We start from the raw sequence: 53,924 nt of genomic DNA, 5'->3' as shown, positions 1-53,924 counted from the left end.
GACTACCGGTTCATGTGGGAAAACACCCAGCATTTCATGTCGATGTGGCGTGCGGTGAAGCCTGTGGTCTGCAAGGTGCACGGTTTTGCCGTGGCGGGCGGATCGGATATCGCGCTGTGCGCGGATATGACGATCATGGCCGAGGATGCGCAGATCGGATACATGCCCGCCCGCGTCTGGGGCTGCCCGACCACGGCAATGTGGGTCTATCGCCTTGGCGCTGAGCGAGCCAAGCGGATGCTGTTCACCGGTGACAAGATTTCGGGGCGCGAGGCAGCCGATATGGGGCTGGTGCTGAAGGCGGTGCCTGCAGAGCAGCTGGACGATGCGGTAGAGGAGATGGCGGCCCGCATGGCCACGGTTCCGATCAACCAACTGGCTATGCAGAAAATGGTGATCAACCAGGCGATCGAGCAGACCGGTTTGATGCAGACCCAACGGCTGGCGACGGTATTCGATGGCATCACCCGCCATTCGCCGGAAGGCATCGCCTTCAAGGAACGTTCTGAGGAAAAGGGTTGGAAGCAGGCGGTCCGGGAACGCGACGAAGGCACATACGACTGGACCCGGCAGGAGGAAATTCCGAAGGGCAACCGGTAACGGCCGGGCGCCATGCCCTAGGCGGGCACGGCGTGGCTGCGCAAGAGAGTGCGGTTCGGCGTCAGCCGGGCTGCATGGCTGGTGCGGGAGCCGTCCAGGCCGCGGTCAGTCGGCGGCGAGCGACCTGAGGCGCTTCGGCCAGATCCAACATCGCCACCGCGAAATCCGCATAGGTGATCTGCGACTGGCCCTCTGCGTCGGTGACCAGCGTATCGGTACCAAATTCATAGTGACCAGTCCGCGGTCCGGGCAACAGCATCGCGGGCGGGCGCAGGCAGGTCCAGGTGGCAGAGGTTTCCTGTTCCAGAAGGGCATCCTGATCGGCGCAGGCCTGCGCGATGGGGCGCACCGCGTCCGGCAGGAAACCGGGGGCGCTCAGAACCGTGTGGCCGCTGTCATCTGCCAGTTTCAGCAGCGCCGCGCCGCCAGTGATCAGCGCGGGGATCCCCGCTGATGTAGCGGCGTTCAGCGCGGCGCGGGTGAGGGGAACCAGGTCACCCTCGTGCCCTGCAGCGGGGCGCAGGGCGCTGATTACCAGATCATGTCCGGCTGCGGCATCCGCTGCCGCGTCGGGCTTGCCGAGAAGGTCGAGCGACAGGGCGTCTACGCCGGAGGGTAGGGTGCCGAGCCGACTGGTATCCCGGGCCACGGCCGTAACGCGGTGGCCGCGGCTCACGGCTTCTCGCAGGGTGGCGCTTCCGACATCGCCGGTGGCGCCGAAAAGAATGATTTTCATAAGTGAACTCCTTTTGTCTCGCCGTCGAGATACTTTGTAGGAATCTCGACGTCAAGATAAGTGTCGTCCAAAGCTGTCCGCTCTTTTTGCACAGGTGCTGTTCAGAGTATCAGTCGCTGGGCTTGGCCGGGTCTCGGTAGCGCATCAGAACCGTCCGGTGGTTCAACTCCTGTCCGGTGTGTCGGTCGGTCACCACCGGGTCGATCTCCTCGCCGCCGTCCCGCAGGATAAAGGAGAGGGGAGAGGGGGCCTCGCTGGGAAGATTGCTGCGCGCCCAGTCCTGCAAGGCGAGCATCACCGGGGCAAAGGCCTTGCCCGATTCGGTTAGTCGGTATTCGTGACGCAGGGGGCGTTCCTGATAGGGGCGGCGCTCCAGCAGGCCCATCGCCTCAAGCCGTTTCAGCCGTTCGGCGAGCAGATGCCGAGTGATCCCGAGGCTTTTCTGGAAGTCATCGAACCGGCGCACACCCAGGAAACATTCCCGCAAAATCAAAAGGGTCCAGCGGTCACCCACCACCCCCATCGCCCGTGCCACCGGGCAGGCGGCCTCTTTCATGTCATGCCATTTCATGAGGCAATTCTAGCATGGATTGACAAGGTTCTCAAATGGAACTGATAATGAGTTCCAAATAAGAACTAACTATTGCGGCAGCCACGCAGGCCTCGCGAAATCCCGGGCTGCAGCCGCCGCGCGCCGACATCAGGAGGACCAGCCATGGTCAGTGTCACATCGAATGCAACGCCCAAACGCCGCCCGCCGCCCGCCCTGGCGATGCTCCAGCGGGCATCGGGCATGTTGGAGGCTATTTCTCCGGCAGCAGCTTCTTTGCTGCTGGCGACGCTGTTTACCCGGCCAAGACCGCAAAAGTTGCCGAAACGGGAACGGGACTGGCTGCTGGCAGCGGCTGCGCGGCCCCTGAGGCTGCAATCGGGTGTCGAGATTCCACTTTATGAATGGCGCGCGACGCCGCGTGGCCATGGTGTCCTGGATGAGGCGCCTCTGCCGACCATCCTGTTGGTACATGGCATGTCGGGCCGGGCCGGGCAGCTCGGCGGGTTCGCGGCGCCACTGGTCAAGGCCGGGTTCCGGGTCGTGGCCTTTGACGCGCCGGGCCACGGGGCAGCTCCGGGGCGTCGCAGTTCGTTGCCGGAAATGCTGTGGGTGACAGAAGAGGTCGCGGCGCATCTGGGGCCGTTGACCGGGATTATCGCCCACTCCAATGGCGCGGCAGCCACGGTGGCTGCACTGTCGCGGGGACTCCGGGTGCGACGGGTTGCGCTATTGGCGCCGCCGACGGATCTGGCGGCCTATCTGGGTAAGGTCGCTCGGCTTTTGGGCTTTGGGCCGAAGGTGGCAAAAGGCGCGCAGACCCTGCTGGAAAAACGCTATGGTCTTCCATTCGATGCGCTGCGCGGCACCGATCTTGCCCGCGGATTGGCGCAACCGTCCCTGATCGTGCATGACAATGCGGACCGTGTGGTGCCGACCTCGGAAGGGCGTGCCTTGGCGGACAGCTGGCCGGGGGCGCGGTTGCATGTGACCGCGGGGTTGGGACACGGCAAGATCCTGCGGGATGACAGTGTGATCGCCCGGGTTGTCGAACATCTGACACCTGAGGTCGCGTCGGTCGAAGAGGAGTGATCAGGGGGTGCCCTTTGCACCCGCGTGACGCTTCCGTCTTGGCAGACGGCAGGGTGGCGGCTAGGTCTGTAAGGGATAAGAGACTGCCGACACCCGGCCATAACGGAGGACCCGCCATGCAGATGAGTGATCAGAAGGAAATTGCCGCCCCGCCGACCGAGGTCTACGCCGCGCTGCTGAACCCAGAGGTGCTGAAAGCCTGCGTGCCTGGCGCCACCGAGGTAACCGGCTCCCCGGAGGAAGGCTTCGAGGCTTCGGTTACCCAGAAGGTCGGCCCGGTCAAGGCGACCTTTAAGGGGCAGGTGACCCTGTCGGATCTGGTTCCAGGCGAAAAGCTGACCATCGCCGGTGAAGGCAAGGGCGGCGCGGCCGGATTTGCCAAGGGCGGCGCAAAGGTGAGCCTGGAACCCTCTGATGGCGGCACCATGCTGAGCTATGAGGTCGAGGCCAAGGTCGGCGGCAAGCTGGCGCAGCTGGGCAGCCGGATCATCGACGGCTTTGCCAAGAAGATGGCCGATCAGTTCTTCGTCAACCTGCAGACCCATCTGGCGCCCGAAGCGGAAAACGCTGGGGAAGACGGCGCCGAGGATGGCGGCGAAGAGGGTGAAGGCAAAAAAGGCTGGTTCAAGAAAATGACGGGTGGCTAAGGGGCGGCTGATCGGCGCCCGACCGTAGCAGCCGTAGCCTTTCTCTCTGCGCTGGCGCACATGCAACTGCGCGCCTGACCACTGGTGGCTGGATCAGTGGCTGGATAGCCTGCGCTCAACGAAAATATGGGGAGAGGCCATGTCAGCGATCCTGTCTATACGCGATCTGCGCAAGACCTACGAAGGTGGGTTCGAGGCGCTGAAAGGGGCCTCTCTGGAGATTGAAGAGGGCGAAATCCTTGCCTTGCTCGGGCCGAATGGCGCGGGCAAGACAACCTTGATTTCAACCGTCTGCGGTATCACCACGCCCACATCAGGCAGCGTCACCGTCGCCGGGCATGATATCCTGCAGGAATTCCGCGCGGCGCGGCGGTTGATCGGGCTGGTGCCGCAGGAAATCAATCTGGAACCGTTTGAAACGGTCTGGAACGCGGTGCGGTTTTCACGCGGCCTGTTCGGCAAGCCCAAGAAAGACGCGCTGCTGGAGGAGATCCTGAAGAAACTGTCCCTCTGGGACAAGCGCAAGAGCCAGATCAAGGAACTGTCCGGCGGCATGAAACGCCGGGTGCTGATCGCCAAGGCGCTAAGCCACGAGCCGCGCGTGCTGTTCCTGGATGAGCCCACCGCCGGTGTCGATGTGGAACTGCGCAAGGACATGTGGGAGGTGGTGCGCGAGCTGAAGGCCGATGGCGTCACCATTATCCTGACCACCCATTACATCGAAGAGGCCGAAGCCATTGCCGACCGGATCGGGGTGATCACCAAGGGGCAGATCCTGCTGGTGCAGGAGAAGGCTGATCTGATGGCGCAGATGGGCCGCAAGCAGCTGGAAGTGCAGCTGACATCGCCGATCACCGAAGTGCCCGAGGCGTTGGCAGCACATGGGCTGGAACTGGGCGCGGACGGGCGGTCACTCATCTACAGCTACGACACAAGGGGTGAGCGGACCGGCATCACCGCGCTGCTCAACGATGTGGCTGCGGCCGGGCTGGTGCTGTCAGATGTGGTGACACGCCAATCCAGCCTTGAAGATATCTTTGTCGGTCTTGTCGCGGGAGAAGAGTCATGAACTGGACGGCGGTTGCATCAATATATCGCTTTGAAATGGCGCGTTTCTTTCGCACGCTGATGCAAAGCTTCCTGTCGCCGGTCCTGTCGACCTCGCTTTATTTCGTGGTCTTTGGCGCCGCCATTGGTAGCCGCATCGACGAGGTCGAGGGCATCGCCTATGGCGCCTTCATCGTGCCGGGGCTGATCATGCTGAGCGTGATCACGCAGAGCATTTCGAATGCCTCCTTTGGGATCTATTTCCCCAAATTCATCGGCACGGTTTACGAGCTGTTGTCGGCGCCGATCAATTTTCTTGAGATTGTCCTCGGCTATGTCGGGGCGGCCGCGACCAAGGCGCTGTTCATTGGGGTGGTGATCCTGTGCACGGCCTCGCTGTTCGTAGATCTGTCCATCGCGCACCCTTTTGCCATGGTGCTGTTCCTGCTGCTGACGTGCCTCAGCTTTGCGCTGTTGGGCTTCATCATCGGGATCTGGGCGAAAAACTTTGAACAGCTGCAACTTGTGCCGTTGCTGATCGTGACTCCGCTGGTGTTTCTTGGCGGATCTTTCTACTCGATCTCGATGTTGCCGCCGATCTGGCAAAAGATCACCATGTTCAATCCGGTGGTCTATCTGATCTCGGGCTTCCGCTGGTCCTTCTTTGGCACCGCAGATGTCCCGGTCGGGACCAGCCTCTTGGCCATCGGTGGTTTTACCTGCCTGTGCCTTGCGGTGATCTGGTGGATTTTCAAAACCGGCTGGCGCATCCGGTCCTGATCGCTAGGCGATACAGCGCAGGCAGGCGGGCCGCAACATTCGGACGTTTGCCCGGGGTGGTGCGTTGCAAAATTGCCTGCGCGCAGGTGCTTTTTCCCTTTGCGGTCGTTTCCCTGCCCTGGGGACCTTGTTTCGGGGCGGGGGGCATTCTACATCGGCGCCATGATCCTGCGCATACCCTTTGTCAAAAAGCCGCCTCTTGTCTCTGTGGTCCGCCTATCCGGCGCGATTGGAATGCCGGGACGCGGCAGTCTGAGCGATGCGGCGTTGGCCCCTGTGCTGGAGCGCGCCTTTAGCAAGGGCAAGCCCGCCGCCGTGGCGCTGGAGATCAATTCCCCCGGCGGCTCACCGGTGCAAAGTTCGCTGATCGGCGCGCGCATCCGGCGCCTGGCCGAGGAAAAAGAGATCCCCGTTATTGCCTTTGTCGAGGATGTGGCGGCCTCGGGCGGCTATTGGCTGGCGGCCGCGGCGGATGAAATCTGGGCAGATGACAGTTCCGTCGTCGGTTCGATCGGCGTGATTTCCGCGGGCTTTGGTGCCCATGTACTGCTGGCCCGTCAGGGGGTGGAGCGCCGGGTCTACACGGCAGGCGAAAGCAAATCGATGCTGGATCCGTTCCGTCCTGAAAACCCCGAAGACGTGGCGCGCCTGAAAAGACTGCTGAACGATATTCACACCAATTTCATCCATCACGTGACCAGCCGTCGCGGCGATGCGCTGAGCAAGGACGAGCCGCTGTTTACTGGCGAGGTCTGGCTGGCCCGGCGGGCAACCGAACTGGGCCTGATTGACGGGATCGCGCATCTGCTGCCGAAACTGAAGCAGCGCTACGGCGACAAGGTGCGGATCCGCCGTTATGGCATGAAGCGCCCGTTCCTGAGCCGGTTCGGCATGCAGATGGCACAGGATGCCCTGGGTGGCCTTGAGGAACGTGCGGAATTCGCGCGGTTTGGCCTCTGACGTGCTGCTCAAAATCGTTTCCATTTTCCTGGTTGTTATGGCGGTTATGGCCATGTTCGGAAAGCTCCGGCTGCCCGGGCACAAGCAGCTGAAATCTGCGCGTTGCCCGTCCTGCGGACGCTTTAGGATTGGCAAAGGGCCCTGCGCCTGCGGAAAAGGAGGACCACGGCGATGATGCCTTGGTTGTATTGTGGACTGGGCCTGGTGATCCTGCTGCTGGCCGGGGACGCATTGGTGCGCGGGGCGGTGAACCTGTCGCTGCGCCTTGGCGTTCCGGCCCTGATCGTCAGTCTGACCATCGTGGCCTTTGGTACCTCGGCGCCGGAACTTCTGATCGCCATCAGCGCGGTTATGGAAGGTGCCGACGGCATTGCGATGGGCAACGTCGTAGGATCCAATACAGCCAATATCCTTCTGGTTCTTGGCGTGCCTGCGATCCTGATGCGGCTGGATACCAGCAAATGTGCGACGCAGAAGAACTATGTTTACATGCTCATCGCATCGGTGCTGTTCATCGCGTTGGCTTTTGTCGGGGTGTTCACCCTGTGGTCGGGGCTGATCCTGCTGGCGGCGCTGGCGATTGTACTGGGCGGTGCATTCCGCGAGGCACGGGCACACCGGCGTAACCGGAATGGGAACGCGGAGGCAGCGGATGATCTGGAAGAGATCGAGGAAGCCGACCCCGACATGCCGTTCTGGCGCATCGGCGTTTATCTTGTTCTGGGGCTGGTTGGCCTGCCACTAGGCGCGGATTTGCTGGTAGACAATGCCACGATCATCGCGCGGATGTATGGCATCAGCGAAACCGTCATTGGTCTGACGTTGGTGGCGATCGGAACCTCCCTGCCGGAACTGGCCACCACGGTCATGGCGGCGTTGCGGCGGCAGGCGGATGTCGCGCTGGGCAATGTCATCGGCTCCAACATGTTCAACCTGCTGGCCATCATCGGTGTTGCGACCTTTGTCGGGCCGATCTCGGTCGATCCCGAATTCCTGCGCTTTGACCTTTGGGTGATGCTGGCGGCCTCGCTGCTTATCTTTCCTTTTGTCTTTTTCAAGATGGACATCACGCGCCGGTGGGGTGGTCTCTTGACCGGGCTTTATGTGCTCTATCTGTGGGTCCTGCTCTGACCACAGAAGCAGGCAGGCAATCAGGGAGGCATCCATGCGGGCTTTGGTGACAGGAGCGGGCAAACGTCTGGGGCAGGCGATGGCCCTGAAACTGGCCCGGCAGGGGTTCGACGTTGCCGTCCATTACGCGACCTCTGAGGCTGAGGCAAAAGCCACTGCCGATGCGATACGGGGCTTGGGGCGGCGCGCTGAACTGGTGCAGGCGGATCTTCTGTGTGAGGCTGAAGCCGTAGAACTACTGCCTGCGGCTGCCAAGGCATTGGGCGGTCCGATCACCTGCCTTGTGAACAACGCCTCTATCTTCGAGCACGACAGTTTTGAAACCGCGACGCGGGAAAGCTGGGACCGGCATTTCGGCAGCAACCTGCGTGCTCCCTTCGTGCTAATGCAAGCGATGGCCGCACAAGAGGTCGAGCAGCCGTTTGATGAGAGCAATGAACCGCAGGCCTGGGGGCTGGTGGTCAACATGATCGATCAGCGGGTACGGCGGCTGACGCCTGAGTTCAGCAGCTACACGCTGGCAAAATCCGCCCTCTGGACGCTGACACAGACGGCTGCACAGGGGCTGGCACCCCGGATCCGGGTCAACGCCATCGGGCCGGGGCCAACCCTACAGGGATCGCGCCAGAGCCCGCAGCAGTTCAACGATCAGCGGGCCAGAACCGTGCTGCAGCGGGGCGCCAATCTGGGCGATATCACGGCCGCACTAGGCTACCTTCTGGAGGCGCCCGCGGTTACCGGACAGCTGATATGTGTCGATGGCGGGCAGCATCTGGCCTGGGAAACGCCGGACGTTGTCGGGCTTGAATAACCCTGCCGGACCGGTCTTTGCGAAAAGTTTTGCACCACCAGCGCGATGATCACAAACCCGTTACAAAAGTGTCTTTGTTTTCAAAACCTTGTCAGGCGTCGGAAAATTTTGAAAACAAAATCAATATCTTATATATCCGCCTAAATTTTAGGCATTTATCCAAAACCGGTCGAAAACAAGGGAAATCGCTGGATAGCCCGAAGATATCTTCACACTTATCCACAGGAGTGGTGGATTTGTCCGCTCTTGAAACAGGCTGGGAAACATTGCAGCGACATGCGTAGAATCATATGTGTCAGGACATGATTGATCAGACATCAGATGCATCGCCCGCGGAACCGCCGCGCAGCGGTTATGCCGTCATTCAGGACTATGTGAAAACGCTGGATTCCTCGCCCGGCGTTTATCGCATGCTCGATGCCGACAGCCGGGTTCTTTATGTGGGCAAGGCGCGCAATCTGAAGGCGCGGGTGTCGAATTACACCCGGCCGGGCAATAGTCCGCGGATCGAACGGATGATCGCGCTTACCACCTCGATGATGTTCCTGACCACGCGGACGGAAACCGAGGCGCTGCTGCTGGAGCAGAATCTGATCAAGCAGCTGAAGCCGAAGTACAACGTGCTGCTGCGCGATGACAAAAGCTTTCCCAATATCCTGGTGTCCAAGGATCACGCCTATCCGCAGATCAAGAAGCATCGGGGCGCCCGTAAGGAAAAGGGGAGCTATTTCGGACCCTTTGCCAGCGCAGGTGCGGTGAACCGAACGCTGAACCAGCTGCAAAAGGCGTTCCTGCTGCGCAACTGCTCGGACGCAATGTTCGAGAGCCGCACGCGCCCCTGTCTGCAATATCAGATCAAGCGCTGCTCGGCCCCCTGTACCGGGGAAATCAGCGCCGAAGAGTACGCCGCCAGCGTCCGTGATGCCGAGCGGTTCCTGTCCGGGCGCTCCACCAAGATCCAGGAGGAACTGGCGGAACAGATGATGGCGGCCTCCGAAGCGATGGAGTTCGAGCGCGCGGCCGCCCTGCGCGACCGGATCAAGGCGCTGACACAGGTGCAAACGGCGCAAGGCATCAATCCGCGCGGTGTCGCCGAGGCGGATGTCATCGGTCTGCACATGGAGGGGGGGCAGGCCTGCGTTCAGGTCTTCTTCATCCGGGCGAACCAGAACTGGGGCAATCAGGATTTCTATCCCCGCGTCGATGCCGACAACAGCCCCGCCGAGGTGATGGAGGCCTTCCTTGGCCAGTTCTACAGCAACAAGGAGCCGCCGCGGCAGTTGATCCTGTCTGATGATATCGAGAATGGCGATCTGATGGAACAGGCGCTGAGCGAGAAGGCTGGGCGCCGGGTCGAGGTGATGGTCCCGCAACGCGGTGAAAAGACTGAACTGGTCGCTGGTGCCGTGCGCAATGCCCGCGAAAGCCTGGCCCGCCGCATGGCTGAAAGCGCGACGCAGGCCAAGCTGCTGAAGGGGCTGGCGGAGGCCTTCGGCCTAGACGGTCCGCCAAATCGGATAGAGGTCTACGACAACTCGCATATCCAAGGCTCCCATGCGGTCGGTGGCATGATCGTCGCGGGCCCCGAGGGGCTGATGAAGAATGCCTATCGCAAGTTCAACATCAAGGGCGACGACCTGGTGCCGGGTGATGACTTTGGCATGATGAAAGAAGTGCTGAACCGCCGGTTCTCCCGCTTGCTTAAAGAGGATCCCGACCGGGAAAAGGGGCTGTGGCCGGATCTTCTGCTGATCGACGGCGGCGCCGGGCAGGTGTCGGCGGTGGCGGAGATCATGGCAGAACACGGCGTGCAGGATATTCCCATGGTCGGCGTCGCCAAGGGGGTGGATCGCGACCACGGCAAGGAAGAGTTCCACCGGCTGGGCGAGAATGCCTTTGCCCTGCAGCGCAACGATCCGGTGCTTTATTTCATCCAGCGTCTACGGGACGAGGCGCACAGATTTGCCATCGGCACCCATCGGGCCAAACGGGCCAAGGCGATGGGGGCGACACCGCTGGATGAAGTGGCTGGTGTCGGCGCCAGCCGGAAACGTGCACTGCTGGCCCACTTCGGCAGCGCCAAGGCGGTGAGCCGCGCCAATCTCGCTGACCTCAAGGCGGTGGACGGCATTTCCGAGGCGCTGGCAGAACGGATCTACGACCACTTCCACGCGCAAGGCTAGGCGTCTGATTTTGGGGTAGGGGGGAAACATGCTATTCTGGGCGCGCGTCCCTAGCCGCCCGGAGGAGCCATGGCTGTTTCCCTGACCGTAAAGCCCGTCGCCTACGACACTTATTCTGTGTCCGGAAAGACGCTGCCGGACATTGCTAAAAGCATCAAGAGCAAGGGGCCCAAGGACCCGAACGACAACAAGAAGGTTACCTTTCTGACCTCCACGGAGCTGGAGTGCCTGACCGCCAAGGGCAAATACGTGGCGGATGGCAAGGCAAAGATCGACAAGAAGACCGGCTGGTTCGAGGTCACCACCAAGGTTTCTACGCTGAAGCTGATCTTGCACACCACGGTGCGATGTCCGAAACGCTCGGTCAGCGGCCTGTCACCGCGGGCACTGATCGAATGGTACCGTTTTTATGCCTGTTGCCTCGCCCATGAGGGGGAACATCTGATCAAGGCCAAGAAGGAATGCGAGAAAATCGCAAAGGAGCTGGACAAGCTCAAAGGCACCGGGCTGGCCGAAACCGAGGCGGAAGCCCTCAAGCTTGCTCAGGAAGACCTGATACGGGTCATCAATATCCACATCTTTGACGACCGAAATCGCCTGAACGAGGTGCACCGGAAGTTCGATCATTCTAGTCACCACGGTGAAAAGAAGGGCGCACTTTTGGATACTTCGGTTGGGTGATCGGAGCACATTCCCGGCGCAGCGGATCTGCAGCGACACAATTGGTCGCGGCCGGTCTTTGCCGGACCACGTCAAAATTTGATTAAGCCTGCTTTCCACTTGTGAAACAGCCGGATAATGTGCGTCCATGACGTGGACCTTGCCCAATATCCTGACCATCGTGCGGCTGCTGGCTGCACCCGGTCTTGCCATCATGTTTCTCTACTTCAGCCGTCCGCTGGCGGATTGGTTTGCGCTGTTGCTGTTTGTCGGCGCAGCGGTGACCGATTGGTTCGACGGCTATCTGGCTCGTGCCTGGAAGCAGGAGACCAAGATCGGCGCGATGCTGGATCCGATTGCGGACAAGGCGATGGTGGTGATCGCGCTGATGATCCTTGTCGGCTATGCAGCCGAGCATTGGGCTCCCTGGCTGGTGCTGCCCGCGACGGTCATCCTGTTTCGTGAGGTTTTCGTCTCTGGCCTGCGGGAATACCTGGGGGATACGGCTGGCACGCTGAAGGTCACCAAACTGGCCAAGTGGAAGACGACGGCCCAGATGACGGCCATCGCCACCCTGTTTTGCCAAGGGGTGTTCGAGCACTATCTGGTGATGTCCTCCTTCGGGATGGATGATGAGCTTCTGGGGCAGATCCTTGCAGGAGAGGTCGAAGATGTAACCGGCCTCAGATGGAAATTCGAAGGCATGGTCTGGACCGGCCGCATCGGGCTGTGGCTACTGTGGATTGCAGCGGCGCTGACCCTGATCACCGGGGCCGACTATCTGAAAAAGGCCCTGCCATTTCTGAAGGAGACGCGCTGATGGATATCTTGTATTTTGCCTGGGTGCGCGAACGGATCGGCCTGCCGCGCGAGCGCGTTGAAACCACGGCGGCAACCGTGTCGGATCTGGTCGAGGAATTGCGCGCACGGGAGCCGCGCTATGCGGCGGCCTTTGCCGATATCTCGGCCCTGCGGGTGGCGCTGGATCAGGAGCTTTCCGATTTTGATGCCCCGCTTGAGGGTGTTCGGGAAGTGGCCTTTTTCCCGCCGATGACGGGGGGCTAAGCGATGCGCGTTCTGGTGCAGGAAGCGTCTTTTGATCTTGGGTCGGTCACCGAAGCTTTTGCCGATGCAGTGGCCGGGGCCGGGGCTGTGGTGACATTCACTGGCGTCGTGCGCGATGCAGACACCGGCGACATGGCCGCGATGGAGATTGAGCATTATCCCGGCATGACGCAGAAGGCGCTGGAAAAAATCGCCTCCGAGGCGATGACGCGCTGGGATCTAGCGGATGCGTTGGTGATCCACCGCTACGGGCGGCTGGAACCCGGAGAGCGTATCATGATGGTCGCAACCGCCGCTCGCCACCGCAAGGACGCCTTTGAGGCGGCCGAGTTCCTGATGGATTACCTGAAGTCCCGCGCCCCATTCTGGAAAAAAGAGGTCCTGCGCGATGGCGAGGCCGAATGGGTCGCCGCCAAGGACGCCGATGAAGACGCGCTGAAGCGCTGGTAATCCGTCACTTCAAGGACAATTAGAGCCTGCATCCGGCCCGCTGGGGACCCCGGCGGGGCGCTTTCTGCTGTGTACACTTGGGATTTCGGCACGTTGCTCGGCATAAAGTAAGTACACATATAATAATTGACAGGTAGCGCCTTCAAAATGTAAGTAGACTTATCAAGTGCCGAGATCGTGGAGGAAAGCGCATGCAATATCACCTGAACGGATTTCGCCCGGGCGATCCCGCGGTGCACACGGACCTTACCCAAAACGGGGGGGATACGGCGCCGCTGCCCGACACGCTGGACGTTCTGATTGTCGGTACCGGCCCCACGGGGCTGGTGCTTGCCAGCCAGCTGGCTGCGTTTTCGGACATCCGCACCGGGATCGTCGAACAACGCGCCGGCCCCATTCAGGTGGGGCAGGCGGATGGTATTGCCTGTCGCTCGATGGAGATGTTCGAGGCGTTTGGCTTCAGCGAGAAGGTTCTGAAGGAAGCCTACTGGGTCAATGAAACCTCGTTCTGGCGCCCGGATGCGGAAAATCCTGGCTGCATCACCCGCAGTGGCCGCATTCAGGATACCGAGGATGGCTTGTCGGAATTCCCCCATGTGATCCTCAATCAGGCGCGGGTGCATGATTTCTTTCTGGAGACCATGGCCAATGCGCCCACGGCGATGGCGCCCTGGTACAACCAGCGCATCAAGGATCTGACGGTGACCGGGGACGGGGAGTATCCGGTGACAGTGACATTGGAAAACACGGCGCCCGGCCATGAGGGCGAAACCCATGAGCTGCGTGCAAAATACGTGGTGGGCTGTGATGGTGCCCGCAGCCGCGTGCGCGAGGCGATCGGGCGCAAGCTGACTGGCGATTCTGCCAATCAGGCCTGGGGTGTGATGGATGTTCTTGCCGTCACCGACTTTCCCGATATCCGCATGAAGGCCACCGTGCATTCGGCGGAAGAGGGCAACCTTCTGGTGATCCCGCGCGAGGGCGGCTACATGGTTCGGCTTTATATCGAACTGGACAAGCTGAAAGAGGATGAGCGGGTCGCCAGCCGCAATATCACTCTGGACAAACTGGTCGCGGCGGCGCAGCGGATCCTGCATCCCTATACGCTAGAGGTGAAGGAAACCGCATGGTGGTCGGTCTATGAGATCGGTCAGCGGCTGTGCGACAAGTTCGACGACGTTCCGGCCGAAAACATCGACAGTCAGCTGCCGCGAGTCTTCATCGCCGGGGATGCCTGTCACACGCACAGTCCCAAGGCGGGCCAGGGCATGAACGTCTCCATGCGCGACGGGTTCAACCTGGGTTGGAAGCTGGCCGCTGTCCTGCGCAAGCAGGCGGTGCCCGAAATCCTGCACAGCTACTCTGCCGAACGGCAGGGGGTAGCAAAGATGCTGATTGACTTCGACCGCGAATTCGCCCGCATGTTCAGCGCCAAGCCCAAGACCGGCGATGCTGAGGGCGGCGTCGATCCCGAGGAGTTCCAGAAATATTTCGTGCAGCATGGGCGGTTCACTGCCGGCACGGCCATCCAATACGCGCCCTCAGTTCTAACCGGAGCGGACACCCATCAGGCACTGGCCAGCGGTTTTCCTCTGGGCATGCGGTTCCATTCGGCGCCGGTGATCCGGCTGGCGGATGCGCGTCCCCTGCAGCTGGGCCATGTGGTGCGGGCCGATGGGCGCTGGCGCCTCTTCGCCTTTGCCGCGGCCGATGATCGGGGACAGGAAGGCGGCGCTTTGCATGCGCTATGTCAGTATTTGGAAAGCGACGCTGCCTCACCCTTACGACGCTACACGGCAGAGGGGGCAGATATCGATTCCGTTCTGGATGTGCGCGCGGTGCTGCAGCAGGAGCACCGCAGCCTGACGCCGGGGGACATGCCCTCACTCCTCCGGCCTTTGAAGGGACGCTACGGGCTGCGCGATTACGAGAAGGTCTTCTGCCCGGATCTGAAATCGGGGCAGGATATCTTTGACATGCGCGGTATTGATCGGAGCCAGGGCTGCATGGTGCTGGTGCGTCCGGATCAGCACGTGGCCCAGGTTCTGCCACTGGACGCCCATGAGGCGCTCAGCCAGTTCTTTGACGGCTTTATGATCCCGGCTGCGGGATAGGAAAGAACATTCCGCAGCCCCGTCAGAGGGCTGCGGGCCTTATGCGGATGCGAAATGGCATGCGACCTGGCTGGCCCCATTGGGTTTCAGGACAGGTTGCTCCTGTCGGCACAGATCCTGCGCCAGCGGGCAGCGGTCCACAAAGGCGCAGCCTTTTGGCGGATTGATCGGGCTGGGCGGATCGCCGGAGAGTTTCAGCGGTCGCACATAGCCTTTGGACTTGCGCCGCGCCAGAGAGGGCGCCGCCGCCAGCAGGGCCTGCGTGTAGGGATGTTTCGGACTGTCGAAGAGCTCTTCACGGCTGGCCTGTTCGACGATCTGGCCCAGATACATCACTGCCACATCATCGCAGAGGTGCCGAACCACGCCCAGATCGTGGCTGATGAACAGGTAGGACAGACCAAGTTCCCGTTTCAGCCGCGCCAGCAGGTTCAGGATTTGCGCTTGAATGGCCACGTCGAGGGCGCTGACAGGTTCGTCACAGACCAGCAGCCGGGGATTGGTGGTCAGTGCGCGCGCGATGGAAATCCGCTGCCGCTGCCCGCCCGAGAACTGGTGCGGGAAGAGGTTCAACTGGTCGGGACGCAGGCCCACCAGTTCGAACAACTCCTTGACCCGGGCCAGACGGCTGTCGGCATCGCCGATATTCATCAGGTCCATTGGCTCGCGCACGATATCCACTACACGTGCCCGCGGGTTGAGCGAGGAATAGGGGTCCTGAAAGATCAGCTGAATATCACGCCTACGGGCGCGCATCGCCTCGTCATCCAGTTGCAGCAGGTCTTCACCGTCGAACAGGATCTCGCCCCCAGCCGCAGGTACCAGCCGGATTGTCGACATGGCCGCGGTGGTCTTGCCCGACCCGCTTTCGCCGACAATGCCAAGGGCACGGCCCCGCTCCAGCGTGAAGGACACGCCCCGCACCGCCTCCAGAAAGGGTTGCGGTGCAAAGAGCGAAGGTTTCGGCAGGGCAAAGCGGACCTTCAGATCCCGTACATCCAGAAGCGTTGTCATATCCGGTTCTCCTCGACCGCGTGGCAGGCCGCGGGATGGTGGCCGTGGGTGGCCAGAAGCGGTTTTTCACGGGTGCAGCGATCGGTGCGATGGGCGCAGCGATCAGCAAAAGCGCAGCCCGCCCCCAGCAAATGCAGCGGCGGCACCACGCCGGGGATTTCTGCCAAGGTCTCCGGCATATCGCCTTTGCCGAGGGCCGGGATGCAGGAGATCAGCCCGCGCGCATAGGGGTGCTGCGGATAGTCCAGCACATCGTCGGCGCTGGCTTCCTCGATGACCCGCCCGGCGTACATGACCGCCACCCGGTCCGCCATTTCACTGATTGCGCCCATGTCGTGGGTGATCAGGATGATGGCCGAGCCGAAATCGCGCTGGATTTCGTTCAGCAGGTCAAAGATCTGCGCCTGCACCGTCACATCCAGCGCGGTTGTCGGCTCATCCGCAATCAGCACCTTTGGGCGGCAGCTTACGGCCATGGCGATCATCACCCGCTGGCGCATGCCGCCAGACAGCTGGTGCGGATAATCCCGCGCCCGTGCGTCGGGCGACGGGATACCGACCCGGTCCAGCAACGCCACCGCATCCCGCAGGGCCTGATCGCGGCTGACGTTCTGGTGCAGCATAATGGCCTCGGCAATCTGATCCCCGACAGTGAACACCGGGTTGAGCGAGGTCATCGGCTCCTGAAAGATCATCGCCATTTCCGAGCCGCGCAGGGCACGCATCCGGGATTCAGAGGCACGGGTCAGATCCTCGCCATTGAGGCGGATCGCGCCACCGGAGATGCGGCCGGGCGGGGTTGGGATCAGCCCCATGACCGACAGGGCGGTGATGGATTTGCCGCAGCCGCTTTCGCCCACCACGCCCAGGGTTTCACCGGCGCTGACATGCATCGAAATGCTGTCCAGCGCGGTGACTTCGCCATAGCGGGTGTTGAAGGTGACGCGCAGGTCTTCGATTTCGAGAAGGTGGTTCATCGTTCCCTCAGCTTTGGATTGAAGGCATCGTTGAGCCCGTCTCCGATCAGGCTGACGGCAAAGACGGTAAAGAAGATCGCAAGCCCCGGGAAAGTGACCGGCCACCAGGCGTCCAGAATGTATTCGCGGTTGGCGCCGATCATCAGGCCCCAGCTCATGACATTTGGATCGCCAAGTCCAAGGAAGCTCAGCCCTGCTTCGAACAGGATCGCGACCCCCACAGTCAGCGTGGCTGAGACGATCAGCGGCGGCAGGGCATTGGGCAGGATCACGGTCCAGATGATGCGTTTGTCCCGGGCGCCAATCGCACGGGCGGCGGTGACGTACTCAAGGTTCTTGATCTTCAGGAACTCGGCCCGTGTCAGGCGCGCGGTCTGCGGCCAGCTAACCACCCCAATGGCAAAGGCGATGGTGAACAGGGTTGGCGACAGCAGCGTCACCAGCACCATTGCAAACAAAAGGGCAGGCAGCACTTGAAAGAACTCGGTGACGCGCATCAAGAGGTTGTCGACCCAGCCACCATAGTACCCGGCCAAGGCGCCCATCGCGATGCCGATCAACATGGTGATCGCAGCCGCAACCGCCCCGACCGCCAGGGTCGGCCCGCCCCCGGTCAGCATGCCCGCAATGATGTCCCGGCCCAGATAGTCGGTGCCAAGGGGAAACTCTGGCGTCACCCCGGGCGGTTCATGCGGAGCCCAGACGATGTCGAAGGGATCGCCGCTGTAAAAGAAGGTGCCGTATAGCGTCGCGCCGATGATTAGGGTCAGCAGCACCACCCCGAACAAGGCCGGAATGTTGCGGCGGAACATCCGCCAGGCTTCCAGTGCCGGGCTTTGGGCCTGATGCTCGGCCGCAGACGTGTCGGTTGCGGTGTTGTCGGACATCAGCTTTTCCCCCTCAGTCGCGGATCGGCCAGCCGGTAGCTCATGTCCGTCAGGATATTGGCGATCACCACCATGGCGCTAGCAAAGAACAGGACTCCCATGATGGTTGGGTAATCGCGGCGCAGGATGGAATCGAAGGCCAGCCGCCCCATGCCGGGCCAGTTGAACACGGTCTCCACCAGCAGCGCGCCCGAGATCAGGTTGCCGAATTGCAGGCCGGCCACCGTCAGGATCGGCAATGCCGCGTTGCGCAGCGCATGTTTGAACAGGATCGAGCGCTGCGAGGCGCCCTTGGCCTTGGCGGTGCGGATGTAATCGGATCCCAGCACCTCAAGCATCGAGGCACGCGACAGCCGGGCGTATTGCGCCAGATAGATGATGGCGAGTGTAAAGGCCGGAAGGGCGAGGTGATGCAGCACGTCCAGCGCCTGCACAAAGATCCCCGCATCGCGCAGCTTGACCGATTGCATGCCTTCGACAGGGAAGATCGGCAAAACGCTGGCAAAGAGGATGATCAGCATGATGCCGGTCCAGAACACCGGTACCGCATATCCGATGGTGGCAAAGACCGAGACGAAGGCGCTCATCACGCCATTGGGCTTGCGGGCAGCAATTACGCCGAGGAAAACCCCGATGATGATCGACAGGACCTGCGCGGTAACCACCAACAGGATGGTCGGCAGGATGCGCTGGGCGATCAGGGTGGCAACAGGCTGGTTGAAGAAGAAACTTTCGCCAAGGTCGCCTGTCACCACGTTGCCGACATAGATGCCCAGCTGCGTGATCAGCGGCTTGTTCAGTCCGTATTCTTCGCGGATGCTTTCCAGCATCTCTTCGGTGGCGCCGCCCATTTCCCCGGCAATCACCACTGCCGGATCACCCGGCGCCAGGCGGATCAGCAGGAAGTTCAGGACCACCACACCCAGCATCAGGACCAGCCCATAGCCAATCCGGCGTATCAAAAACGAAGCATTCATTACATGTCCCCGGCAGAAAGAAAGAGGGCGGGCGCCAGTATTCTGTTTGTCGGCGCCCGCCGGTTCAGCCGATCAGGCCCGGGCTCACTCGCCCCAGGAGACCATGTCCATCGGGTGCATGGTGCCCCAAATGCCAGTGGGAACGTTCATCAGTTTCTTGTCGTAGGCCGTGTGATAGGGCAGCGCGTTGATCCAGTAGACCGGCAGGTCGTTTGCGACGATCTGCTGGAATTCTGCATAAAGCTCTTTACGCTTGGTCGGATCGCTTTCGATGGCGGCGGCGTTCAGCAGTTCATCGACCTTTGCGTTGGCGTATTGCTGGGTGTTGGACCAGATCACACCTTGGCGGATGTTGTCGCTGAGATAGGTACGATGCACCCCGATTACCGGGTCGCCCCAGTTGAACACGATATCCATCGTCAGTTCGAAGTCATGGCCGCCAACCCGGCCGGCCCAGGTCGGGAAATCCGGCGCGGCGCGCACGGTGACGGCAATGCCGATCTTTTTCAGCTGCGATTTCATGTATTCGGCAATCGACTGCTGCTGTTCTTTGGGGCCGGGGATGAAATCAATGGTCAGTTCCATCCCGTCAGCAAATCCGGCTTCGGCCATCAGGGCCTTTGCCTTGTCCAGATCGGCATCATAGGCGGGGATGCTCTCGTCAAAGAAGGGCGAGCTTTCGATGATCGGACCCCGTTGCGGCGTGGAAACGCCCCTGTGCAACGCCTTGGTGATGAAGTCGCGATCCACCGCATAGGCAATCGCCTGACGCACCCGCACGTCGCTCAGCTTGGGCGAGGCGGTGTTGAAGGCCAGCCAGTTGAGCGGACCAACCGCAGCATAGCCTTCGGCGGTGACACCCAGTTGGTCGGCTTTCTCAAGGCGGCGGATTTCCTGGCTGCCGGCCATGAAGGGGTACATATCCGCTTCGCCGTTTTCCATCGCGATCAGCAGCGCCGAGGGATCCTTGATGATGCGGACGATGATCTCATCCAGCTTGGGGCGCCCGTCGAGGAAGAAATTTGGGTTCTTCTTCAGAACGATGGCCTCGCCTGCCTTGAATTCCTCCAGCATGAAGGGGCCGGACCCGACAGGTTTGGAATTCATCGGGTGGGATTTGATGTCCTGCCCATCGTCGAACACGTGCTTGGGCAGGACCGGAGCCAGCGCGGGCGACAGCGCCAGCAGTAGCGCCGGGTGCGGATTGCTGAGGTTGATCACAACCGTATGCGCATCCGGCGTGTCGATGCTTTCGACCGGTGCGAACATGGATTTAAAAGGGTGGTTTTCCTTTGTGGTCAGGATGGAATAGGCCACATCTTCCGAGGTGATCGGCTCTCCGTCGTGAAAGGTGGCATTGTCGACCAGGTTCAGCGTGACGGTCAGGCCGTCCTCGGAGGTTTCCCAACTTTTTGCCAGATAGGGCTGCGGCTCCCAGTTTTCGTCATACCGGATGGGCGAGGCAAAAATCTGCGTCGACGGCACGGCGGTTGCGATGCCCGATTGCACCGCGCCATTCAGGTGTCGCGGCACCTGACTGGAGGCGATGACCAGCGTGCCACCGTCGGCAAATGCGGGCAGGGCGGTAGAGGATAGTGCGGCAAATGCGGCCGCGCCCAAGAGGCGTGACATGAGTTTCATCTGGATCTCCCTGATCGTTTTTTTGCTGTTTCAATCAGGCTAGTCTCGCTCACTCGTCTCAGAAAACAGTCTTTTGCAGCGGTGAAAGTCCCATTTTTTAGCGGAAGATGTGAACGGAGGAGGCTGTGTCCTGCGGATTGGAGAACAGCAAATCATCAAAATCCCCACGCTCCGCAACCTCGCGGCAGGAGGCCAGAACCGATTTCACAATCGCCGATTTTTGTGACGCAGGCGTGTAAGCCACTCCATATTGTGGGGATTCCAGATCGCCCTTGATCGGGCGGGCGACATAGCCGCTTTGCCCGATGCGGTCGTTAGGGCCGCAGATATTCATCAGCGCATAGCCAAAGTTCGCTGCAACAAGGCCCCGCAGGACCGATGAGCTTTTGGTGGTATGCGCAATATTCGGGCGCAGACCACGGGCCTCGAAAAGGCTGCAAAAATAGGCACGCGTTCCCGGCAGATCCAGAAGGATCATCGGCAATTCCGCCAGATCCTGAAGGTCGACCTCCGGCTTTTGGGCCAAGGGTGACTCGTCGGGGATCAGTGCAATCGGTGTGGCCCGGAACATCGGAATGAAAGGCTGCGCCTCTGGCGTGGTGCGCCGGTAGGTCAGCGCCACATCAATGGCGCCGGAGCTCAGCAGATCAGCAATCGACTGCATGTCGCCCTCTTTCAGCTCGATGCTGATTGACGGGTAGTCTTCGGAAATCCGCTTCAGGATCGGCGGCAGGACATAGGGTGCGGTCGGGGCATAACAACCCATTCGCAGGGTCCCTGCCAGATCACCGGTCAGGGACATCAGATCCGATTCAAAAATCCTGGATTGTTCAAGAAACTCCTGAACCCGCTCGCCTACGGCCAGCCCGCTGCTGGTTGGGACGATCCCGCGCGCGGGCAGCCGCCGCAAGAGTTCGGTACCCGTCGTTTGCTCGATCATGTCGATGGCCGCGGTGATCGAGGATTGCGAAATATTCATCTCGACAGCGGCCCGTGCGATGGAGCCGGTCCGCAGCGCCGCATCGAAATAGCGAAGTTGTTTGAGCGTGAAACGCATATCAATTCCTGCATTTTTTGCGGGTTACCTCGACAGTAATTACATTTTTCCAATGTTCAAAGCTTGGATATCCCAAAGGGGAACCCAAAGGTGCTCCATGTCAAAAATCACTGTTTTCAAAGCAAAAAAAATCATCACTCAGGATCTGAACAATCCGGTAGCGACCCATGTCGCGGTGCAGGACGGCAAAATTCTGGCCGTTGGCGATGCCGATTGCGCGCAGCAATGGGGCTCGGTTGAACGTGATGACAGCCTTAGCGGGGCGGTCCTGATGCCCGGTTTTGTCGAAGGTCATGCCCATATGATGGCGGGGGCGATGTGGAACTATGCCTATGCCGGATATCACGACCGGATCGACCCCGACGGGCGTATGTGGTCGGGCATGACGGACATTGGCGAGGTGATTTTCGGCCTCACGGAGTACGCCGGATCTCTGGGTGAGGACGCGCCACTGATCGGCTGGGGATTTGATCCGATTTTCCTGCCCACCGAGCGGCTGAACCGGCACCATCTGGATGAGATCAGCACCACCCGCCCGATTGCCATCATCTATTCCAATTTCCACCTGATGTGCGTGAACTCAAAGGCGCTGGAACTGGCGGGATACAGCCGGGAGACCAATGCCGAGGGGGTTCTAAAGGGTCCCGACGGCAGCCCGACCGGCGAGTTGCAGGAGATGGCAGCAATGTTCCCAGTAATGCGTCGGCTTGGCATCGATTTCCGCAGCTTGGCCCAGCAGGCGCCATCGATCCAGACCTATGGTGAGGTCGCCAAACGCGCGGGCGTCACCACCATCGCCGATCTCTTCTCTACCATGGAAGACAGCGATCTGGATGTCATGCTCGAGGTGACGGGCGCACCGGATTTCCCGGTTCGCATCGTGCCAGCGCAAGGCGCAATGGGGGCGACGCCCGAACAGATCGCCGCCCGTGCCAAAGATCTGCGCGCCCGCTCCACCGACAAGCTGCGCCTTGGGGCGGTCAAGCTGATGACCGATGGCTCGATCCAGGGCTGGACCGCGCGGGTGAAATGGCCCGGCTACGTGGGCGGGCAGCCCAATGGCATCTGGAACACCGCACCCGATCAGGTCTACGCCCTGTGCGAGGTAATGCAGCGTGAAGGCGTGCAGATGCATATTCACGTCAACGGCGACGAAGCTTCTGAGGTCGCAATTGATGCCATCGAGGCGGCTCTGCGCCGGGCGCCGGGGCAGGGGCATCGCCATGTGCTGCAACATTGCCAGATGATGGGGCGTGATCAGTTCGAACGCTGCGCGGAGCTGGGGATCTGCACCAATATCTTTGCCAATCATATCTGGTACTTCGGCGATCAGCACGCGGCTGCAACCATTGGTGAGGATCGCGCCACGCGGATGGATGCCTGCCGGACCGCGCTGGACGCAGGTGTGCATATGACGATCCATTCCGATGCGCCGGTAACGCCGCTGGCGCCGCTGTTCACCGCATGGTGCGCCGTCAATCGCCAGACCATGAGCGGCCGGACCCTGGGCGCGGCGCAACAGATCACCGTGGAAGAGGCCCTGCACGCGATCACCCTTGGCGCGGCCTATACTCTGCGCCTCGATGATGAGATCGGTAGTATCGAGACTGGCAAGAAAGCCGATTTCGCAGTGCTGGGGGAGGATCCGACCGCGGTGGACCCGATGGCGCTGAAGGACGTGCCGGTTCTGGGCACAGTGTCGGGCGGTCAGGTGCATCTGCTGTGACCCGCCATGATTGACAGCCGCCTGCCAATGACCGTGATCGGGGGGTACCTCGGCGCGGGCAAGACCACGCTGATCAACCGCCTTCTGTCGGCGCCGCATGGCCAGCGTCTGATGGTTCTGGTCAATGATTTCGGCGCCATCAATATCGATGCCGAACTGCTGCACAGCGCCGATGAGGACACGCTGACCCTGACCAATGGCTGCGTCTGCTGCACCATGGGGGCGGATCTTTTCATGGCGATTGCCGATGTGCTGGACCGCACTCCGCGCCCGGATCATCTGATCATCGAGGCCAGCGGCATTGCTGATCCGCAAAAGATTGCCAATGCCGCCGTGGCAGAGCCAGAGATGCGTTTTGGCGGCATCGTGACCGTGGTCGATGCGGGCAGCTATCAGAGCCTTTCCAGCGATACATTGATCGGCCCGCAGATCCGTGATCAGGTGGCCTGCGCTGATCTGGTGCTGGTCAGCAAGACCGAAGAAATACCGGCGGCTGTGGCCCTTGGGCTGGCCGCCGACAGCCGGTCGGCCCCGGTTCTGCTGAGTGAGGCAGGCCATGTGGCCGAACTACTGCTGTTGCAGCCGGATCCGGGAGGTAAACCGCGGCGGGGGACAAGGCCCCACCCGGATTACATGCATTGGCATCACAGCGCGGATATTGCCCTCAACCGGGAGGAACTTGCCCGGATCGTTGAGACCCGCCCACCCGGCTTGTTCCGGATCAAGGGGTTCGTGCGTGGCAGGCCGGGGCGGGGCTGGCTTATTCAGGTGGTTGGGCAGGACGTTAGCATTACTCCGGCTGACGTGCCCGGTGACACGCATCTGGTCGGGATCGGCCTCTCCGCTCAGGTCACGGTGCAGGACTGTGAGGTATGGTGGCAGGGGGCAGAGCAGCTCTCTGCGGCACCTGTCAAGGCGGATTGAGGTCGATCAAGGACAGCGCAGCCCGCCCCTAGTATTCCTGTATCCACATTCGGTTCATAGTCAGCGAATGCGGATACGGGCATGCGATAGGAGGCGGCTGCAATGACGCTTTTCAAAGATCGAACAGATGCGGGGCAGGCCCTTGCGGCCGAACTGTCTGGCAAAGGGTATCAAGACCCGGTGATCCTTGCGCTGCCGCGCGGCGGCGTTCCGGTAGCGGCCGAAGTTGCCCGCGCGCTGAATGCCCCGGTGGATCTGATCATGGTCCGCAAGATCGGTGCCCCGGAACAGCCCGAACTCGCTGTGGCAGCGGTGGTGAATGGCTCTGATCCAAAGATCGTCACCAACCCGGAAATCGCCAGATCCTTTGGACTTGCCGCGGCGGATATCAAACGGATGTCCCGGCCCCGGCTGGAGGAAATTAGGCGCCGCCGGGAGGTCTATCTGAAAGGACGCAAGCAGGTGCCGCTCAGGGGGCGGACGGCGATTGTCGTGGATGATGGCATCGCCACCGGCGCGACGGTCCGGGCTTCGCTGCGGGCTGTGCGTGCGCGCAAACCGGCGCGGCTGGTGCTGGCGGTGCCGGTGGCGCCGCGCGATGTCGCCGAGAGTTTGCGCGACGAAGTGGATGAGCTGATCTGTCTGAAAATGCCTTTTCCTTTCGGTTCAATTGGGCGCTTCTACAGCGATTTTTCGCAGACCTCGGATGGAGAGGTCGTCCGCCTTCTGGATGCGGCGGCCAAGGCAGCCTCCGCAGAAACGCCCTGAGACAGGGCCAAGGCAACGCGTCCGGTGGTCCCTTCAAGGATCGTGTCTGCCCGCGTTTTCACCCAAGGCTTGTGTCTGGGCACTGGCGGGGTGATCGCAAGTATGCCACCTTTCCCGCACCCATGCTGAACCAAATCAGGAGCTTGCATGTCTGATACGGCACTGTCGCCCGATGAACTGAGACGGGTCTGCGATCCGACGGAGTTCGAGTTTGCAACCACCGCCGATCTTGAGCCGCTTGAAGGGCCGCTGGGGCAGGGCCGGGGAATGGAGGCGATCCGCCTGTCGGCGCAGATGAAACACCGCCGGTTCAATCTTTATGTGCAAGGCCCACGGGGCAGTGGCCGTAAATCCGCCGTGCTGCGCGTGTTGGAGGAAGAGGCCGCCAGCCGCCCCATTCCAAAGGACTGGGTCTATGTGCAGAACTTTGAGGACGCCGATCAGCCCAACGCCATTTGTCTGCCGCGTGGGCAGGGCGTGCGGCTGCGCAACGCGATGGCCCGGCTGCTTGAGGAGTTGGCCAATCATATCCCGGCGCTGCTGGTGTCCGAAGACTACCAGAACAAGCGGATGGCGCTGGAGCAGGATTACAATGCGCGGCGCGAGGAGGCCTTTGATGCACTGCGTCAGAAGGCCGAAGCCAGAAATGTCGCGATCCTGAGTACGCCGATGGGGTTTTCCCTGGCCGCAAAACGCGACGATGAGATCGTCAAACCGGAGGTGATCGAAAAGCTGCCCGAAGAAGAGCGGATACAGATCCGCGACGCGGTTGCGGAAATTCAGAGCGAGCTGGAGGATTTCCTTCTGGACCAGCCCGAACTGGAGCGGGAACAGCGCGATGCGTTGACCCGGCTCAATGCGGAAATGGCGCGGATCGCAGTGGATGCCGCCGTCGACAGGGCCTGTCGCGGTTTTGTCGAGATCGACGAGCTTGGTCCGTATTTCACGGCCCTGCGGGATGATCTGGTGGCCCATGCGGATCTGTTCCTGTCACTGGACCTGGGGCGCTCCAAGGCGCCGTTTCCCGCCGGGCTGGCTGCCCTGCGCGAGGATCCGCAGTTTCACCGCTATCATGTCAATGTTGTGGTGACCCATGAGGGAGATGCGGACCGGGCGCCGGTAGTTGAGGAAAGCCTGCCGACGCTGGCCAATCTGACCGGGCAGATCGACTACATGGCGATGCAGGGTGTGCTGGTCACCGATTTTACCCAGATCAAACCGGGGGCATTGCATCGGGCAAACGGGGGCTTTCTGGTGCTGGACGCCCGCCGGGTGCTGGCGGAACCCCTGGCCTGGGATGCGCTGAAACGCTGTTTGGAAACAGAGGCGGTCCATGTGATCACCCCGGGTGAACGGCTGGGGCTGATTTCGACCACCACGATGAAACCCGAACCGATCCCGCTGGATGTGCGGGTTGTGCTGGTTGGGGATCGTATGCTGCACATGCTGCTGGCGGAATACGATCCGGATTTTGACAAGTTCTTCCGCGTGACCGCTGATTTTGGGCCTGACATGGTGCGCGATGCGGACAGTATTGCGCTGTTTGCCCGCCGGGTTGCGGCGCTGGTGAAGGAAGAGGCGCTGCGCCCGGTGACCGCTGATGGTGTGGCGGCGCTGATCGATGCCGCTTCGCGCGCCTCGGCGGATCAGGAAAAGCTGAGCCTTCGGATCGAGACCTTGTGGGATATCCTGCGTGAAGGCAATCACTACGCCCGCCAGGAGGGCGCTGAGGCCATTTCGGCAAAACATGTAAATGGCGCCATAACTGCCGCCGAAGAACGCCGTGGTCTGATCCGCGACCGGATGCGCGAGATGATCGCGCGGGAGCAGATCCTGATTTCCACTCGGGGCAGTGAAATCGGTCAGATCAACGGGCTGACCGTTTCGGCGCTGGGCGAAGAAAGCTTTGGCGCGCCGGTGCGGATCACCGCCCGCGTTCGCGTAGGGTCCGGACGTGTTGTTGATATTGAGCGCGAGGCCAAGCTGGGCGGTCCGATCCATTCCAAGGCGGTGCTGATCCTCTCTGGCTATCTGGCGGCGCGCTATGTACCGGACGCACCCCTGTCGCTTTGGGCCAGCCTCGTTTTCGAGCAAAGTTATGGCGGCGTCGAAGGCGACAGCGCGTCTTTGGCAGAGCTCTGCGCCCTGATGTCGGCCCTTGCCGAGGTGCCAATCTCACAGTCCTTTGCGGTGACCGGATCGGTGAACCAGATGGGCGATGTGCAACCCATTGGCGGCGTGAATGAGAAGATCGAAGGGTTTTTCGAGGTCTGCCGTACCGAGGGGCTGACAGGCCGTCAGGGAGTGCTGATCCCACGCAGCAATGTGGAGAACCTCATGTTGAAACCCGAGGTGGTGGAGGCGGTGCGCGCCGGGCAGTTCCAGATCCACGCGGTCAGCCATGTGGATGAGGCCATCGAACAGCTGACCGGCCTGCCTGCCGGGCTGCGCGATCTGCACGGTGCCTTTGAAGACGGGTCGGTCAATGCCAATATCGAGGTCAAGCTTTTGGATTTCGCACAGACGCGCGCTGCCATGGGTGGATCATACGAGGCGCCGAACTCTCCGGATCCAGAGGACTGATCCCGGAAGGTCAGGACGCGCTACGCGTCATTTCCATTGCATTTCGGCCCCGGTCAGGGAAATCAGCAACGTATCCTGCGGCATCTGGCCAAGGCCTTCGAACATCTTGATATAATTGAGGTTCGAGTGAATTTCGGCAATCTTGTCGTCTTTAATCCGGAACATCATCTGGCCGTCAAAATCAAAAGGCGGGCGTGTGGGGTGTTTCGTGACAGCTACCGTGAAACAGGTGATTACCCAGTCGCCTAGCTCTTCGAAGACGGAAAAGGACACCTCTGGTGTGCATTCAAGGCGCGCTTTCAGGGCCGAGACGATATCGATGGACCTGAAATCCTTGTCTGCCAGATTGGACACCGGGCCACTCGCCTTTGCACCGGTTGAAAACATCTCGTCCTGTATTTGGTCGTTGTTCCGGTACCAGATTTCCTCGAACCAAAACCGCACCAACTCTGCCTTGCTTCCCACCAGTTATTCACCTGTTTAGAGTTCCCGTTTGGCGGGATTTTATGCCGTGTTTACGACCGCCGTCGAGAGCATGAATACGTCGGTCGCGACCTGTGTCAAAAAGGCCAAAATCGAGCGGGTTGGCTGCCCTGTGGTTATACTGGGCAGGCGCGGACTGAGCTGCTAGCCTGATCGAGGCCTCGGGTTTCAATCGCAAATGCGGGGCACAGCGGGACAGGGATCGGGGAATCCGGGTGCAATTGAGGAGTTGCGCAGCCTGCCGCGCGTCGGGAGGGGAAACGATGAAACACGCTGAGCAACAGGCAGATGTCATTATCGTCGGGGCGGGGCTGGCCGGACTGGTGGCCGCCGCCGAACTGGCGGACCGGGGCAAGACGGTCATGATCGTCGATCAGGAACCTGAAGGTTTTCTTGGCGGGCAGGCCTTCTGGTCGCTGGGCGGGCTGATGTTGATCGACAGCCCCGAACAGCGCCGCATGGGGATCCGTGACAGCCGTGAATTGGCCTATTCTGACTGGATGGGCAGCGCTGGTTTCGACCGTGACGAAGACCTCTGGCCGCACAAATGGGCCGAAAGCTATATCGATTTTGCGGCCGGTGAGATGCGGCCGTGGTTGCATGACATGGGCATGCGCTGGTTTCCCATCGTCGGCTGGGCCGAGCGGGGCGGCTCCTTTGCTTCGGGGCATGGCAATTCGGTGCCACGGTTCCATCTGACCTGGGGCGTGGGTCCCGGCACGCAGGAGCCGTTCGAGCGCCGCGTCAGGGAGCATGAAAAGGCGGGGCGTATCAACCTGAAGTTCCGCCACCGCTGTTCACATCTGCTGATGCAGAACGGCGCCTGCACGGGCATCAGCGGCGAGGTTCTTGCCGAAGACACCAGCGCCCGCGGGCAGAAGACCAACCGCGAGGTGATTGACGATTTTGAACTGCGCGCCGCCAGCGTGGTGGTGGCCTCGGGCGGGATCGGTGGCAACCTGGAACTGGTGCGCAAGGCCTGGCCGACGGACCGGCTGGGGGCCGCGCCAAAACACATGATCGCAGGCGTTCCCGCCCATGTGGACGGCCGTATGGTCGCGATCACCCAGCAGGCCGGTGGCCATGTGATCAACGCCGACCGCATGTGGCATTACACCGAAGGCGTGAAGAACTGGGATCCGATCTGGCCGAACCATGGCATCCGGATCCTGCCGGGACCTTCCTCAATGTGGTTCGATGCGACCGGCAACCGTTTCGCGCCGCCTGCCATGCCGGGCTTCGACAGTCTTGGCACGCTGAAGGCCATTCTGGCCACGGGCTATGATTATTCCTGGTTCATCACCACGCAGAAAATCATCAAAAAGGAATTTGCATTATCCGGATCAGAGCAGAACCCGGACCTTGCCTCCAAAAGCTGGAAACAGGTCCTAAAACAGCGACTTTTGAACAAGAAGGCGACCCCCAACGTGGAAGCCTTCAAGGAGCACGGAGAGGATTTTGTCGTTGCTGACCGGCTGGAAGATCTGATCGCCAGGATGAATGCACTGCAAGGGAACAGCCTGCTGGATGCCGGAAAAATACGGGCCGAAATCACTGCCCGGGACGCGCAGATCGACAACCCGTTCTCAAAAGACGCCCAGATGATGGCGATCCACGCGGCCCGCAATTATCGCGGCGACAGGCTGATGCGCACGGCAAAGCCGCACCGGATCCTGGATCCCGACAACGGTCCGCTGATCGGGGTCCGGCTTAACATCATTACGCGCAAGACGCTGGGCGGTCTTCAGACCGATCTGAATGGGCAACTGGTCGATGCCAATGGCAAGACCATTCCCGGCCTTTTCGCCGCGGGGGAGGTCGCCGGGTTCGGCGGCGGTGGCTATCATGGCTATAACGCGCTCGAGGGCACGTTTCTGGGCGGCTGTATTTTTTCGGGCCGCCAAGTGGGACGGGCGGACAGCATTGCCTTATGACCGGGATTAGTCCTCTAAGTAATTCGCCAGATAGGAATCCAGCAGGGTGAGAAACTCCTGCGCGTAGATATCCGCGTTTTCTGGGTTGGACTGAGCCGCGATCATATCCTCCATGGCAACCGCGATCTGCAGTACCGTCTGGGCCACCACCTTTGGATCGCCACCATGAAACCCGTCCTGACCGCGTTTCCAGCGCATTTCCATCAGTTCGGTGGTGTATTCACGTTCTCGGTCTCGGGCAGCGACTGCTGGGCGGGCCGAGACGAAATACATCAGCAGCAAACGGTAGTAAGGATTGTTCCTAACGTAGTCTCTCTGGGTTAGGATGATGTGATGCAACCTGTCGCGCCAGCCCGGTCTTGTCTCGGTGTTTTCCAGCGTCTCCAGAACCTTGTCCCGCAGTTCCTGCGCGCTTTGGAGGTAGAGCTCGCGCAAAACCTGATTCACATCGGAGAAATAGCGGTAAATGGAGCTGACCGGGATCCCGGCATGAGTGGCAATCTGTGTGGTCGTGATCGTTTGCACCGGATGATCTGACAAGAGATCTGCCGTAGCGGTCAGAATGATGTGGATCCGCTGGACAGCGCGGGCCTGTTTCGGCGTGTTCCGTGTTTTCAGCGGACCAAAGACCATGGGTGTTTGTGCGGACGGGGTCATCTTACAGTCTCAGCAGTTGGGCCAGGGCGGCTGCCGAATGGCCTTGCTTTGGCGTCGGCGCGGCCTCTTGGGCTTTGATCAGGTCGTAAAGGGCACTGTTGATGGGCGCCGGACAGTCGGCAGCTGCGGCCAAGCGCAGGATTTCGCCGGTGATCGCATCGATTTCGGTGGGCCTGCCCGCGGCCAGATCGACGGCCATGGAGGTCATCGACGCCGGATCGAGTTTCTGAAGCCGCAGCAATGTCCTATTGAACAGCGCGTCGGGCAAACGCAGCAACCATTGCACCAGCCGCGGGGAGAGGGGACCGACGGTCTGCCAGGTAACCCCTGCTTCGTCATAGACCCGGAGCGCTTCGCGCAGCGTGGCCGCGTATATCCGGCGGTACCCCGATTGGCAGAGCATGGCATGAAGTGGCAGGCCGCTGAGGGCATTGATCGGATTGATCAGGTTCAACAGCAGCTTGCCGTATTGAATGGGCTTCAGCGCATCCTGCAGCTCTGCCGGGGCGCCGGTGGCCGCGATGATCTCGGCAAGGGCAGTGCTGACTGGGGTGCGTTCCAACTTCAGCTGCCCGGCGCTGGACCGATGCAGGTGGTTGCCGGATGCCCAGACTACATTGAAGGGCACCATACCGGCGATGACCGGATGAGCGGGAAGGGCGGCACCCAGCTGCTCCACCGCGGACACTCCGTTCAGCAGGCAGAGGATTGGCGTTCCTTCGGCGGCGTAGGCGCGGATCTCTTCGATCGCCCGCTCCAGCCCGATGGATTTGAGCGTCAGCACGATAAGATCGGCCTCTGACAAGGCCTCGGGGCTGTCGTGCAGGTCCAGAAGCGACAAGTCAGTGTCCGCCGCCGTGCCGCCGGTCAGTCGCAGCGGTCCGGCACCGATCTGTGCCCAAGTGGCGTCGCGTCCGATCAGGCCTATACGCCCGCCCGCCGCCTGCACGGCCGCTGCCCAATGCGCGCCGAGGAAACACCCGATCGCTCCGGCGCCCAGAAAGACAACTCTGCGGGGTGTCACGTTCAATCGAGCGTTCTCCAGACCGAGGCCAGGTCAGACAGTGGAATAAGAAATGGATAGCGCGCTCTGCCCCCTGACGCGCCGTGCGGCAGTTCTACAATCATTCACCGTTCCGCGGAAATATTTTCCCGTTTTGCGGTAAAATATTGGTTCATAGGCTGATGTGATGCTGCGCAAACGCCCGATTCGCCGAGGTTCAGAGCAATTTCACGGCACTGCGGAGGCCATGACTGCCGGTAAACTTTGGACAGTTCATTGGTGTGCTGGGCGTCAGCGCAGGTTGGCGATGTTTTCCACCAGCGAAGTGCAGGCATCTGCGATATGCGCCCGGGTCAGTTCCGCAGCGAGGGCAGCATCGCCGGTGCTGCAGGCCTCAAGAATGGCAAGATGCTCTTCATGGGCGCGCTGCATGCCGTTGGATAGCACCAGCTGTGCGCGCAAATATCTGTCGACCCGGTCCATGGCATTGTCGATCACATCGAGATGATATTGCAGGCCGCTGGCCGCGTAGAGCTGCGAATGGAAATCCCGATTCAGCTGACCCCAGGTCAGGGGATCGTCCGATGCGGAAAACGCTTCCAGACATTGGCGGGCCTGCTCCAGGACCTCTGGCGTCATCTGCGGGACCGCGCGGCGGATCACTTCGGGTTCGATGAGCGCCCGCAGATCAAAAATCTCCTGTGCCTCTTCGGGGGAGAGGCCAGACACAACCGCGCCCTTGTACCGCTGGGTCTTGACCAGTCCCTGTTCCTCAAGCCGCGAGATCGCCTCGCGGACCGGGATCCGGCTGGTGTTGAACAGCCCGGCGATTTCATCCTGCCGCAGCGGTTCGCCCTCTTTCAGGTCACCTTCGATGATGGCCTTGCGCAGGGCTTCGAAAACGATCGACGAGGCCGAGGCGGTTTTCGAGATATCGACGGGGTTCAGCTTCATTCGGTTTGGCTCCTCCTGAAGCCTTGATAGGATCTTTTGCGGGTTCTGCAAAGGTTTGGCCGCAATTATCCGCTGCAGACCCAGGACAGGTCGCGCGCGGAAATCGCTTGCAGAGGCAAGCAGGGAGGAAAGGCGGTGGAGGGACGTGCCTGCCTTTTACGGGCGGTCCGTGCCAAAACCAGCGGTCGTGAAGCTGCCTGTCAGGGCGGCGGAGGCGGTCTGCGGAGTGGTGGCCGCGCGGCTAGCCATCCGTTCAAGGTTCACGATGGTCGAGAGCATGATCCGATCATGGCTCCAGTCGGCAGGGCGTTGCAGCAACAGCGCTGTTGTCATCACCGCAGCAACCATCAGGCCCGAGATGACGGCCCAGCCCAGCGGGCTGGCTTTTGCGCTCTGGCCGGCGGTCACGGCGAGCAGGCGGCGCTCCAGCGCTGATGCGCCACGAGCTGTTTCGCGGCGATCCACCAGGGCCACCGCAGGGCTGCGGCGGGCAAACAGTACCGGGTCCTTGGCCGCATGGGCGCAGGCGCGGATCAGGCATTCGCAATAGGCGCGCAGATCGAAATGAGGCCGTGCCATCATCGCCTGATCGCAGGCAAATTCACGCAGCAGCCGCACTTCGCGGCGCCACAGGTAAAAGGCGGGATTCCAGAACAGCAGCGGTCGCAGCGCATCGAGGAGAAATTCGCATTCGATGTCGCGCTGCCGGAAGTGCTGCAATTCATGTGCGACGGTCAGGCGCAGATCCTGCGGATCCTCCAGCAGGGCGGTCGGCAGAACGACGTAGCGCGTAAAAAGACTGCGGGTGGAATAGGCGACGCGGGCCTGATCCGACAACAGCAGCCGCACGCTGCCGATGCGCTTCCAGGCAAAGGCCTGCCGCAGGCTGCTCCGCAGGCGCAGGACCGACACCGCCAATTGCGCCGTGCAGAAGGCCGCGCCAACGGCCAAAGCGGCCAGCGTCGCCTGTGCCCAGAGAGGTCGATCGCTGGTCAGGGTGCGAACCAGATTCTCGCGCAGGCCCAGAAGATCCTCGAACCGGGTTGCGCTCATCCCGACATGACCCTGCAGATATTGCGCAACCAGAAGGTCCGACAGATTGGGCGGATGGGCAAAGACCAGGCTGGTCAGCGCCAATACCAGCAGCGGAGACAGCGCGAGCAGCAGCGTCACCGTGTTCAACAGCTGCAATTGCGGACGGTAGGTTGAGCCGAAAGCGCTGCGGGACAGCAGTTTTCGCGCGACCAGCCAGAGCGCCGCGCCCGCAAACAGCAGCAGGTTCAGATCAAGATAGGCATTCAGTAGAGCATCAGGTTGCATTGTCCCCCAGCCTTTCCTCCAGAAGCGCTCTCATCTCTTCGAGCATTTCGTCGGTCACGTCCTCATCATCGACAAGCCGGGCAACAAGGGCGGCCGGGGCTCCGTTGAAGAGTTTGCTCGAAAGGTTTTTCAGAGATGTTTTCTGGTACTCTGCCTTGGGAACAGCGGGGCGGTAGACCAGCGACCGGTCGGCCCGTTCACTGGTAAGAAAACCCTTCTGCTCCATGATTTTCAGGACCGTTGCGACCGAGGTATAGGCGCGTTCCTGCACCTTGTTCAGCTCGGCCAGAATATCGCGCACGGTGCCGCCGCCGGTTTCCCAGACCACGGTCATGAACTCCAGTTCCACTTCGGTGAGGAGCGATTTGTCCTGTTTCTTTCGCATGCGCGCAGTTGCCTGATCCATTTTGGTCTTCCGCTTATGCTAGGGGAAAGGGGGAGGGGTTGAAAACTATTTTTTTAGCAGAGGCCAGGTACGCAGATTTCTGGTTGCCCGACCTCGCGGTGCAGAGACCTCTGTACACCAGCAGAAAATGCCCGATTTGCTGAGAAGGCCTTGAGGGGCAGATCTGCCTCTCAAGGCCGTTTTCAAGGGTATTGAAGGCGTGCGCGTCAAGGACAAGCCGCCTTTGGCGGGGCCTTCGGCCTCCTTGACCCGCCGGGTGGGCCCACCGTCACACCTTCCAGAAGCAGAAGACGCCCCAGGCGATAGACAGGCCGAGCGGGATCCACAGGGGCATGCCGATCAGACCGAGCCAGGCCAGAAAGATATAGGCGGTCCCGAGGAGGCTGATGAACAGCCGGTCGCCGCGAGTGGTTTCGAGCCCCAGGACCCCCTTGCGCAGGTCGCCGCCGGGGTGGCGGATCTCAAGCGCGATGAGAACGCCGATTGCAGAAAAGATACCGATAAAGACCAGCGCCGTCGGCCAGGTCCAGGCCATCCATGATAGCATGTCAAACCCTCCCCATCGCAAAACCCTTTGCGATGTAGTTGCGGACGAACCAAATCACGATGGCGCCCGGAATGATTGTCAATGTGCCCGCAGCCGCCAGAAGGCCCAGCTCATAGCCGGCGCTGGAGGCGGTTTTGGTCATGGTGGCGGCGATGGGTTTGGCCGCCACGGCTGTCAGGGTTTTGGCCAACAGCAGCTCCACCCACGAGAACATGAAGCAGAAGAAGGCAGCAACGCCGACCCCGGCCTTGATCGATGGGATGAAGATCACGGCAAAGAACCGCGGGAAGGAATAGCCATCCACATAGGCGGTTTCGTCGAGTTCCTTGGGAATGCCGCCCATGAAACCTTCGAGAATCCAGACCGCGAGCGGGATGTTGAACAGGCAGTGCGCCAGCGCCACCGCCAGATGGGTGTCGAACAGCCCCACGGCCGAATATAGCTGGAAAAAGGGCAGGGCAAAGACCGCTGCAGGGGCCATCCGGTTGGTGAGCAGCCAGAAGAACAGCTGCTTGTCACCGAGAAAGCGGTAGCGGCTGAACGCATAGGCGGCCGGCAGGGCTACCGCGACCGAAATCACCGTGTTGATCGTCACGTAGAGGATCGAGTTGATATAACCCCAGTACCAGGTCGGATCGGTGAAGATGACCTTGTAGTTCTCCAGCGTGAAGGTCTGCGGAAAGAGCGAAAAGCCCGCGAGGATTTCATTGGTTGTCTTGAAGCTCATCGCCACCAGCCAGTAGATCGGCAGCATGAGGAACAGTATATAGACGATGGGGACGATGGAACGTTTCTGCATCTGATCCCTCCCTTAATTCTGATCGTCTTTGGTCATCAGCGTGTAGAACAGCCAGCTGACCAGAAGCGTGATTGCAAAGTAGATGAGCGACATCGCGGCGGCGGGGCCAAGGTCGAACTGACCCAGCGCGATTTTCACCAGATCGATCGACAGGAGCGTGGTGGAGTTGCCGGGGCCACCACCGGTCAGAACGAAAGGCTCGGTGTAGATGTTGAAGCTGTCCATGAACCTGAGCAGGATCGCGATGGTCAGGACGGTTTTCATCTTGGGCAGCTGGATGAACCGGAACACCGCCCAGTTAGAGGCACCGTCGATCTTGGCTGCCTGATAATAGGCGTCGGGGATTGAGACGAGACCCGCATAGGACAGAAGCACCACCAGCGAGGTCCAGTGCCAGACGTCCATGGTGACGATGGTCACCCAGGCCGCGACCGGATCCTGCGTCATGTCGTAGTTGATGCCGAGCGTGTGGTTCAGGAAATAGCCCAGAAGGCCGATATCGGGGAGGGTGAAGATGTTCCACATCGCGCCCACCACGTTCCAGGGGATCAGCATCGGCAGCGCCATCAGCACGAGGCAGACCGGCACCCAGAACCCTTTGCGTGGCATCGACAGCGCAATCGCGATGCCCAAGGGCACCTCGATGATCAGGATCAGGAAGGTGAAGAGGAACTGACGCCCCAGCGCCGCGTGGAACCGGTCGGAGCGCAGGATCTGTTCGAACCAGTCGAGCCCCTGCCAGAAAAAGACGTTGTCGCCGAAGGTCTCCTGCACCGAGTAGTTGACGACGGTCATCATTGGGATGAGCGCGTTGAAGGCCACCAGCAACAGGACCGGCAGCACAAAGAACCATGCTTTTTGGTTTTCGGTTTTCATTTGCTGTTACTCCGGGTCTGTGGCGAGCCAGCCGTCCACGTAAAGGCGGGTCTGGTCTTGGCGGAAGGCGAGGTGGGTTTCATCGCCTTTGTGCGGGGCGGCGCCTTCCTCGATCACGGCGTTGACCTTGTGGCCAAGGCAGTTGCATTCGACCACCGTGTGGCGGCCGATGTCGGACACCTTGGTGACGGTGGCGGGCAGGCCGCTGTCTGAGAGCGAGACGAACTCCGGGCGGATGCCGATCTCGGTCTTGCCATTAGGGGTGCCGCGCACGGGGCCTTCGAGGGCGACTGGCTGGCCTTCGATCTTTGCCTCTCCGTCAAAGGTGCAGGGCAGGATGTTCATGCCCGGCGAGCCGATGAAATGGCCGACAAACGTATGCGCGGGGCGTTCGAACAGCTCAACCGGCGTGCCGATCTGCACCACTTCGCCAAGCTGCATCACCACCACCTGATCGGCAAAGGTCAGTGCCTCGGTCTGGTCGTGGGTGACGTAGATCATCGTCGCCTTCACGCGCTGGTGCAGCTCTTTCAGCTTGGAGCGCAGCTTCCACTTCAGATGCGGGTCGATCACAGTGAGCGGTTCATCGAACATCACCACGTTGACATCCTCGCGCACGAGGCCACGGCCCATCGAGATCTTCTGCTTGTTGTCAGGTGACAACCCAGCGGCCTTCTGATCCAGCATCTCGGTCACTTCGAGCATCTCGGCAATCGCCATGACGCGTTCGCGTACGATGGCCTCGTCCCGGCCACGATTGCGCAGCGGGAAGGCGAGGTTGTCGTAAACGGTCATGGTGTCGTAGATCACCGGGAACTGGAACACCTGCGCGATATTGCGCTGGTCGGGGGGCAGTTTGGTGACGTTCTGGCCATCAAACAGGATCTGACCTTCGGAGGGCACCAGAAGCCCTGAGATGATGTTCAGCAGGGTGGATTTACCACAACCCGAGGGGCCAAGCAGCGCATAGGCGCCGCCGTCGGACCAGTCGAGATCGATCTCCTTCAGGGCGTAGTCGGACGCGGAGGTCGGCGCCGGAAGGTAGCTGTGGCGTAGTTTTGAAAGGGTAATTTTTGCCATCGTCTTGCCTCACGCCACGCGGGAGCCATCGGGTGCAAAGAAATAGCACGCGGATGGATCCATATAGAAATCATGCATTTCACCGACCTGGTAGGGGTGAACCCCGGCCGAAAGGGAGACCCAGCTGCCCTGAGTGCTGCCAAGGCCCAGATCGAAATGGGCGCTGCTTTCGGAGCCCGAAAGCTCGGTCACCTGCACGCGTCCGGCGATGCGGACCGTGGCCTGCGTGGTGGCGACGGGCAGCACGTGATAGGGGCGGATCGCGACGGTATAGGTGCCATCCGCCAGATCTGCGGCGGCGCCCTCCAGAACCCAGGTCACATCCGGGGTCAGCCGGGCCATGTTGCCCTGTTTGGTGATTTCGGCGGTGTTGATCGGCGGATCCGAGAACACCCGGGCCGCGGCCACGTTTTGCGGGTCGCGGTAGATCTCTGCGGTGGGGCCGAACTGGGTAACGCGGCCATCGCGCATCAGCGCGGTCTTACCGCCCAGCAGCAGCGCCTCTTCGGGTTCCGAGGTGGCATAGACCACAACGGCACCACGTCCGGCGAAAAGCTCTGGTAGCTGGTCGCGCAGTTCTTCGCGCAGTTTGTAATCGAGGTTCGCCAGCGGTTCGTCCAGGAACACCGCCTGGCTTTCCTTGGCAATCGCGCGGGCAAGGGCGCAGCGTTGCTGCTGACCGCCAGAGAGTTCATGCGGGCGCCGGTGCAGCATCGGGCGCAGCTGCAGGATATCCGCGGCGTCTTCTACCCGACCTTCGATTTCGGATTTTGCCATGCCTGCAACCTTCAAGGGGGAGGCGATGTTTTCAAAAACCGTCATGTGCGGGTAGTTGATAAAGAATTGGTGCACCAGGCTAATGTTGCGTTTCTGGGTGTTGAGGCGGGTCACGTCCCTGCCTTCCATCCACACGCTGCCGCTGGCAATCGGGTCCAGCCCGGCCATCAGTTTGATCAATGAGGTCTTGCCCGAGCCGGTGGCGCCCAGAAGGACGTTGAAGTGACCGCTCTCCAGTATCAGAGACGTGCCTTTTATGTGCTCAATCGCGCCGACGCGCTTGACCACGTTTTTAAGTTCAAGAGCCATCTTGGTTGGTCTTTCCGGAGAATGGGCCCGCTTGCGCTGCGCCGCTGCGGGCGTCGGCGAGAGAGCCAAAGCGCGATCCGCGCTTCCGTGGGGTTTGCAAATGCCCCGAAGCAGGACATGGGCCGCTTCGGGGTGGGTCGGCCGGGCGGAGAGCCGCCCGGCGGGGAGGGAGCCCTTAGTTCTTGGCCCAGCGGGCAACTAGCTCGTCATAGTTGACGGTCTGGCCCTGAGGCTTCTCGTTCTCCAGCTTCGGCTTGGCGCCGCCATTGGCGTACCACCATTCCGCGTCCTTCTCTTCGTTCAGACGCGGACCGCAGCCGCCGTAGATGTTGGCCTGCTCGTCAGCGCGCTGCATCCGGCTCATGGTGATGTCCATTTCCTGAGCAAGACGATCCATCGCTTCCTGCGGCGTGAAGGCGCCGGAGTTTACGTCACCGATCTGCTGCCACCAGATCTGGGCCAGCTTGGGATAGTCCGGAACGTTCACACCGGTCGGCGACCATGCCACGCGGTCGGGCGAACGATAGAATTCCACCAGACCACCGAGTTTCTCGGCACGTTCAGAGAAGCTCTCGTGGTTGACCGAGCTGTCGCGGATGAAGGTGAGACCCACGTGGGATTTCTTCACGTCCACGGTTTTCGACACCACGAACTGAGCGTAGAGCCATGCAGCCTGCGCGCGGTCCAGCGGAGTGGAGTTGAGGAAGGTCCAGGAACCCACGTCCTGATAGCCGACCTTCTGGCCTTCTTCCCAGTAGGGGCCATGCGGCGAGGGCGCCATGCGCCACAGCGGGGTGCCGCTGTCGTCGACGGTGTTGTTGCCTTCGGACTTCGGCTTCACCATGTCTGCGGTGAAGGCGGTGTACCAGAAGATCTGCTGTGCCACGTTGCCTTGGGCCAGGGCGGGCAGGGACTGGTAGAAGTCATAAGACGCCGCACCCGGAGGCGCGTATTTGCGCAGCCATTCGTCCCATTTGCGGATCGCATAGACCGCAGCCGGGCCGTTCGCGGCACCACCGCGGGTGACGCTGGCGCCAACCGGGTTACAGGTGCCCGCTTCCATGCGGATGCCCCATTCGTCGATCGGCACACCGTTCGGCTCACCTTTGGAGCCTGCGCCCGCCATCGACAGCCAGGCGTCGGTCATCCGCCAGCCAAGGTCAGGCGCGCGTTTGCCGTAGTCCATGTGGCCGTAGATATCGACGCCATCGATGTTCTTCACATCTTCCGAGAAGAATTCAGCGATGTCCTCATATGCGGACCAGTTAACCGGAACGCCCAGATCGTAGCCGTATTTCTCTTTGAAGGCCGCTTGCAGGTCTTCACGGTCGAACCAGTCTTTGCGGAACCAGTAGAGGTTCGCGAACTGTTGGTCGGGCAGCTGGTACAGATCGCCATCGGGACCGGTGGTGAACTGGGTGCCCATGAAGTCGTCGAGGTCGAGACCGGGGTTGGTCACCGCCTTGAAATCGCCTTCCATCATGTCGCTGAGGTTATAAGCGAGCTGCAGACGCGAGTGGGTGCCGATCAGGTCGGAATCGTTGACGTAGGCGTCATAGAGGTTCCGCTTGGTCTGCATTTGGGTCTGAACCGCCTGAACGACTTCGCCTTCCCCCAGGATCTGGTGGTTCACCTTGATGCCGGTGATTTCTTCAAAGGCTTTTGTCAGAACTTCCGATTCATAGCTGTGCGTGGGGATGCCCTCGGACAGCACGTTGATTTCCATGCCCTTGTAAGGCTCTGCCGCCTGAATGAACCACTGCATCTCGGACAGTTGTTCATCCTTGGACAGGGCCGATGGCTGGAATTCTTCATCAATCCATTTCTTGGCAGCTGCCTCGTCGGCATATGCTGCTTGGCCCGCAACCACGGCGCAAACCGCTGCTGCGGACAAAAGATACTTCCGCATCTTTCTCCTCCCTAAAGTCAGTAAGGCCAGATGTGCGTTGCTCGCACCTGACTGCTACAGGAGTTTCATAGGGTGCGGCGGATTGTCAAACTAAAAAATTAGTAATGATGTAAGTGTCTGACAATGTTGTGATTAAAGTTGATCTGAGGATACCTGTTTGCAATGCGGGCGCAGCGAAAACCCGCTGCCGCACCGCAGCATCAACCGGATTGGTGGCTCTTGTTGTGGGGATGGCGAGGGCGCTGGGAGAATCGCGTTTTCCCGTCGCGGTGTTCTGAGTTTCCGGCTAAGGAAGGTGCCATGACAGATGAATCCACATTCGAGATCTTTCTGACCGCGGCGCCGGGGCTTGAACAGGCCCTGCTGGCCGAGGCGCGCGAGCTGCAATTTTCCGATCCCCGGGCTGTACCCGGCGGTGTCACGGTGCAGGGCGGCTGGCCCGAGGTCTGGCGCGCCAACCTGTACCTGCGCGGCGCGGCGCGCGTGCTGGCGCGGATCGGTGCTTTCCGGGCCTTCCACCTTGCGCAACTGGACAAACGCGCCCGGAAATTTCCGTGGGCGGATGTACTGCGCGCGGATGTTCCGATCCGCGTCGAGGTGGCGACCAACAAGAAGTCAAAAATCTACCACGCAGGCGCTGCCGCCCAGCGGATCGAACGGGCCCTGTCCGAAGAGCTGGGCGCCACGATCATTCCGCCCAATGCCAGTGATGAGATGAGCGGCGCAGGCGTGACGCTGAAATGCCGGATTGAGGACAACCTGTGCCAGTTCAGCGTCGATACTTCGGGCGAGGGGCTTCACAAGCGTGGCCACAAATCGGCCGTGGGCAAGGCGCCGATGCGGGAAAATCTGGCGGCGCTGTTTCTGCGCGAATGCGGGTTCGACGGAAGCCAGACAGTAGTGGACCCGATGTGCGGCTCCGGCACCTTCGTGATCGAGGCCGCCGAGATCGCCATGGGGCTGGCGCCCGGGCGCAGCCGCAGCTTTGCCTTTGAGCAACTTGCGACATTTGATGCGGATGCTTTTGCCGCGATGAAAGCCGCAGTCGTTTCGCAGGAGACCCCGCTGCGGTTCTACGGATCCGACCGGAATGCGGGCGCGGTGGAGATGGCCACTGCCAATGCCGCCCGTGCGGGTGTTGCAGGCTGCACGTCCTTTTCGCAGGCTGCGGTCAGCGATCTGATGCCGCCCGAGGGGGCGCCCGGGCTGGTGATCGTGAACCCGCCTTATGGGGCGCGGATCGGCAACAAGAAACTGCTTTTCGCGCTTTACGGTGCTTTGGGGCAGGTCCTGAAAGAGCGATTTTCCGGCTGGCAGGTGGGTATCGTGACCAGCGAAACCGGTCTGGCAAAGGCGACCCAACTGCCCTTTTTGCCCTTCGGGGCACCGGTCGCACATGGCGGGTTGAAGATCCGTCTGTTCCGGACTGCTCCGCTGCCCTGATCCATCGTTCTGATGTGACAATGCTGGCCATACTGCTGAGATCAGTGGCATCTTGGCTGCGCCGGGCTATCTGAACCCGGCGCCAAATCCTGCATTCACGGAGCCGCAGCATGAGCACATTTGACGAAGATCTGTTTCTAAAGGGGCTTGAGCAGCGCCGCGCCACCCTTGGCGCGGAATATGTAGATGCCAATCTAGCCGCTGCGGATGATTTCAGCCGCCCCTTTCAGGAGGCGATGACCGCCTGGTGCTGGGGGTTTGGCTGGGGCGATGATGTCATCGATGCCAAGACCCGGTCGATGATGAACCTTTCCATGATCGGCGCGCTGGGCAAGATGCAGGAGTGGGAAACTCACTGCAGAGGCGCGCTGAACAATGGTGTCACACAGGATGAACTGCGGGCGATTATTCATGTGATCGGGATTTATTGCGGTGTACCGCAGGCGCTGGAGTGCTTCCGGGTGGCCCGGCGGGTTCTGGCCGAGGCTAACGCGGAGAGCTGAGGCTCAGCCCTTGTCATGGGGTCCGTGATCGGGTGGGATCAGTAGGATGTTTGTTTCCCGGAAGGTCCCCAATGGTGTTGCGTGCTCTCCTGCTTGTTTCTTTGTTGCTGGGCGGCGCCGGTTCGGCCCTGGCTCAGAACCGCGCTGCAATTGAACGCCAGTTCCAGACCTGGTTGCGGCAGGAGGTCTGGCCGCAGGCCCGGCGTGCGGGTGTTTCGCGCCGGACGTTCAACACTGCATTTGATGGCGTGACACTGAACTGGAAGCTGCCCGATCTGGTGCCCCCCGGCGCACCGGTCAAGACGCCGAAAACGCAGCGGCAGGCCGAGTTCGGCAAGCCCGGGAAATACTTCGGTCGCGGCGCGGTCGATGGCGCCACGGCGACCGGGCGCCAGATGGCCCGGCGCCACAAATCCAGCCTGACGAAGGTTGAACGCGAAACCGGCGTACCCGGGCGGATCATCCTCGCAATCTGGGGGCGGGAAAGCGCCTATGGGCGGGCGGCCATTCCGCATGATGCCTTTCAGGTCCTCGCCACCAAGGGCTTCATGAGCACGCGCGCGGACTATTTCTCGGCCGAGTTGATCGCGGCGCTGCAGATCGCGGAGGCAGGTCACGTGCCCGCCCATGCAATGAAGAGCAGCTGGGCTGGCGCCCTTGGCCAGCCGCAGTTCATGCCCACGAATTTTCTGCAACATGCCGCAGACGGCGACGGCGACGGCCGCGCGGATATCTGGGGGTCAGAGGCCGACACCATCGCCTCAATCGGGACCTATCTGAAGCGGCATGGCTGGCAAACTGGGCGCGACTGGGGGTTTGAGGTTTCAGTTCCGGGCAGCGTCTCTTGCACGCTGGAAGGCCCGGATCAGGGCCGCCTTATTTCCGATTGGGAGGCCATGGGGATTACCCGAGTCTCCGGGCGTCCCTTTCCTGAACACGAACGCGGTCAGCAGGGGTATCTGTTGATGCCTGCCGGGCGATACGGACCCGCCTTCGTGGTGACGCCAAATTTCTACGTCCTGAAAGATTACAACATGAGCGATCTATACGCCCTGTTCGTGGGGCATGTGGGGGACCGCATCCAGTTCGGCGTTGGCGACTTTCACGCCCGTTGGGGCTCCGTCGGGGGGCTGCTGCGGTCGGATGTAGCCGCCATGCAGCGCGCGCTCATAGGGCAGGGGCATGATGTCGGCGGCGCTGATGGGCTGGCCGGTTACAAGACCCGCCGCTCCATCGGGCGCTGGCAGGAGGCCACGGGGCAGCCCCCGACTTGTTTCCCCGATCCTGCGATGAAGGCGGCGCTTGCGCGGTGACTGCGCCGCTGCTCGGCGCAGTATGCGATTCTGAAAAACGCGGCGATAGCGCGGGGTTTCGCTTCGCAGCGGGTGAGGTAGGGGAGGAGGCGTCCAGTCAGCCTAACGCTCGGGTGCCAAGGCTGCGATGTGTTTCACAGTGCCTGTCTTTGCGGTCATTTTGTTTGATGATTTAAGGTGCTGTAAATATTGTGAAATTTTAAAACGGTGCATTTTTTTGACCAGAAAATCCTGCACAGCCGATTTTCCTGCTTGACCCCACCGGCCCCATTCCGTAAATCGCCTCCACACAGCGAGTGGCGGAGTAGCTCAGCTGGTTAGAGCAGCGGAATCATAATCCGCGTGTCGGGGGTTCAAGTCCCTCCTCCGCTACCAAAAAACCACTTGATATCTAAGGTAATTTCGCAACGGCCTTCAGAGCCGGTTACGGCGGTTTGCAGCATGGTTTGCAGCCTTCGTCTTTCCCGCGTGCCTTTCAAGCTTCGCGATTGCCGATTCCGCAAGGCCACGATCCCGGCTCAGATAATGGCGATCTAGGATGGCTTCCACCTCCTTCAGCGCGTGACCGGTGATGGTTGCGATCTCTGGAACTGTGCAGCCTGCCCGCGCGAGCCGTGTAACCGCTGTCCCTCGCAAGTCGTGGAATGTCAGGCCGTCTAGCGCGACAGGTACTTTCCCCCATGATGCCCGAAACCCGCTGCTGGTCCATGGCGTCCCGCGTGTGGTTGTGAGGATGGTCAAGCCTGCGCGCCTTGATTTGGCGTCGTCAAGCGCTTCGCGTAATGGCCTTGCCACTGGAACAGTAACGCGCCGCCCGGTCTTCCCTTGGCGCAGCCTGATCGTTGCCCCATCATAGCTACCCCAGGTGAGTTTTAATAGATCACCCTGCCGCTGCCCTGTCCAAAGAGCCAATTCCAATGCAAGCGACAAATGCGGTGGCGCCGCCTTGCGGAATGCCGACAAGTCAGCGTCTGACCAAATGTTCGCGGCTCGGTCTGCGCGGTAGGTCTTGCCGGGGCGTTCCAGAGGGTTCGCGGGGGATGCGCCGCGATCATATGCCCACGCCAGCACCAGAGCCAGAACAGCCATGGTATAGTCTGCTTGCCTGCGAGACCGTTCCGCCAGCTTATCGCGCCACCTCAGGAACTCGCCTCGGGCGCGGCGGTCTGCCAGTGCTGATATTGGGAATGTTCCGAATGCCGACTCAATCTTGCGGATATGCTTGATGTAGTCTGACTGTGTGCGCGCGGCTTTTTCAGTGAAATATGGCGACGCCTGATAGTCGTTCAGCAGCGCTTGCAAGGTCCCAATGTGGCGGTCTGCTCTGGATTCGTGCGCGGCCTTGTAGCTGGCAATGAATTCAGGGCTTCCAGGCTCACCCAGCAACCGAGGTGCGCCCCTGCCACGCCATGCGTAATAATGCGTTACGGTTGACCCATCGGCCAGCCGCTTGCGGACTTTATTTATGCCCTTCAGGTTTACCCGCACCGGCTTTCCATTGGTCGAACGCGCTGTCATGTGTTTGCTCGCCTTGATGTTCTAGCACAATTTCGCCGGATGGCATTATTCGTGTTCTCATGACCGTCATTCCCGCTTGGGTAGCGGCCTTAATCGCTCTCGATAGATCAGCCTGTGTGAAGCGTACGCGGCGGCTTCGGGCATCAGCGGTGAACGGCTTGCTCATCTATTCGCCCTCCTTCGGTGGCTGTGGAAGGTGCATCCAGTGGGTCGGCTGAACCTCCTTGCCATTCACGTCAAGCCACCTCTTTGTTTGCGATGATGATGCAAAATACCAAACCAATCTGGCGTCTTTTGCCCCCATCAACCCAAGAACTTCCGTCCCATCCATTGGCGGCGGGTTGTCTGGATCGTCTATGCGGTGCCATGATGGCGATCTATCGAGCTTCGATGTGTCCTCCCTAACGTATACGACCGCTTCTTCATCGGAAGCATCCGTGACAACTCCCCACCAATTAAACTCATAGCCCTCAGTCAGCTTGACGCCAATTTCTTCAGGTGCATCTGCCATCTATTCGCCCTCCAGTGCTGCGCGGGCGCTACGGAACCGCTCCAGCGCGTTGTTCCACTCGGTATCGAACCAATCCAGCATTCGGATCGGATCTTCCTCGCCGTATTCAAGTTCGCGCCCAGCTTCCTTCTCGATCTCACCCATCTGCCGGGCCAGTTCGTCCGCTGCGGCTACGGCCTCCCTCAGCCTATCCCTCTCCTCCTCCAGGGCGGTGATGGTTTCGGCGCACGCCCCCTTGCACCCCATGTATCCGTCCTTTCCGCATTCAGGGCAGCACAATGGCCGTGATGGCTCCTCTCCGCACCAGCCGCATTCTATGTCACTCATCGCTCTGCTCCTCCTTGGCTAGGGCGCAGAGGGCCCCAGTCTTGTAATAATCTGACGCCTCAACCTGCGCCATTCCGAGGCGCCACGCCTCGCGCAACCAAGGCCCATAGCGCGGGCCAAGAACCCGCCGCGCTCTGTCGCGGTTGGTTTCGGTATCATCATCGGGACACGCCTCAAGCCACTCTTCAAACGTCACCGCCTTGGCCGCCTCCTGCACGGTTACTTCGCGCGCGGCATTGGTCGTGGACTTGAGGGCGTCTATGTAGACAAGCAGATTTTTGCAGAAAGCAGCAGCCTCGAATTGACCATTGTCGTTGCACTTCACCCGCTGCGCTTCACATTCGGCCTTCGCCTCCTCCAGCACCTCATTCCGGGCCGCTGCGAGTTGGTCGCGCAGGGCGTCGCGTTCGGACTTCACAGCATTAAACACCCGCCGCAGCTGGCGCAGTTCTTCCGTGTTGTCCTTGAGGGTCTTTTCGCGGAGAAGGGCGGCGTCACGCTCGGCAAGTAGGGCGCGTAGGACGGCAGCAGTCGCACTGTGTGTCTTAGCTGCTTCCATGCCACGCTCAGTACGCAGGCCGCCTGCCGGTCCAGTCGACAGCTTCGAGTGCATTTCGACGCGGTAGTCGAACTCAGCCGCGATTGCCTCAACAGCCTCCCGGCTCGTGTCTGTGGTTGGTGGGGTCATTGGTCGTCTCCGACAAGTTGGCATCCGTCAGGCATCAAGCCCGAGTACCCGACTTCGCGAATAAGGTTTGCCGCGTCATTCCGCAGAGGCTCATCACTGATCCACCAGCGCCTGAAAAACGATCTCCACCCCTTCCGCTCGACGGCCATGTTATGAAGAATAGTGAGCGCTCTAATTTCTTGCTCTCTTGTCATCACTTCACCCCCAACGCTGCGAGGATGCGGCGCTCGCAGTCGGCTTGGGCTATGGCTTGAAACTCATCAGGCTCAAAGTAACCATGCCATCCAATCGCATATTTAGTGCAATCCCCATCGTCCGTTAGATGCAGATACATAAAGAGGGCACTACCTGCGCTATCTTCATCATTATGAATTGAGTACGTGCCGATTGATGTTTTCGCGCGGCATATAAGGCCGTACTCTGTCGGCCATTCCCACTCCAAAGGCTTCACCGCGCCCTTGAGCAGTTCAAGTATGGCGTCGGCTGTTTCATAATCAGAGATGTTCTTGATACAGGATTGCGCGAAACCATTCCTCACAGCTTTGGCAATCTGTTCTCTCAGGTCAGTCATGGGGACTCCGGGATTAGCTGGACGTTTCAAAAAAATCGCTCAGGACACGCTGCGTGGTCGCGGTTGCCGCTTCGACGGTCGTATCCTCAAAGGTCGGAATGATTGTGCCGTAGTGCACGACCTCTTTCGCGCCAGCATCGAGCAGAGCATCCACGAGGGCGTCTCTCTCATCGAAAGACAGAGCTCGCGTGTGGTCATCGTCAATCGCCACTTCGATATTCGCTTGCGGCGTGAGGTTCCATGTTGTTGCCATGATCGCTCCGTGGGGTTTTAGGTATCTGCTCTCCATCACTGCCCCCGGCGCGCAGGGGCAGGTATTGAGGTCAGGCGCGGCGCTTCGATGCAAAAAGCATGATCCGCTCTTCGACGTGGGGCACGGTGCCCTCGCTGAACATCTGAACCGCCTTCTGCGGGTCACGTTCCATGGCGACCAAGAGAATGGTGGCAATGGTGTGGTCCAGGGTGATCAAAACCTGTGCCCGATCCTTCACAGGGTCGCGTCCGTCGAGGATCAGTTTCGCGGCCTCAAGCGCCAACTGGCTGTCGCGTGACGGCGATTTCATCCGAGAGCCGCGCGGACCATGCAGTCCTTTGCTTCAAGGAGTTTGCGCAGGCCCGCGCTCTTTTCGGGGCCGTCCGGTAGCTGACTGTTCATCTGCTGCGCCATGATACCGAACGGTTTGCTCACCGCCTGCAGGTGTTCCGGCAGATGCGCATATTCGAAATATTTCATGATCGGGTTATCCATGTCTCTTTCCTTTCGGTTGGTTTGCTTCTCTCTGAAAGACGCCGGGCCTATTGGGAGGCCTTTGCGGGCTGGTGGAGCCGGACGGGATGAACGGCTTTCATGTCCCGGCGCCTGTCGGAAAGGGGCTATTCGCGGCGCTCTACAGTGCCGTTGATCTTGCGTTTCCATTTGCTGTCCCGAGAGCCGGGGAGCGTCGATTTAGATCTGTGCGCCCCGCTGTGCTTCGCCTCCACTCGCTTGCACTTGGCGATGGTCGGCGCGTCCTCTTTCGCGGTTTTCCGTTGGTGGCATTTCCGGTGCGCCGGACGTAGGTTTTCGTCGCTGTCGTCTCCGCTGATTTCCAGCGGGATTACGTGATCCGCATCCCAGGCTTCCTTGGTCCCGTCTATCTTGCATCCGCAGATGTGGCAGATGCCATTGGCGGCCTTGAAGATCTTGGCCCGGCGGGTGGTGGACATACGGCGGCGGCTCATGCTGCTGCCCTCCACTTCAATTCCTCTGGGTCCATAAGCTGGACGTGCGGGGCGTAGTGCCGCCACACCGCGTCCATGTACTGCGCCAAGATTGGCTTGCTCATCAGGCTTGTGCAGGGCACGTAACCGGCCTCGATCATGTCTTTGACCGCCTTCCGTGTCTGGCCGCCAAGGGCGCGTTCGATGAATGCCGCATAGGCCTCGTCCTCGGCCCGGAAGATCGGGATGCCCCATTGGATATGGCAGTCAGCTTTGACGCTGGATGGCGTGTCGTGCGTGGCCTTGGCGATCTGGCCCATCCACGCGTGAAACAGACCGTTCTGAGACATAGACCGCTTTTTGCCTTCGCCTTCTTGCACGGTGACATTGAACGGCTGCGGCATGTCGCCAAGGCGCGTGTAGAGCACCACAAGGCTTTCCGCGTCTTTGACAACGTGCCGCCAGTCCATCAGAAGCCACCTTCCGCCGGAACGGTGAGAGCCTCTTTCAGTGCATCCTTGCGGGCCACAAACTCGGCAACACTGTGGAACGCCGGGCGGGCCTTCCATACCTGAACCAAGGCGCCCATCGTTTCTGCGGCGTCCAGGGCGTCAAGGGCCTCTCTCAATTCCTCTGCGGTCGGCTCCTGTGGCATCTTCTGGCGCGTCTCGATTTCCAGAGGCTTGACGGTGTGCTGCTTCTTCCGGCCTCGCGTCTCTGTGAGGTAGAAGGATTGCGGCCCGTCCATGTGGGACATGTGGGAAATGCGGATGCCGCCAACCTTCATGCCGCCGTATTTCACCTCAGGATCAAGGTACAGCGTCATGGAGCGCCCGGCGTAATTTGCACTGTCATCGCCCCAGACACGCACCAGAAGTCGGCGCATCGTCTTGCAGGGCTTGAACGGCTTGCGGTCGTCGCCTTCGAAGTGGACCCAGACCGGCTGATCGTCGGAGGTCTTCACCTTCACCTCGGTCACGCGAACTGTGCGCGGGCCTCCGATCAGGTCTTCTGCGTTGAGCTGGTCGGACTTGGCTGCAATGGTGGGCAGGATCGAAGTCATAGGATCATCCCTTCATAGTCAATTCGTTCGGTCGGAGTGTAGATCGAGGCGTCTGCGGTAGCGCGCTTGTAACTGGCAATGATGCCTTGCACGGTTTCCTCAAATGCCTTTGCGGCTTCTGAAATAGCGGCCTGATACTCGGCGTCAGGCTCTACCCTGTGAACCATCATCGGCAAGCCGTGCGAGAAGCTGATAAAGTCGCACCAGTCGCGCCCGGAAATCAGTAGGCCAGCCTGGATCTGCGCCATGTATTCCTTGGGGATGCCTTCACCGTTTTCGCGCGCTGTGATGCTGGCAAGGTGTAGATGCGGATCACGGCTTTTCACCTCGATCAGTCCATCCGATCCGACCAGACCGTCAGGCGAATACCCGAAGAACGGAAAGCGGTCATTGGTGACAAATCCGAACTCTGATACGGTGGCATATTTCTGGCTGTAAAGGTCGCGGGCGACTTCCTCGTCAATGTGGCCGCGCAGCATCTTTTCAGTGGTGAAGGTTTCTTCGGGAATGCCGGTGATGCGCTGAATGGCGATCTTGTTTGCCAGGGCGCGGGTCTTGTCGTTCGCGGCCAGCTTGAGGGTCGGCGTCACGATTTCCTTAACGACGCTGGCGGTCAGGACGCCGCACCGGAGCTGCAGCCACTCGTCCGAGCCTTGCTCTGCGTTGTGCAGTTTAACGGGTGAAATCTGGTTCATCAGATACGGACCTCCGTATGAGGGATTTCGCCGGCCATGAGGGCGTCTGCGATGGCCTCGGGCGTTGCCTTGCCGCGCAGGGCTGACAGGGCCTCAATGATATCGGATCGGATTTTTGCGCGGTGCTGCTGGTCAGCTTCACGTTTGGCGCGCGCTTCGACCTCTTTGCGTTTTTCTTCCTCCAGGCGCTGCCGTTCGGCCTCGGCCTTCTCTGCGGCATCCCGCTCTGCCTTTTCCTTGGCTTCTGCCGCCGCCTTCTCGGCAGCATCTTTGCGCTGCCGTTCCGCTTCAGCCTCATCCTCAAGGCGCTGCTGTTCCATGCGTGCATTCAGGTCGGACAGAGTGGCCTTGCGGAGGTCGTGAATGCCCTCTGCGTGCTCTCCAAGTTCATCGACAATCGACGGCAGCTTGGTGTCCAGCTCATAGATCAGAATGCCGAACGGTTGCGGCTGGCCGCCGATGCGCCCTTCACCGACTTCCTTGATGTAGGCTCTGGCTTTCTCGGCACGTTCCCGCAGGTTCGCCGCGGCTTCTTCAGCCTCGCGCTGCTTGCGTTCTTCCTCTTCCTTGGCGGCCTTCAATGCCCGCAGTTCTTCCAGTTCACGCGCATCTGCTTCCCGCTTCTGAGCCTCTGCCAGATTGGTCCGGAGAGCCGAAACAGCCTTGTCTTTCGCCGCTACCGCTTCGCTTTGGAACTCCTGCCAGCTTTCGCCAACATCTACGGCTTCAATCTCCGCCAGCACGGCGGCGATTTGCTCTGAAGGACAATGAGCATCAGCCCGGCCTGCATCAATCGCGGCGAGGCGATCCTCCAGCGCCTGGACGCGCTCGGCCTCTGCGGCCTCCCAATCCAGGGCGGGCTTTTTGATCTCATCCCTGAGAGATTCCAGCCGGTCTTTCGCCAGCTTTCGGCCAGCGTTCACCGCGTCGATCTCCTTGCGCGCTTCTTCGGTGAGGGCCAAGCCCTGCTTGTCCAGTTCGACTTTCGACTGACTGACCTTGTGCGCAATTGACTTCAGAGCGTCCCGCCCCTTTCGGGTAGATACGTCTTTGCCTTCGGCCTCCTTGCGGGCGGCATCTTCCAGTTTCGAAAGCATCTCGCTAAGCCCATCCTGTTTCTTCAGAATGACCGCGAGTGATGCTGGCTCCGGCAATGCTAGGGCAACAGAGGATACTTGTTCGTTCATATCTCGCTCCTTCGGAAAAGAACCCCGGCAGGTCACTGCGGACTGAACCGCGGGGTCAAAATGGACCCGCCGGGGTAGGTGGGGCGCCAAGGGAGGTGGCGCCCGGGGGATTATTCAGTGGTTCAGGCGATCGACGTGGAATGCCTGAGAAATGTTCTGGAGCGCCTTGTCAGCGCCTCCGCAAGCCAGCCATGCGATCAGGCTTGCCGCTGTCATCCATGTGACCGCTGCGACGATCCACGCCATGCCATAGCGGGCGAGGTAGGTGGGCTGTGGAGCCGGTGCCGGGTGCTTCCACGGCCCCGCGCTCCATTCGTGTTCCTGCCCCCGGCGGGCGCTGTGAGTGGTGGTGATAGTCGGGAAACGTCCCGCCGGGGTGGAGGCTGCCGCGTATTCAGTGCGCAGCCGCTCGATGTTCTGGCCAAGTTGGGTGTGGAGGCAGGTCATCCCCCGATCTCCTTCGTCTCGTGGTTCAGTTCGTCGGCCAGCTTCCGGAACTCGTGGATTGTGCTGCCCTCGGCTGCCGCTGCGTCGATGATCTTCCCGGCGCTGCGCAGTGTCTTGGCGCGGATGGCGTCACTCGCCACCTCCTGCGCCAGACGGATCACCTTGTCGTAATTGAAGTCCCGCATTTCGATCACTCCGCTGCGTGTTGATAGGAGTGGATAGCGCCGCCGTTGCGGATCGCTTCCTCGGTGCGCTCGTGGAACCGGCCAGCCTCATCCATCAGGTTCCCAGATGCCGCGTGGAGGTCTTCGTCGTTGTCGCTCTCGACCAGCGCGGCGTAGAGGCTGCACAGGATGCTATCGGCCAGATCATCGCCTTGGCGGGCGATGACCTTGGCGAGATCTGCGGCCTTGTCTGGGGTGATGATCATGTCGTGGCTCCCTTTGCTTGAGAACCAAGATAGTTGCCAAGCTGGCAATCGTCAAGATAAAAAAATGCCGGACTGGCAATTCTTTTCAAGTCAAGTAATCTGCCCGTGCATTAAGCGCGAATATTTGAGGAGAATCCCACCGATGATTGATTGGTTTTGGCTAGGCATGGAGAAAGAGCGCGACCTCGCGGTGCGCGCCCTAATCACTGGGGAAAGTCTGGACGCTCTTTATAGCGCAAGCCCTGCACGGCGCAGCTTTTCGACCGTATCGTATTCCATGCCGGAAATTCGGCCCAAGATGATGAAGTCCAGGCTAACACCGAACCGATCAACCAAACGGGACGCTTTGTCGTAAGGGATCGCCCGCTGGCCGCCTTCAAAGCGCGACCAGTGGCTGCGCTCTATTTCAAGCATATCGGATATTTCAGACTTCGACAGCCCGAACGCCTCGCGAATAAGGCGCAGGCGTTCGCCTATGGCCTTCGGGGCCATCGTCTCGGCCATGGTGTGTTGGGCTGTGTTTGGCATGGCGAGAAATTGCGCCAGACCATCTTTTTTATCAATTACCGTGTTGGCATCTTGACGAATTGCCAGATCGGCAATAGTGTGTGGGCATGGAGAAAATTGCATCATTTCGAGACGTCATCGACCTTTGGCCCAGCCGCTCCTCTATGGCTGCTGACGCCGGGGTTTCGCTTATGGCTGTCCACAACTGGTGGCGGCGGGATCAGATCCCCGGAAAATACGACGCTGCTCTGATCGACGCAGCTTCGCAGCGGAACATCCCGCTTCACTGGCGACAGCTTATGGATCTGCGCTCGGTTCGCACTTGCCCCAATGGCAACTGCGCCGCCTGACCCCATTCCTATGCCCAATACCGCTTCCATGCATCAAACGTGGTGGCGGCCCTGAGAAACCCCAAGGAAACGAGGTTGCACATGGCCCAGATGCGCGACTTGGTGAACGCCCAGATGGCGGCGCTGATCGACGGCACTTTCGGCTGTCTGGACGCTGCGGCGGAAACCATCAACGCCCGCACCGGCGGATCGCTCACCAAAGGCACCATTTCCAAGCGCCTGTCCGGTCAAATCGGCTGGCCGGTCGATGAGGTCGCCGCGCTGGAGGACGCCGCAGGGCGCCACCCTGTCACCCGCGCACTGTCCCGCCGCCTGAACCCTGATGAGCGCACAGCCAGCGGCTCCATTCTGGCGCAGGCCGGGGCCATCAGCAAGGAAACCGGGGAGGCCGTAGAGGCCATCCTCGCAGCCCAGCAGAGCGCCAGCGCCAAGGACTGGGCCGCAGCCGTGGCGGAGATTGACGAAGCCGTCGAGGCCCTCCGCGCCGCCCGGTCGTTTGCAGAGACACACATGGGGGCCGCGCGATGACTGATCCCATCCTTTCCGCCATCGACCGCCAGCAGACAGCCTGCACCCTCTTGGCGCTGCGCTCCGTTCTGAGCGGAAACGGCAAGTGGTCAGACGATCTACACGGACCGGCATACCAAGCGAAATTCGAGGCACTGTGCGGGAGGTGGGCAAAATGAACAAGTTCAACGCAGTCGCAACCACCGTTGACGGAATCCGCTTCGACAGCC

63 protein-coding genes and 1 tRNA gene (2 of these 64 only partly in view) are annotated in these 53,924 nt (G+C 60.7%); 26 read left to right on the top strand and 38 right to left on the bottom strand.

The window, feature by feature from the left end; translation table 11 throughout:
* Positions 1-600 carry the 3' portion of a crotonase/enoyl-CoA hydratase family protein gene (locus SM765_RS04825; RefSeq protein ID WP_274834849.1) on the top strand. Its footprint begins 276 nt before the window's first position, so 600 of the gene's 876 nt are visible here — the last part of the coding sequence; the start codon falls outside the window, past its left edge; the stop codon is at positions 598-600.
* A 61-nt stretch (positions 601-661) separates the two neighbouring features.
* Here the strand turns inward: SM765_RS04825 and SM765_RS04820 are convergent, their stop codons facing one another.
* Both SM765_RS04820 and SM765_RS04815 read right to left on the bottom strand, forming a co-directional pair.
* On the bottom strand, positions 662-1,336 hold the full coding sequence (locus tag SM765_RS04820; protein WP_274837322.1) for an NAD(P)-dependent oxidoreductase: 675 nt from the start codon (positions 1,334-1,336) through the stop codon (positions 662-664).
* A 109-nt stretch (positions 1,337-1,445) separates the two neighbouring features.
* The gene (locus SM765_RS04815; protein ID WP_274829699.1) at positions 1,446-1,907 is read right to left on the bottom strand and encodes a winged helix-turn-helix transcriptional regulator; all 462 of its coding nucleotides are present in this window, start codon (positions 1,905-1,907) and stop codon (positions 1,446-1,448) included.
* A 144-nt stretch (positions 1,908-2,051) separates the two neighbouring features.
* Between SM765_RS04815 and SM765_RS04810 the strand changes: the two genes are divergently transcribed.
* The 13 genes from SM765_RS04810 to SM765_RS04750 all read left to right on the top strand — a co-directional run bounded on the left by SM765_RS04810 (position 2,052) and on the right by SM765_RS04750 (position 14,826).
* The gene (locus SM765_RS04810) at positions 2,052-2,978 is read left to right on the top strand and encodes an alpha/beta hydrolase (protein WP_274837323.1); all 927 of its coding nucleotides are present in this window, start codon (positions 2,052-2,054) and stop codon (positions 2,976-2,978) included.
* Between the two features lie 116 nt (positions 2,979-3,094).
* Positions 3,095-3,625, top strand: coding sequence for an SRPBCC family protein (locus SM765_RS04805; RefSeq protein WP_065271252.1), 531 nt, complete (start codon positions 3,095-3,097; stop codon positions 3,623-3,625).
* Between the two features lie 139 nt (positions 3,626-3,764).
* Positions 3,765-4,694: an ABC transporter ATP-binding protein gene (locus SM765_RS04800; protein ID WP_274837324.1), complete on the top strand. Its 930-nt coding sequence runs from the start codon at positions 3,765-3,767 to the stop codon at positions 4,692-4,694.
* On the top strand, positions 4,691-5,452 hold the full coding sequence (locus tag SM765_RS04795; protein ID WP_065271250.1) for an ABC transporter permease: 762 nt from the start codon (positions 4,691-4,693) through the stop codon (positions 5,450-5,452). Before SM765_RS04800 ends, SM765_RS04795 begins: the two co-directional genes overlap by 4 nt.
* Positions 5,453-5,614: 162 nt before the next feature.
* Entirely contained in the window at positions 5,615-6,412 is a 798-nt protein-coding gene (locus SM765_RS04790; RefSeq protein WP_065271249.1) for a S49 family peptidase, read from the top strand.
* 171 nt (positions 6,413-6,583) lie between these two features.
* Complete coding sequence (locus tag SM765_RS04785) at positions 6,584-7,543, top strand: calcium/sodium antiporter (RefSeq protein ID WP_274829695.1); 960 nt, start codon at positions 6,584-6,586, stop codon at positions 7,541-7,543.
* The gene (locus SM765_RS04780; RefSeq protein ID WP_274837325.1) at positions 7,515-8,354 is read left to right on the top strand and encodes an SDR family oxidoreductase; all 840 of its coding nucleotides are present in this window, start codon (positions 7,515-7,517) and stop codon (positions 8,352-8,354) included. Before SM765_RS04785 ends, SM765_RS04780 begins: the two co-directional genes overlap by 29 nt.
* Before the next feature lie 302 nt (positions 8,355-8,656).
* Entirely contained in the window at positions 8,657-10,537 is a 1,881-nt protein-coding gene (gene uvrC, locus SM765_RS04775) for an excinuclease ABC subunit UvrC (protein WP_274837326.1), read from the top strand.
* A gap of 69 nt (positions 10,538-10,606) precedes the next feature.
* Entirely contained in the window at positions 10,607-11,218 is a 612-nt protein-coding gene (locus tag SM765_RS04770) for a DUF922 domain-containing protein (protein ID WP_274837327.1), read from the top strand.
* A 127-nt stretch (positions 11,219-11,345) separates the two neighbouring features.
* Positions 11,346-12,017, top strand: a complete 672-nt coding sequence (pgsA, locus tag SM765_RS04765) for a CDP-diacylglycerol--glycerol-3-phosphate 3-phosphatidyltransferase (protein ID WP_065271245.1) — start codon at positions 11,346-11,348, stop codon at positions 12,015-12,017.
* On the top strand, positions 12,017-12,262 hold the full coding sequence (gene moaD / locus SM765_RS04760) for a molybdopterin converting factor subunit 1 (protein WP_274829691.1): 246 nt from the start codon (positions 12,017-12,019) through the stop codon (positions 12,260-12,262). The genes pgsA and moaD overlap by 1 nt, the downstream gene beginning before the upstream one ends.
* 3 nt (positions 12,263-12,265) lie before the next feature.
* A complete protein-coding gene (locus SM765_RS04755) occupies positions 12,266-12,712 on the top strand; it encodes a molybdenum cofactor biosynthesis protein MoaE (RefSeq protein ID WP_065271243.1) in 447 nt (148 codons plus the stop codon).
* 191 nt (positions 12,713-12,903) lie between these two features.
* Entirely contained in the window at positions 12,904-14,826 is a 1,923-nt protein-coding gene (locus SM765_RS04750) for an FAD-binding monooxygenase (RefSeq protein ID WP_274837328.1), read from the top strand.
* Between the two features lie 39 nt (positions 14,827-14,865).
* Here the strand turns inward: SM765_RS04750 and SM765_RS04745 are convergent, their stop codons facing one another.
* The 6 genes from SM765_RS04745 to SM765_RS04720 all read right to left on the bottom strand — a co-directional run bounded on the left by SM765_RS04745 (position 14,866) and on the right by SM765_RS04720 (position 21,379).
* Entirely contained in the window at positions 14,866-15,840 is a 975-nt protein-coding gene (locus SM765_RS04745; protein WP_274832714.1) for an ABC transporter ATP-binding protein, read from the bottom strand.
* The gene (locus tag SM765_RS04740) at positions 15,837-16,817 is read right to left on the bottom strand and encodes an ABC transporter ATP-binding protein (RefSeq protein WP_274834839.1); all 981 of its coding nucleotides are present in this window, start codon (positions 16,815-16,817) and stop codon (positions 15,837-15,839) included. Before SM765_RS04740 ends, SM765_RS04745 begins: the two co-directional genes overlap by 4 nt.
* The gene (locus SM765_RS04735; RefSeq protein ID WP_274834838.1) at positions 16,814-17,704 is read right to left on the bottom strand and encodes an ABC transporter permease; all 891 of its coding nucleotides are present in this window, start codon (positions 17,702-17,704) and stop codon (positions 16,814-16,816) included. The genes SM765_RS04740 and SM765_RS04735 overlap by 4 nt, the downstream gene beginning before the upstream one ends.
* Positions 17,704-18,681: an ABC transporter permease gene (locus SM765_RS04730; protein ID WP_065271238.1), complete on the bottom strand. Its 978-nt coding sequence runs from the start codon at positions 18,679-18,681 to the stop codon at positions 17,704-17,706. The genes SM765_RS04735 and SM765_RS04730 overlap by 1 nt, the downstream gene beginning before the upstream one ends.
* A gap of 84 nt (positions 18,682-18,765) precedes the next feature.
* Positions 18,766-20,322, bottom strand: coding sequence for an ABC transporter substrate-binding protein (locus tag SM765_RS04725; protein ID WP_274834837.1), 1,557 nt, complete (start codon positions 20,320-20,322; stop codon positions 18,766-18,768).
* 97 nt (positions 20,323-20,419) lie between these two features.
* Positions 20,420-21,379 (bottom strand): LysR family transcriptional regulator, encoded by a 960-nt coding sequence (locus SM765_RS04720; RefSeq protein ID WP_274834836.1) that lies wholly within the window; start codon positions 21,377-21,379, stop codon positions 20,420-20,422.
* Positions 21,380-21,476: 97 nt separating this feature from the next.
* Between SM765_RS04720 and SM765_RS04715 the strand changes: the two genes are divergently transcribed.
* The 4 genes from SM765_RS04715 to SM765_RS04700 all read left to right on the top strand — a co-directional run bounded on the left by SM765_RS04715 (position 21,477) and on the right by SM765_RS04700 (position 27,380).
* Positions 21,477-23,105 (top strand): amidohydrolase, encoded by a 1,629-nt coding sequence (locus SM765_RS04715; protein WP_274837329.1) that lies wholly within the window; start codon positions 21,477-21,479, stop codon positions 23,103-23,105.
* A gap of 6 nt (positions 23,106-23,111) precedes the next feature.
* Positions 23,112-24,029: a CobW family GTP-binding protein gene (locus tag SM765_RS04710; protein ID WP_274838995.1), complete on the top strand. Its 918-nt coding sequence runs from the start codon at positions 23,112-23,114 to the stop codon at positions 24,027-24,029.
* A gap of 102 nt (positions 24,030-24,131) precedes the next feature.
* Entirely contained in the window at positions 24,132-24,797 is a 666-nt protein-coding gene (locus tag SM765_RS04705) for a phosphoribosyltransferase (protein ID WP_274837331.1), read from the top strand.
* A gap of 147 nt (positions 24,798-24,944) precedes the next feature.
* Entirely contained in the window at positions 24,945-27,380 is a 2,436-nt protein-coding gene (locus SM765_RS04700; RefSeq protein ID WP_274837332.1) for a Lon protease family protein, read from the top strand.
* Positions 27,381-27,407: 27 nt separating this feature from the next.
* On the opposite strand, the gene SM765_RS04695 is transcribed toward SM765_RS04700, so the two are convergent.
* Positions 27,408-27,845, bottom strand: coding sequence for a nuclear transport factor 2 family protein (locus SM765_RS04695; protein ID WP_065271232.1), 438 nt, complete (start codon positions 27,843-27,845; stop codon positions 27,408-27,410).
* Positions 27,846-28,126: 281 nt separating this feature from the next.
* Between SM765_RS04695 and SM765_RS04690 the strand changes: the two genes are divergently transcribed.
* On the top strand, positions 28,127-29,797 hold the full coding sequence (locus SM765_RS04690) for an FAD-binding dehydrogenase (protein ID WP_274837333.1): 1,671 nt from the start codon (positions 28,127-28,129) through the stop codon (positions 29,795-29,797).
* A gap of 6 nt (positions 29,798-29,803) precedes the next feature.
* Here the strand turns inward: SM765_RS04690 and SM765_RS04685 are convergent, their stop codons facing one another.
* The 11 genes from SM765_RS04685 to SM765_RS04635 form a co-directional block, all read right to left on the bottom strand.
* On the bottom strand, positions 29,804-30,454 hold the full coding sequence (locus SM765_RS04685) for a TetR/AcrR family transcriptional regulator (protein ID WP_274834830.1): 651 nt from the start codon (positions 30,452-30,454) through the stop codon (positions 29,804-29,806).
* 1 nt (position 30,455) lies between these two features.
* Positions 30,456-31,478: a 2-dehydropantoate 2-reductase gene (locus SM765_RS04680; protein WP_274837491.1), complete on the bottom strand. Its 1,023-nt coding sequence runs from the start codon at positions 31,476-31,478 to the stop codon at positions 30,456-30,458.
* 270 nt (positions 31,479-31,748) lie between these two features.
* Positions 31,749-32,411, bottom strand: a complete 663-nt coding sequence (locus tag SM765_RS04675; protein ID WP_065271228.1) for a GntR family transcriptional regulator — start codon at positions 32,409-32,411, stop codon at positions 31,749-31,751.
* 156 nt (positions 32,412-32,567) lie between these two features.
* Positions 32,568-33,731: a M56 family metallopeptidase gene (locus tag SM765_RS04670; RefSeq protein ID WP_065271227.1), complete on the bottom strand. Its 1,164-nt coding sequence runs from the start codon at positions 33,729-33,731 to the stop codon at positions 32,568-32,570.
* Positions 33,721-34,116, bottom strand: a complete 396-nt coding sequence (locus SM765_RS04665; protein ID WP_274829675.1) for a BlaI/MecI/CopY family transcriptional regulator — start codon at positions 34,114-34,116, stop codon at positions 33,721-33,723. Before SM765_RS04665 ends, SM765_RS04670 begins: the two co-directional genes overlap by 11 nt.
* A gap of 289 nt (positions 34,117-34,405) precedes the next feature.
* Positions 34,406-34,684, bottom strand: a complete 279-nt coding sequence (locus SM765_RS04660) for a DUF2160 domain-containing protein (protein ID WP_065271226.1) — start codon at positions 34,682-34,684, stop codon at positions 34,406-34,408.
* 1 nt (position 34,685) lies between these two features.
* A complete protein-coding gene (locus tag SM765_RS04655; protein WP_065271225.1) occupies positions 34,686-35,483 on the bottom strand; it encodes a carbohydrate ABC transporter permease in 798 nt (265 codons plus the stop codon).
* 12 nt (positions 35,484-35,495) lie between these two features.
* Positions 35,496-36,359, bottom strand: a complete 864-nt coding sequence (locus SM765_RS04650; protein WP_065271224.1) for a carbohydrate ABC transporter permease — start codon at positions 36,357-36,359, stop codon at positions 35,496-35,498.
* Positions 36,360-36,365: 6 nt separating this feature from the next.
* Entirely contained in the window at positions 36,366-37,439 is a 1,074-nt protein-coding gene (locus tag SM765_RS04645) for an ABC transporter ATP-binding protein (RefSeq protein WP_274837334.1), read from the bottom strand.
* Positions 37,440-37,448: 9 nt separating this feature from the next.
* Positions 37,449-38,525: an ABC transporter ATP-binding protein gene (locus SM765_RS04640; protein WP_274837335.1), complete on the bottom strand. Its 1,077-nt coding sequence runs from the start codon at positions 38,523-38,525 to the stop codon at positions 37,449-37,451.
* A 175-nt stretch (positions 38,526-38,700) separates the two neighbouring features.
* A complete protein-coding gene (locus tag SM765_RS04635) occupies positions 38,701-40,434 on the bottom strand; it encodes an ABC transporter substrate-binding protein (RefSeq protein ID WP_274839877.1) in 1,734 nt (577 codons plus the stop codon).
* 300 nt (positions 40,435-40,734) lie between these two features.
* Between SM765_RS04635 and SM765_RS04630 the strand changes: the two genes are divergently transcribed.
* The 4 genes from SM765_RS04630 (at position 40,735) to SM765_RS04615 (ending at position 44,068) form a co-directional block, all read left to right on the top strand.
* Complete coding sequence (locus tag SM765_RS04630; RefSeq protein ID WP_065271220.1) at positions 40,735-41,877, top strand: THUMP domain-containing class I SAM-dependent RNA methyltransferase; 1,143 nt, start codon at positions 40,735-40,737, stop codon at positions 41,875-41,877.
* Positions 41,878-41,987: 110 nt separating this feature from the next.
* Entirely contained in the window at positions 41,988-42,380 is a 393-nt protein-coding gene (locus SM765_RS04625; RefSeq protein ID WP_065271219.1) for a carboxymuconolactone decarboxylase family protein, read from the top strand.
* A 71-nt stretch (positions 42,381-42,451) separates the two neighbouring features.
* Positions 42,452-43,693, top strand: a complete 1,242-nt coding sequence (locus SM765_RS04620) for a lytic murein transglycosylase (RefSeq protein ID WP_274837337.1) — start codon at positions 42,452-42,454, stop codon at positions 43,691-43,693.
* Between the two features lie 298 nt (positions 43,694-43,991).
* Positions 43,992-44,068 (top strand) — tRNA-Met (locus SM765_RS04615).
* Positions 44,069-44,107: 39 nt separating this feature from the next.
* Here the strand turns inward: SM765_RS04615 and SM765_RS04610 are convergent.
* The 18 genes from SM765_RS04610 to SM765_RS04525 all read right to left on the bottom strand — a co-directional run bounded on the left by SM765_RS04610 (position 44,108) and on the right by SM765_RS04525 (position 52,963).
* Complete coding sequence (locus SM765_RS04610) at positions 44,108-45,211, bottom strand: tyrosine-type recombinase/integrase (protein WP_368981470.1); 1,104 nt, start codon at positions 45,209-45,211, stop codon at positions 44,108-44,110.
* On the bottom strand, positions 45,153-45,377 hold the full coding sequence (locus SM765_RS04605; RefSeq protein ID WP_368981469.1) for a hypothetical protein: 225 nt from the start codon (positions 45,375-45,377) through the stop codon (positions 45,153-45,155). The genes SM765_RS04610 and SM765_RS04605 overlap by 59 nt, the downstream gene beginning before the upstream one ends.
* Entirely contained in the window at positions 45,378-45,722 is a 345-nt protein-coding gene (locus SM765_RS04600; protein WP_368981468.1) for a DUF551 domain-containing protein, read from the bottom strand.
* A complete protein-coding gene (locus SM765_RS04595) occupies positions 45,723-45,968 on the bottom strand; it encodes a hypothetical protein (RefSeq protein WP_368981467.1) in 246 nt (81 codons plus the stop codon).
* A gap of 73 nt (positions 45,969-46,041) precedes the next feature.
* Positions 46,042-46,737 carry a hypothetical protein gene (locus SM765_RS04590; protein ID WP_368981466.1) on the bottom strand — a complete coding sequence of 232 codons (696 nt, stop codon included), beginning with the start codon at positions 46,735-46,737 and terminating at the stop codon, positions 46,042-46,044.
* Positions 46,738-46,930: 193 nt separating this feature from the next.
* Positions 46,931-47,308 (bottom strand): hypothetical protein, encoded by a 378-nt coding sequence (locus tag SM765_RS04585; protein ID WP_368981465.1) that lies wholly within the window; start codon positions 47,306-47,308, stop codon positions 46,931-46,933.
* Between the two features lie 13 nt (positions 47,309-47,321).
* The gene (locus tag SM765_RS04580) at positions 47,322-47,561 is read right to left on the bottom strand and encodes a hypothetical protein (protein WP_368981464.1); all 240 of its coding nucleotides are present in this window, start codon (positions 47,559-47,561) and stop codon (positions 47,322-47,324) included.
* 70 nt (positions 47,562-47,631) lie between these two features.
* Positions 47,632-47,871 carry a hypothetical protein gene (locus SM765_RS04575; protein ID WP_368981463.1) on the bottom strand — a complete coding sequence of 80 codons (240 nt, stop codon included), beginning with the start codon at positions 47,869-47,871 and terminating at the stop codon, positions 47,632-47,634.
* On the bottom strand, positions 47,868-48,056 hold the full coding sequence (locus SM765_RS04570) for a hypothetical protein (RefSeq protein WP_368981462.1): 189 nt from the start codon (positions 48,054-48,056) through the stop codon (positions 47,868-47,870). The genes SM765_RS04575 and SM765_RS04570 overlap by 4 nt, the downstream gene beginning before the upstream one ends.
* 125 nt (positions 48,057-48,181) lie before the next feature.
* The gene (locus SM765_RS04565; protein WP_368981461.1) at positions 48,182-48,529 is read right to left on the bottom strand and encodes an HNH endonuclease; all 348 of its coding nucleotides are present in this window, start codon (positions 48,527-48,529) and stop codon (positions 48,182-48,184) included.
* Entirely contained in the window at positions 48,526-48,978 is a 453-nt protein-coding gene (locus SM765_RS04560; RefSeq protein ID WP_368981460.1) for a hypothetical protein, read from the bottom strand. Before SM765_RS04560 ends, SM765_RS04565 begins: the two co-directional genes overlap by 4 nt.
* Positions 48,978-49,571 carry a hypothetical protein gene (locus tag SM765_RS04555; RefSeq protein WP_368981459.1) on the bottom strand — a complete coding sequence of 198 codons (594 nt, stop codon included), beginning with the start codon at positions 49,569-49,571 and terminating at the stop codon, positions 48,978-48,980. Before SM765_RS04555 ends, SM765_RS04560 begins: the two co-directional genes overlap by 1 nt.
* Positions 49,568-50,266, bottom strand: coding sequence for a lambda exonuclease family protein (locus SM765_RS04550; RefSeq protein WP_368981458.1), 699 nt, complete (start codon positions 50,264-50,266; stop codon positions 49,568-49,570). Before SM765_RS04550 ends, SM765_RS04555 begins: the two co-directional genes overlap by 4 nt.
* Positions 50,266-51,453, bottom strand: coding sequence for a hypothetical protein (locus SM765_RS04545; protein WP_368981457.1), 1,188 nt, complete (start codon positions 51,451-51,453; stop codon positions 50,266-50,268). The genes SM765_RS04550 and SM765_RS04545 overlap by 1 nt, the downstream gene beginning before the upstream one ends.
* 114 nt (positions 51,454-51,567) lie before the next feature.
* Positions 51,568-51,900, bottom strand: coding sequence for a hypothetical protein (locus tag SM765_RS04540; protein WP_368981456.1), 333 nt, complete (start codon positions 51,898-51,900; stop codon positions 51,568-51,570).
* On the bottom strand, positions 51,897-52,085 hold the full coding sequence (locus tag SM765_RS04535) for a hypothetical protein (RefSeq protein WP_368981455.1): 189 nt from the start codon (positions 52,083-52,085) through the stop codon (positions 51,897-51,899). The genes SM765_RS04540 and SM765_RS04535 overlap by 4 nt, the downstream gene beginning before the upstream one ends.
* Before the next feature lie 5 nt (positions 52,086-52,090).
* Complete coding sequence (locus SM765_RS04530; protein WP_368981454.1) at positions 52,091-52,330, bottom strand: hypothetical protein; 240 nt, start codon at positions 52,328-52,330, stop codon at positions 52,091-52,093.
* Positions 52,331-52,558: 228 nt separating this feature from the next.
* Positions 52,559-52,963, bottom strand: a complete 405-nt coding sequence (locus SM765_RS04525; protein WP_368981453.1) for a helix-turn-helix domain-containing protein — start codon at positions 52,961-52,963, stop codon at positions 52,559-52,561.
* Between the two features lie 65 nt (positions 52,964-53,028).
* On the opposite strand from SM765_RS04525, the gene SM765_RS04520 reads away from it, so the two are divergent.
* From SM765_RS04520 to SM765_RS04510, 3 genes are all read left to right on the top strand, one after another.
* The gene (locus SM765_RS04520; RefSeq protein ID WP_368981452.1) at positions 53,029-53,187 is read left to right on the top strand and encodes a hypothetical protein; all 159 of its coding nucleotides are present in this window, start codon (positions 53,029-53,031) and stop codon (positions 53,185-53,187) included.
* A gap of 81 nt (positions 53,188-53,268) precedes the next feature.
* On the top strand, positions 53,269-53,715 hold the full coding sequence (locus SM765_RS04515; protein ID WP_368981451.1) for a hypothetical protein: 447 nt from the start codon (positions 53,269-53,271) through the stop codon (positions 53,713-53,715).
* A gap of 154 nt (positions 53,716-53,869) precedes the next feature.
* Positions 53,870-53,924: the 5' end (the start) of a DUF1064 domain-containing protein gene (locus tag SM765_RS04510; RefSeq protein WP_368981450.1), read on the top strand. 278 nt of this gene lie beyond the right edge of the window; the window shows 55 of its 333 coding nt (coding positions 1-55); the start codon lies at positions 53,870-53,872; the stop codon falls past the right edge of the window.

This window comes from Pseudophaeobacter sp. 1A09344, assembly GCF_041008745.1.
GTDB lineage: Bacteria > Pseudomonadota > Alphaproteobacteria > Rhodobacterales > Rhodobacteraceae > Phycobacter > Phycobacter gallaeciensis_A.
Note: the sequence above shows the minus strand (reverse complement) of the source record. Positions and strands in the feature narration are given on the sequence as shown.

Coding starts and splice junctions, on each gene's coding strand:
- SM765_RS04820 (WP_274837322.1), bottom strand. CDS start 1,336: ATGAAAATCATTCTTTTCGGCGCCACCGGCGATGTCGGAAGCGCCACC.
- SM765_RS04815 (WP_274829699.1), bottom strand. CDS start 1,907: ATGAAATGGCATGACATGAAAGAGGCCGCCTGCCCGGTGGCACGGGCG.
- SM765_RS04810 (WP_274837323.1), top strand. CDS start 2,052: ATGGTCAGTGTCACATCGAATGCAACGCCCAAACGCCGCCCGCCGCCC.
- SM765_RS04805 (WP_065271252.1), top strand. CDS start 3,095: ATGCAGATGAGTGATCAGAAGGAAATTGCCGCCCCGCCGACCGAGGTC.
- SM765_RS04800 (WP_274837324.1), top strand. CDS start 3,765: ATGTCAGCGATCCTGTCTATACGCGATCTGCGCAAGACCTACGAAGGT.
- SM765_RS04795 (WP_065271250.1), top strand. CDS start 4,691: ATGAACTGGACGGCGGTTGCATCAATATATCGCTTTGAAATGGCGCGT.
- SM765_RS04790 (WP_065271249.1), top strand. CDS start 5,615: ATGATCCTGCGCATACCCTTTGTCAAAAAGCCGCCTCTTGTCTCTGTG.
- SM765_RS04785 (WP_274829695.1), top strand. CDS start 6,584: ATGATGCCTTGGTTGTATTGTGGACTGGGCCTGGTGATCCTGCTGCTG.
- SM765_RS04780 (WP_274837325.1), top strand. CDS start 7,515: ATGTGCTCTATCTGTGGGTCCTGCTCTGACCACAGAAGCAGGCAGGCA.
- uvrC (WP_274837326.1), top strand. CDS start 8,657: ATGATTGATCAGACATCAGATGCATCGCCCGCGGAACCGCCGCGCAGC.
- SM765_RS04770 (WP_274837327.1), top strand. CDS start 10,607: ATGGCTGTTTCCCTGACCGTAAAGCCCGTCGCCTACGACACTTATTCT.
- pgsA (WP_065271245.1), top strand. CDS start 11,346: ATGACGTGGACCTTGCCCAATATCCTGACCATCGTGCGGCTGCTGGCT.
- moaD (WP_274829691.1), top strand. CDS start 12,017: ATGGATATCTTGTATTTTGCCTGGGTGCGCGAACGGATCGGCCTGCCG.
- SM765_RS04755 (WP_065271243.1), top strand. CDS start 12,266: ATGCGCGTTCTGGTGCAGGAAGCGTCTTTTGATCTTGGGTCGGTCACC.
- SM765_RS04750 (WP_274837328.1), top strand. CDS start 12,904: ATGCAATATCACCTGAACGGATTTCGCCCGGGCGATCCCGCGGTGCAC.
- SM765_RS04745 (WP_274832714.1), bottom strand. CDS start 15,840: ATGACAACGCTTCTGGATGTACGGGATCTGAAGGTCCGCTTTGCCCTG.
- SM765_RS04740 (WP_274834839.1), bottom strand. CDS start 16,817: ATGAACCACCTTCTCGAAATCGAAGACCTGCGCGTCACCTTCAACACC.
- SM765_RS04735 (WP_274834838.1), bottom strand. CDS start 17,704: ATGTCCGACAACACCGCAACCGACACGTCTGCGGCCGAGCATCAGGCC.
- SM765_RS04730 (WP_065271238.1), bottom strand. CDS start 18,681: ATGAATGCTTCGTTTTTGATACGCCGGATTGGCTATGGGCTGGTCCTG.
- SM765_RS04725 (WP_274834837.1), bottom strand. CDS start 20,322: ATGAAACTCATGTCACGCCTCTTGGGCGCGGCCGCATTTGCCGCACTA.
- SM765_RS04720 (WP_274834836.1), bottom strand. CDS start 21,379: ATGCGTTTCACGCTCAAACAACTTCGCTATTTCGATGCGGCGCTGCGG.
- SM765_RS04715 (WP_274837329.1), top strand. CDS start 21,477: ATGTCAAAAATCACTGTTTTCAAAGCAAAAAAAATCATCACTCAGGAT.
- SM765_RS04710 (WP_274838995.1), top strand. CDS start 23,112: ATGATTGACAGCCGCCTGCCAATGACCGTGATCGGGGGGTACCTCGGC.
- SM765_RS04705 (WP_274837331.1), top strand. CDS start 24,132: ATGACGCTTTTCAAAGATCGAACAGATGCGGGGCAGGCCCTTGCGGCC.
- SM765_RS04700 (WP_274837332.1), top strand. CDS start 24,945: ATGTCTGATACGGCACTGTCGCCCGATGAACTGAGACGGGTCTGCGAT.
- SM765_RS04690 (WP_274837333.1), top strand. CDS start 28,127: ATGAAACACGCTGAGCAACAGGCAGATGTCATTATCGTCGGGGCGGGG.
- SM765_RS04685 (WP_274834830.1), bottom strand. CDS start 30,454: ATGACCCCGTCCGCACAAACACCCATGGTCTTTGGTCCGCTGAAAACA.
- SM765_RS04675 (WP_065271228.1), bottom strand. CDS start 32,411: ATGAAGCTGAACCCCGTCGATATCTCGAAAACCGCCTCGGCCTCGTCG.
- SM765_RS04670 (WP_065271227.1), bottom strand. CDS start 33,731: ATGCAACCTGATGCTCTACTGAATGCCTATCTTGATCTGAACCTGCTG.
- SM765_RS04665 (WP_274829675.1), bottom strand. CDS start 34,116: ATGCGAAAGAAACAGGACAAATCGCTCCTCACCGAAGTGGAACTGGAG.
- SM765_RS04660 (WP_065271226.1), bottom strand. CDS start 34,684: ATGCTATCATGGATGGCCTGGACCTGGCCGACGGCGCTGGTCTTTATC.
- SM765_RS04655 (WP_065271225.1), bottom strand. CDS start 35,483: ATGCAGAAACGTTCCATCGTCCCCATCGTCTATATACTGTTCCTCATG.
- SM765_RS04650 (WP_065271224.1), bottom strand. CDS start 36,359: ATGAAAACCGAAAACCAAAAAGCATGGTTCTTTGTGCTGCCGGTCCTG.
- SM765_RS04645 (WP_274837334.1), bottom strand. CDS start 37,439: ATGGCAAAAATTACCCTTTCAAAACTACGCCACAGCTACCTTCCGGCG.
- SM765_RS04640 (WP_274837335.1), bottom strand. CDS start 38,525: ATGGCTCTTGAACTTAAAAACGTGGTCAAGCGCGTCGGCGCGATTGAG.
- SM765_RS04635 (WP_274839877.1), bottom strand. CDS start 40,434: ATGCGGAAGTATCTTTTGTCCGCAGCAGCGGTTTGCGCCGTGGTTGCG.
- SM765_RS04630 (WP_065271220.1), top strand. CDS start 40,735: ATGACAGATGAATCCACATTCGAGATCTTTCTGACCGCGGCGCCGGGG.
- SM765_RS04625 (WP_065271219.1), top strand. CDS start 41,988: ATGAGCACATTTGACGAAGATCTGTTTCTAAAGGGGCTTGAGCAGCGC.
- SM765_RS04620 (WP_274837337.1), top strand. CDS start 42,452: ATGGTGTTGCGTGCTCTCCTGCTTGTTTCTTTGTTGCTGGGCGGCGCC.
- SM765_RS04610 (WP_368981470.1), bottom strand. CDS start 45,211: ATGACAGCGCGTTCGACCAATGGAAAGCCGGTGCGGGTAAACCTGAAG.
- SM765_RS04605 (WP_368981469.1), bottom strand. CDS start 45,377: ATGAGCAAGCCGTTCACCGCTGATGCCCGAAGCCGCCGCGTACGCTTC.
- SM765_RS04600 (WP_368981468.1), bottom strand. CDS start 45,722: ATGGCAGATGCACCTGAAGAAATTGGCGTCAAGCTGACTGAGGGCTAT.
- SM765_RS04595 (WP_368981467.1), bottom strand. CDS start 45,968: ATGGGGTGCAAGGGGGCGTGCGCCGAAACCATCACCGCCCTGGAGGAG.
- SM765_RS04590 (WP_368981466.1), bottom strand. CDS start 46,737: ATGACCCCACCAACCACAGACACGAGCCGGGAGGCTGTTGAGGCAATC.
- SM765_RS04585 (WP_368981465.1), bottom strand. CDS start 47,308: ATGACTGACCTGAGAGAACAGATTGCCAAAGCTGTGAGGAATGGTTTC.
- SM765_RS04580 (WP_368981464.1), bottom strand. CDS start 47,561: ATGGCAACAACATGGAACCTCACGCCGCAAGCGAATATCGAAGTGGCG.
- SM765_RS04575 (WP_368981463.1), bottom strand. CDS start 47,871: ATGAAATCGCCGTCACGCGACAGCCAGTTGGCGCTTGAGGCCGCGAAA.
- SM765_RS04570 (WP_368981462.1), bottom strand. CDS start 48,056: ATGGATAACCCGATCATGAAATATTTCGAATATGCGCATCTGCCGGAA.
- SM765_RS04565 (WP_368981461.1), bottom strand. CDS start 48,529: ATGAGCCGCCGCCGTATGTCCACCACCCGCCGGGCCAAGATCTTCAAG.
- SM765_RS04560 (WP_368981460.1), bottom strand. CDS start 48,978: ATGGACTGGCGGCACGTTGTCAAAGACGCGGAAAGCCTTGTGGTGCTC.
- SM765_RS04555 (WP_368981459.1), bottom strand. CDS start 49,571: ATGACTTCGATCCTGCCCACCATTGCAGCCAAGTCCGACCAGCTCAAC.
- SM765_RS04550 (WP_368981458.1), bottom strand. CDS start 50,266: ATGAACCAGATTTCACCCGTTAAACTGCACAACGCAGAGCAAGGCTCG.
- SM765_RS04545 (WP_368981457.1), bottom strand. CDS start 51,453: ATGAACGAACAAGTATCCTCTGTTGCCCTAGCATTGCCGGAGCCAGCA.
- SM765_RS04540 (WP_368981456.1), bottom strand. CDS start 51,900: ATGACCTGCCTCCACACCCAACTTGGCCAGAACATCGAGCGGCTGCGC.
- SM765_RS04535 (WP_368981455.1), bottom strand. CDS start 52,085: ATGCGGGACTTCAATTACGACAAGGTGATCCGTCTGGCGCAGGAGGTG.
- SM765_RS04530 (WP_368981454.1), bottom strand. CDS start 52,330: ATGATCATCACCCCAGACAAGGCCGCAGATCTCGCCAAGGTCATCGCC.
- SM765_RS04525 (WP_368981453.1), bottom strand. CDS start 52,963: ATGATGCAATTTTCTCCATGCCCACACACTATTGCCGATCTGGCAATT.
- SM765_RS04520 (WP_368981452.1), top strand. CDS start 53,029: ATGGCTGTCCACAACTGGTGGCGGCGGGATCAGATCCCCGGAAAATAC.
- SM765_RS04515 (WP_368981451.1), top strand. CDS start 53,269: ATGGCCCAGATGCGCGACTTGGTGAACGCCCAGATGGCGGCGCTGATC.